Below are 57,671 nucleotides of genomic sequence, written 5' to 3'. Positions count from 1 at the left end.
TTATGGATCAGTAAACACAAAGCTTTACTACAACTTAGATAGGTCACTACCACAGGACCTTGATTCCATCGTTGCTCTTAACAAGATGAAAAAGGATTACGACATGGCAAGTACTCACTTTATAGTTGTTAAAGACGACCTTTCTAATTCTAACCTAGAGGGATTAATTAGCGACTTAAAGGGAATTGACGGTATAAATTCTGTTCTAAGTGTGAGTTCTGTAACAGGAGTTACTATTCCTAGCGAATTTTTGCCAGATAAACTTCAAGATAACTTTAGCAAAAATGGTTACCAAATGATTATGGCGAACTCCAAGTATCAAACAGCATCGCCAGAGGTAAAAAACCAAGTTTCCGAAATGAAGAAGGTAATATATGACCATGACGAGGAAGGCTACCTAACTGGAGAAGCAGTATTAACTGATGACTTAACAGTTATTTCTGACAGGGACTTTAAAATAGTAAATATTATTTCTATTTCAGTAGTATTTCTAATTATTGCCCTTGTCTTTAAGTCTATTGGGATTCCAGTAGTATTAATCGGAGCAATAGAGCTTGCTATTCAAATAAATATGGGAATTCCCTTCTATTTTAAACACACAATTCCCTTTATTACATCAATAATAATAGGAGTTATCCAGTTGGGATCAACTATAGACTATTCAATACTTTTGACAGATAGATTTTTGGCAGAGTACAAAAAATCCATGGACTTAGATGGTTCTTTAAAAATTGCTGTTAAAGAAACTTCAAAATCCATTGTAACTTCAGCCTTATCCTTTATGGCTGCAACAATTGGTGTAGGTATTTATTCCAAGATGGAAATTGTATCTACAATTTGTACCTTCTTAGCAAGGGGAGCAATTATAAGTATGTTTGTAATCATACTTTTCCTACCTGCTATTATCTCAGTTAGTTTTCCATTTATTAAGAAGACTACAAAAAACTTAAATTAATTTATTAAATAAGGAGAGAAAAATGAATAAGAATTTTCAAAAGGGAGTAGTTTCCCTAGTCTTATCTTCTATGATATTAACTAATACTGCTTTTGCAGCATCAGAAATTATAAATAAAAGTGAAACAGTTTATGTCCTAAAAAAAGACGACAAAATAACAGACAAGACTGTTTCTGTTTGGCTAAACTCTGAAGATAATATCAAGGGTAAGGACAAGTCAAACCTAAAAAACGTAAAGAACTTAAAGACAGATGAAATAATAAAAAATGATTCAGGATATATTTATTGGGACGAAGATGTTAAGGACATCTACTACCAAGGTAAGAGTGAAAAAGACCTTCCAGTAGATGTAAAAATCGACTATTATCTTGAAGGAGAAAAAATCGAAAACTCTGATCTTAAAGGCAAGTCTGGTCATTTAAAAGTAGTTATTTCAGCAGAAAATAAAAACTATGCTATAAAGAGAATTGGCGGTAAAAAGCAAAGAGTATATGCACCTTACACCCTAATGGCAGCAATGTCTTTCCCACAAGAAGTTGCATCAAACATTGAAACTAAGGATGCAAAAGTGGCAAAAGATGGTAAAAATGAAATGGTTACAACAATTTTAACACCAGGCCTTAGGGAGAACTTTGAAAATATTTTAGAAGAAAGACAAATGGAAGAATTCAAGAGTCAAGCTACAATAGAAATGGACATCAAGAGCTATGAACCTGTAGAAGCCTATATTGTCATTTCCAATGAACTTTTCCAAAATGAAGCGGACTTAAAGTCTATTGACAAGTTAAGAGATGGAATTAAAGAGCTAGAAGACAATTCAGAAAAACTAGTAGATGCTTCTTCAAAATTATCTGATGCCCAACATGAATTAAATGATGGTATCTCAGAAATGGGTGACGGAACTGTAAAATTAAAAGACGGTTCTAAGAAATTATACGACAAGTCTGGAGAATTTGAAGACAAAATTGATGAAGTTATTGATAAGGTTGAACCAATTCCAGGCGCAGCACAAGAAATGTATGAAGGCGGAAGCAAATTAACTTCAGGTATCACTGATTACACTTCTGCAGTTGGCAAGATGAATGAAAAAACTGGAGAAATGAAAGATGGAGCAAGAAAGCTTCACGACGGTTCAGTAGAACTTGACAATGGAATAGGAAAATTAAAGGACGCAACAATTAAGCTAAGAGAGGGTTCAAGCAAGCTCAGCAAGGTTGATGAGATGAAGGAAGAGGCCCTAAAAAAATTATCAGAATTAAAATCTGGGATAGATAGGCTTTCAGCAGGTGCAGATAAGCTTGACGCTGGTGCAAGTAAGGCTCTAGAAAGTGCAAATCAGCTTGCAGGAGGTCAAGATAAGTTTAATAGCAACTTCCAACAATTAAATGATAAAGTTCAAGGAATGGAAGCTCCAAAACTTCCTGATCTTGGAAATATAAATGTTGAGGGAGACCTTCAAAAGATTGTCGCATCCGTTCAAAGTATTGGAGGTTCAGCCCAAGAGATTGAACAAGTAATAGGAATGCTTAGTCAAATTCAAGATCCAGAATCACAAGCTATAGCTTTCCAAGCAATTACTAAACTTGGTGGAGCAGCACGAAATATTGGTAAAAACGCACAAACAATTGGTGGATCAGCCCAAAATGTGGGAGCACAACTTCATGCTTTAAAGGGTTTAAGTGGAATGGCAGGGCAACTACAAGGCCTAGAACAATTAAAAGTAGGAATGAATCAACTAGCTGTAGCTTCAGAAAGATTAAATTCAGGAACGAGTCAACTTCCTGGAGGACTTGAACAGCTTCAAGCTGGAACATCAGAACTTGCTAGTGGAGCAAGACAAATTGATGGAGAACTTGCAAAGGCGATGACTGAAGCAGCTTCAAAACTTGACACATCTCAACTTATGAAGCTTTCTGACTCCCTTATTAAACTTGATGATGCAACAACAAAATTAAAGGATGGTTCATCAAAACTAAGAGAAGGAACAGAACAAAGTGAAGATGCTGTAAATAAATTTACAGATGCAATCACAGAACTTGATTCTAACTCTAGCAAGTTAAAAAATGGTGCAAATGATCTAACAAGTGGACTTTTAGAATTTAGAGATAAATCTAAAGACTTCAAAGAATTCCCAAGACTTAAGACTGAGGGAATTGTACCAATGAGAGATGGAATTAAAAAACTTGACGATGGTATTATTGACTTAAGTGCTGGTGCCTTTAAACTAAAAGATGGAAGTAACTTAATTGACGACAATATGAGAATCTTCGCAGAAAAACTTCAAGAATTTAAACAAAAAGGAATTGACGAGCTTGACAGAAAGACAGAAGAACTTCCAGAATTCAAAGAAACTGTAGACGCTATGTTAGAACTTTCAAAAGGCGACAACTCCTTCACAGGAACTAATGAAGGCTTTGATACAAAATACAGAATCATTGAAAAAATAAAATAAGGGTGAACTTTTATTTTAAATGGGTAAGTAACTTATAAGAACATTTAAAATAGGAGGTTACTATGGAAGTTAAAAAAGGAAGAAACTGTTATTATATAGGCGAAGACGAAAATAATTACAAGGGAATTTTACAATATTTTGAAGAGGGCGATGTAATAGATGCTCAGCACACAATTGTTAAGCCAGAATTTGGTGGACAAGGTCTTGCAGGCCAGCTTGTGAAAAAACTTGTTGCAGACGCAAGAAAAGAAAAGAAAAAAATAAAAGGAACTTGTTCTTACGTAGAAAAGAAACTTGAGTCAAGTGACTTTGATGATGTAAGAGCTTAAAAAAATAAATCAAGTGACATGATGTGAGATTATAAAAGAAGGTGGGGCAGCCCATCTTTTTTAGTTTAAAGTAATAAAATATAATTTGCAAAAAATTTTATAAGCTGTATAATTAGTAAAAGGAGGGAAGATATGATATCAAAAGGAAATTCTAGAGAATATTTTAAAATAGAAATGGCTAATGCAATTAGTCACGGCCTAGGAGTTTTCCTTGGAATTATTTTTCTTTTAATGCTAATTATTCCAAGTGTAAAAAGTGGTAATGTATTAAAAGTTGTTGCCTTTTCTATTTATGGCGGGTGTTTCATCTTTTTATTTTTGATGAGCACAATTTACCATGCAGTACAAGGGGAAAAGATCAAGAAAATTCTTAGAATTTTTGATCATGTATCCATTTATTATTTTATAGCTGGAAGTTTTACCCCAGTTATACTTTTACTAACAAGAGGAAGATTTAGATTATTTTTTATAATATTAATTTGGGCAATAGCTCTCTTTGGAACAGTTTTTAAGATCACTACATACAAAAACTATGACAAATTAAAAACTATTTCAGTGATTATTTATATTGCCATGGGTTGGCTTTCTGTATTTTTAATTAAGCCAATTGTAACAAACACAACTTGGAAATTTATGTTTCTTTTAGTTTTAGGTGGACTTGTCTACACTGGAGGGACATATTTTTACAAATCAAAAAGGTTCAAATATAGTCACGTAATTTGGCACTTCTTTGTCCTAGCGGCATCAATAATTCACTTTATTGCCTTTTACCTCTATATTTAATAAAAAACCTAGATCGTAAAAATGACAATTTAAGAGTAAAAAAAGAAGATGGGGCGACCCATCTTTTTTAGTGCAATAAATTTTTTTTTCCTTCTAAAAATTTTAAAATTTAACAAAGCGAAATCTAAAAAAATATTTATATAAAAAAAATTAAGTAATTGACAAAGTGAAGTTATTACTATAAAATTTATTACATAAAAAAACTTAACTAATGGAGGATAAAAATGAATTTAGAAAATTTAAAAAATATTATTGCAAATAACTTTGGTGTAAAGAAAGAGGAAATCAAAATGGAGTCAAACTTACAAGATGATCTTGGTCTTGACTCTCTTGATGCAGTGGAACTTTCCATGGCAATTGAAGAAGAGACTGGCAAAGAGATACCAGATGAAGAATTTCAAAAATTCATAACAGTTGAAGATTTGATAAATTTTTTAAATAAATAAAATGGAAAAATATTTAGATCTTACAAACAAGCTTATTAGTTCTTTAGAAAATTCTTCTTTAGAAATATTAGAATTTAAGATGGAAAATTTTTCTTTGATGCTAAAAAAAAATAAACCTATAGAGAAGAATCTTATATCTGAAAGAGAAGTTACTAGAGAACTCGATAAAGCTTCAGTAAAAGTTTCTGGATTTGATAAGAAAGAAGAAGTTGAAGCTAATAAAAATATAAAAACTTTAAGGACTCCAATTTTAGGAGTCTTTTACTCTTCAAAAAGTCCTGACTCTGAACCCTTTGTAAAAGTGGGAGACCAAGTAAAGAAGGGAGACACCCTTTGTATAATTGAGGCAATGAAGATGATGAATGAGTTAAAGGCACCCTATGATTGCAAAGTTATTGATTGTCTTGTGAATAATGAAGACTTTGTTGAATATGATCAAGAAATATTTAAGTTGGAGCAAATATGATTAAGAAAGTTTTAATTGCCAATCGTGGCGAATGTGCTCTTTCGATTTTGAGGAGTGCAAAGGAACTTGGCATTGAGACCCTGGTTATTTATTCGAAAGCAGATGCTTACCAATCCTATATTTATATAGCTGATGAAGCAGTTTGCATAGGCGATAAGTTTTCAAAGGACACTTACTTGAACATGGATGCCATAATTACTTGTGCTATAGAGAAGGGTTGCGATGCAATTCATCCTGGTTATGGTTTCTTGTCCGAGTCTTACGAATTTGCAAAAAAAGTTTGCGATGCTGGACTTATTTTTATTGGTCCCAGTCCCAATCTTATAAAACTTATGGGAGATAAGATTGGGGCAAAAAATCTTATGGAGGATATAAAAGTTCCTGTGGCGAAGGCACACTCTCTTGATGGTGAATCAAAGGAAGAAATTTTAGAAATTTGTGACAAAATAGGATACCCAATAATTTTAAAAGCCAGGTCTGGTGGTGGAGGCAAGGGAATGAGAAGGGTTGATTCTCCTGAAAATCTTTTTCACTACATCGACTTGTCCAAGGCTGAAGCCAAGGCTTCCTTTGGGGATGAAAGAATATTTATAGAAAAATTTATTGAAAATCCAAGGCACATTGAAGTCCAAGTTTTGTCTGATGGAAATAAGTTCCTTCACTTATATGAAAGAGAGTGTAGTTTACAAAGAAATAATCAAAAAATTCTTGAAGAAGCCCCATGCAATTTCATTTCAGATGAATTAAAGGAAAAACTTTATAAGGCTAGCCTGGATTGTGTCAGAGCTACTGGCTACCTTGGTGCAGGTACTGTTGAGTTCTTAGTTGATAAGGATGAAAATTTTTATTTTTGTGAAATGAACACTAGACTTCAAGTAGAGCATGCTGTAACAGAAATGATAACAGGACTTGACATAATAAAGGAACAATTTAGGATTGCTTCTGGTCTAGGCCTATCAATTAATCAAGAAGATGTAAAAGTTTCAGGCCATGCAATAGAAGTTAGGATAAATGCACTTGATCCAATGAAAGACTTTACTCCATCAAGTGGTAAGATAAATTTTTTATTTACACCTGGAGGAGTGGACACAAGATTTGAGTCTGCAATCTACAAGGGATTGGAAATTCCCATTTATTATGATTCAATGATTGGAAAAATTATTGTAAAGGACCAGAGGAGACTCTCTGCAATTAAAAAACTAAGAAGAGCTATAGAAGAAACTATGATTGATGGGATTGAGACTAATCTAGGTTTTATGTATTCCATTTTATTTGACTTAGATTTTATAAGGGGCAATATAAGCACTAACTTTATAAGAGAAAAAGAAACTGATCTTCTAAAAAGAATGAAAGAGGTGAGGGATAATGTCACTTAAAGATTTTAAGAAAAGGAAGAGCTTGTTAAATACAATAAAAAATTTAAGCAAGCTCACAAAAAATTCATCCTTTAAAAGAAATAGTCAGGAGAGAATTTTATGCAAGGCTTGTGGGAAATTTATTTATTTAGATGACTTAAAAAATAATTTATTTATTTGTCCTCGCTGCTCTTTCTACTTACCCCTAACAGGCGAAAATAGATTTGACCTACTCCTAGATAAGGGTTATAGGCTTATTGATTTTGGTACAAAAAAATCAAATCCTATAAACTTTCCCAATTATAGGAAGAAGGATGAAGACAAAAAGTCTGAAGCAGTAAAGCTTGCAAGGGGAAAAATCTTAGGAAACTCTGTCATTGTTGCTTCTCTAATTGACCAATATATGATGGGAAGTCTTGGGACCTATGTTGGAGAAGAAATAACAAAGATGATTGAAGAGGCTGAAAAATGTAAGCTGCCAATTATTATAATTTCCCTTAGTGGTGGGGCAAGGATGCAAGAAGGAATGTTTTCTCTTATGCAAATGGCAAAAATAAGTTCAGCCTTGGGCTCTTTTAAAGAAAAGGGTGGACTCTACATAAGTCTTTTAACAAACCCAACAATGGGTGGTGTAAGTGCAAGCTTTGCAGCTCAAGGCGATTATAATATTGGCGAGCCTGGTGCCTTAATTGGTTTTGCTGGACCGAGAGTAATAAAGGAAACCCTTCATGAAAGCTTGCCTGAAAATTTTCAAAGGGCAGAAAATTTGGAAGAGTTTGGTTTTCTTGACATGATTCTTGAAAGAAAGGATCAAAGAGAAGCCCTTGGAAAAATTTTGAGGATGCATAGGAGGAAGTATGGACGCTTATGAAAAAGTTGTAAATGCCAGGTCAAAGGAAAGAAGTATTTCGAAAGAAATAATTGAAAATTTATTTGAGGATTATTTTTATGTAAAGGGCGATAGGGCCTTTGGAGATTCACAAGCAATAATAGGTGGCCTAGGTGAACTTGATAAATATACTTTGACCTTTATTGGTATTCAAAAGGGTCACGAGATAGAAGAAGCCATAAAAACAAATTTTGGAATGCCAGAACCTCATGGATATAGGAAGGCAATTAGACTTATGAAGGCTGCAGAAAAATTTAAAAGACCTCTTGTAACTTTTATTGACACACCTGGAGCCTACCCTGGAGTTGAAGCAGAAGAAAGAGGTCAGCACCAACTAATAGCTGATTGTTTGATGACAATGGCAGGCCTAAGGGTTCCAAGCCTCGCCTTTATTATAGGAGAAGGAGGGTCTGGCGGTGCCTTGGCACTTGCCCTTGCCAATAAAATTTATATGGGAGAGGGAGCTGTGTTTTCAATTCTTTCTCCAGAAGGTTTTTCTTCGATTTTATACAAAAACAAGTCTAGGGCGAGAGAGGCTGCTGATTTAATGAGATTAACTGCTAAGGATTTATACGAAGATAAAATTATTGATGGAATAGTAGGAGAAGTTGACAACAAAATTAAAATTTCTGATCTTAAAAAGATAATTCTTGAAGACTTGAAATACTATTCAAAACTTTCTTCGGATAAGATCCTTAAAGATAGACATGAAAAATTTAGAAGGATAGGTGTTTAATGGGTTTAAAGTTTATAGAAGCTCACAAGTTTGATATTAATGACTTCTTAGATAATTCTTACTTTGAAAAATTTCTTGATACAAGTTCAGAGTGGATTGAAAAGAGGACGGGCATATTTACGAGACAATTTTCTAATTGTGGAAATGATCTTATGGCATTGGACTTAGCCAAAAAATTTAAAAATTCAATGCAAGACTTAGATTTAATTATTTGTGCCTCCTTCACATCTAAAAAGAGGATGCCATCTATATCAAGCTTAGTAAGAGATGAACTTGGAGGAAACCAACATTGCCTATGTCTTGACATAAACCTAGCCTGCACTGGTTTTGCTGCTGGCTTAATTATTGCAGAGTCCTATCTTGATAAGGGGAGAAGGGCTTATATTTTTGCAAGCGAAAAAATTTCTGACTACATGGATATGACAGACAGGAGGACAGCCATACTTTTTGGAGATGGAGCTGGTGGAGTCTTGGTAGAGAAGAACGATAAACTTTGGGAAACTGATATTGCTTCATTTCCCCATGAAGACAGCTTGAACTTGGATGAAAATTCTTTTATTACCATGGATGGCAAAAAGGTTTATAGGTTTGCAGTGGAAGAGGTTTCAAATTCTATAAGAAGACTTTTAAATAAAAATAATTTAAGGGGAGAAGATGTAGATAAATTAATTTTACATCAAGCCAATGAAAGAATTATTAATCAGCTTATAGGTAGACTGGGAATAAACAAAAATAATTCTCTACAGAATTTAGAAAAATATGGAAATACTTCTGCTGCATCAATTCCGCTTGTGATTGCAGAAAATATTGATTTATTTAAGGATAAGGAGAAAGTCATTTTATCTGGATTTGGTGCAGGGCTTTCACTTGCAAGTATTTTAATGGAGTGGTGAGATGGATTTAAAAGATTTACTTAATATAGACTATCCAATTATACAGGGCGGAATGGCACATATAGCTAAGGGTGAATTTGCTGCAGCTGTATCAAAAGCTGGCGCCCTAGGCATAATAGGTTCTGGTGGCATGGACAAGGAAGAACTAAGAGAAAATATTAAAGCCCTTAGAAGAGAAACAGATAAGCCCTTTGGTGTTAACTTAATGATGCTTAGGCCAGACATTGATGACTTGGTCAAGGTAATTTTAGAAGAGGATGTAAGAGTAATAACTGTAGGAGCAGGAACTTATAGAAAGTTTGCAGATGATTTTAAAAGAAAAAATATAAAAGTTATTCCTCTTATATCTTCTCCGCTACAAATAAAAAGGTACGAAGCCTTAGAACCCGATGCCTATATAGCTGAAGGTATGGAAGCAGGTGGTCATATTGGTCAAATGACAACTATGACCTTATTGCCACAAGCTGTAAAAGAAACTAATAAAAAAATTATAGGAGCAGGTGGGATTGCTTCAGGCAAGGAAATTTTTGCCGCTGAAGTCTTAGGTGCAAGTGGAGTACAAATTGGGACTGGGTTCTTATTTACAAAAGAATGTCCCCTTCATGAAAATTATAAGAATATTTTATTGAAGTCCAACTCCTCAAAGGTAACTGTAATTGGAAACCTAAAGGGGATACCAATGCGACTAATTAAAAATAAGATGACGCGAGGATATCAAAAGCTTGAGAGAGAAAACTCCTTGATGGAACTTGAAGGCTTTACCCTTGGCAGACTTAAAAGGGCAGTGGTCAATGGGGATGTGGAAAACGGCTCTGTCATGACTGGCTTATCAATTGGATCCTTTGACAGGATACTTAGTGTAAAGGATTTTATAGAAAAGCTGATGAGAGAATACCAAGAGGTTAAAGATGTCTATAAGAATAAAAAATAAGTCCATTGACATCCCACTTGTCCAAGGGGCAATGGCAATTGGTATGTCAAGTCCAGACATTGTTGGAGGAGTGGCAAGACGTGGCGGCATAGGCACCCTCTCTATGGTCAACCCGGGTTATAAGGAAAAAGATTTTTTGAAAAATACTTTTGAAGCAAATAAGAGAGCCTATTTAAAAGATTTAAAATATGCAAAAGAAAAGTCTCAAGGGAGAGGAATTATACTTACTAACCTAATGCAGGTTGTTGAAAGATTTGAAGATTATTTAGATTTTTTGAATACAACAGATGTGGATGGCATAGTTGTAGGTGCTGGCCTTCCCCTAGATCTGCCAAAGCACATATCCAAGGAAAAGATAATTGGACCCATCGTATCTTCAGAGAGAGCCTTGAGGCTAATTATGAAAAGGTGGGACAAGTACAATAGAAGACCTGATTTAGTAATCTTAGAAGGCCCAAAAGCAGGAGGTCACCTTGGATTTAAAAGAGAAGATTTAGAAATAAATATTTTAGATGAACTGGAAAAAATTTTAAAAATTAGTGATGGGATACCAGTTTTTGTTGGTGGAGGATTTGGTAGACCTGAAAAAGTAAAAGAAGCCTTAAATCGAGGTGCAAGTGGAGTACAAATTGGGACGGGATTTTTATTTACAAAAGAATCTGGACTTCCAATGTCAGCTAAAGAAGAAATCTTAAAGAGAGTCAAGTCATCAAAGATGAAAAATCTTATCTTAGAAAGTCCAGTTGGTCTCTTAGCGAGGGGAATGGAAACTAAGCTTGTAAAGAAGATGGAAACAGAAAACATCCCTCCCAATCACTGCCTTTCTTGCATAAGGACTTGTAAAAGAAAAGACACCAAGTACTGCATAAGTGAAGCACTTATCAATGCTGTAAGAGGAAATCTTGAGTCAGGACTTTTCTTTGCAGGCACAGATGTTGAAAAGATTGAAAAAATTAGGCCTCTTGATGAATACATAGACTGGTTACTGGAGGAAGAATGAAAAAAATAGGAATAGTTTTTGGAGGGCAAGGATCTCAATACCAAGGAATGGGAAGGGAGTTTTTAAGGCACCCAAAGACCAAACATATTTATGAGGAAATTGCTGAGTATAAAGATATTATTTTAGATGGAAGTTTAAGTGATCTTTCTATGACAAAAAACCTTCAACCAATAATGTTAGCCTTTCAAATTTCTGCCCTTGAGTTTTTAAAAGATAGGGAAGATATTGTTGCTACTTGTGGGCTTAGTCTTGGAGAGTATGGAAGCTTAGTTCTAGCAGGTGTACTAACTTATAAAGAAGCTCTTTCACTTGTTAAAACAAGGGGAAGGCTAATGGATGAAGACAGTCAAAAGTTAGAAAGCAAAATGCTGGCAATTTTAAATAAAAATGAAGATGAAGTTAAAGGCCTGATTTTAAATTCATCACTAGATAAGGAAATTTTTATTTCCAATATAAATAGTCCAAGTCAAGTTCTTGTGGCAGGAGAATCTAGCAAGATAAAAATTTTTAAGGATTTTTTAAAGAATGAAAAAGTAAGAAGTATTGAGATGAAAGTTAGCGGAGCCTTTCACACAAAGTTTATGAAAACTGCTGGAGAAAAATTTTATCAAGACCTAAAGAAAGTCGAGTTCTCCCAAGCAAGCCTGGACTATTATTTGAATTTAAGTGGAAAAAAATATGAAGGAGAAGACTTGAACCTAGTCTTGTCTCAACACATTTATAGTCCTGTTAGACTTTTTGGTGATATAAAGGGCATGGTAGACCAGGGAGTAAATGAGTTTATAGAAATTGGACCAGGAGATGTTATTTCAAAAATAATTAAGAAAAACTTTAAAGACCTTGAAGTTAGGTCTCTGAAGAATGAAGAGGAAATTATACGAGGTGAGAAATGAGTAATAAAAAATATGCACTGGTAACAGGTGCTAGTGGTGGAATTGGAAGGGAAATAGCAAGAAGGCTTACAGGAAATTATAATTTAATCCTCCACACAAGAAGCCGAGAAGATAAAATAAATGAATTAAAAGATGAATTGAAGACAGAAGTTATTTGCGTGAAGGGTGACCTATCAAAGCAAGAAGATTGCGAAAGGATTTTTAACTTTTGTCGTGAAAAAAATATAGAGGTTGAAGTCCTTGTTAATAACGCAGGAATGACGAAAGACAATTTAATTTTCAGGATGAAGGAAGAAGACTTCAAGCAAGTTATAGAAACTAATCTCTATTCTGTTTTTTATCTATCAAAATTATTTGCAAGGCAGATGATGAAGAAGAAAGCTGGAAGGATAATTAATATTTCATCTATTAGTGGAATAAGAGGAAATGTAGGTCAAACAAATTACAGTGCATCAAAGGCAGGCGTCATTGGTTTTACAAAAGCACTTGCCAAGGAAGTGGCTTCAAAAAATGTTTTAGTGAATGCAGTTGCCCCGGGATTTATAGAAACAGAAATGACAGAGGCCTTATCAGATGAAGTTAAAAAACAAATTCTTAGTGACATACCAATGAAGAGATATGGACTTGCTAAGGACGTAGCTAATGTGGTTAGTTTTCTTGCAGGAGAGGACTCTTCTTACATAACAGGACAGGTAATCTCTGTTGATGGAGGAATGAATATATGAGAGTTGTTGTAACAGGTTTTGGTGCCTTGACACCTCTTGGTTCAACAGGGGAAGAATTAATTAAGGCAATGCGTGAAGAAAAATGTGCCATTGATGAGATAAGTAGGTACCCAATAGATGATAGGGAAGTTACTCTTGCAGCTGAACTAAAGGATTATGATGAAGAGAAAGAGTTTACGAGAAAAGAATTAAATAGGCTAGACAGGGTAAATCAATATGCACTACTAGCAGCAAGGAGGGCAATGGAAGATGCGAAGATTTCAAGAGAAGAAATGGAAAATAGAAGAGTTGGTGTTTATATAACATCAGGTATAGGTGGCCTTGGGACTATTGAAGAAGACTATCAAAGGGGTATGAAGAGAAGTTTTGATAAGCTTAGTCCTTACTTTATTCCAAAGGCGATAATAAATTCTGTTGGAGCTAATGTTGCTATAGATATAGGAGCTCATGGAGCTTGCCTTTCAATGGTGACAGCCTGTGCATCATCAACTAATGCAATAGGAGAAGCCTATAGGGCAATAAAAAATGGTTATGAGGAAATAATTTTTGCTGGCGGAAGCGAAGCATCAATAACCTACCTTGGTATTGGTGGATTTACTTCCATGAAAGCCTTGAGTATCTCCAAGGACAAAAATAGAGCTTCAATCCCCTTTGACAAGAATAGAAATGGTTTTGTAATGGGAGAAGGAGCAGGAATTTTAGTTTTAGAAAGTTTGGAGTCTGCCCTAAAGAGAGGGGCAAATATAATAGGAGAAATTGTTGGTTACGGAGTTAATTGTGACGCATATCATATAACATCTCCATCTCCAAGTGCAAAGTTTGCAAGAGAAGCCATGGGCTATGCAATTAAAGATGCAGGTATAAGTCCAAGTGAAATTGATTATGTCAATGCTCATGGCACATCGACAAACTTAAATGATAAGCTTGAAAGCCTAGCAATAAAAAGTGTTTTTGGAAGCAAGATGGTCAAGGTTTCCTCATCTAAATCTCAAATGGGCCACCTCTTAGGTGGATCAGGAGTTGTTGAGTCAATACTATCTATACTTGCAATGAATGAAAACTTTTTGCCGCCCTTAATAAATTATAAAAACAAAGATGAAGAATGTGATCTTAACTTTGCACTTAAGGCTGAAGACTACAAAATAAATTATTTTTTAAAAAATTCTTTAGGTTTTGGTGGTCATAACGCCTGCCTAATTTTTAAGAGGTATTGATTATGGAAATAAGCTTTGATGAATTAAGAAAAATTTTACCTCATACCTACCCCTTTATACTTGTTGACAAGATTGTAGAAATAGATAATAATAAATACGCAAAGGGAATAAAAGCAGTATCCGGTGGTGAATATTATTTTCAAGGACATTTTCCACAGGAAGCTATTATGCCAGGAGTTCTTCAGATAGAAGCTGTTGCACAAGTTGGTGCTGTTGCCTTATTAAAAGAAAATCCAGGCAGGCTTGCCATACTTGGAGGAGTAAAACGAGCACGCTTTTATAAACCTGTGAGACCTGGAGACTATTTAGAAATAAGTTGTAAAATGATAAAATTAATAAAAAATCTTGGCATTGCAGAGGGTTATATTACAAGAGGGGGAGAAAAAATTATGACTTGTGAAGTATCCTTTGCACTACAATAGGAGGCTAGTATGGACAATAATTTGGAAGAAAAATTTAACGAAGTCTACGATAAGTTTAAGTTGAACTTGTATAAGAATATGTTTGCTAAGCTAGAAGATAGGGAGGCAACATTAACTGCAACAGAAACTTTCACAATGGAAGTAATACACGCATTAAATAGACCTAGAGTAAGTGACGTAACAGACTTTCTTGAATGGTCACATCCAAATATTGCCTATAAGTTAACAGCCTTGATAAAGAAGGGCTATCTCAGAAAAGTTCAATCCCAAGAAGATCGAAGGGAGTACTTTCTTGAATGCACAGACAAGTTTTATGAATACTATAGTATGAAGACATCCTATGTAAAAGTAGTCTTAGATAGACTAAGAGAAAGAGTGGATAGGAAAGACATAGAAACTCTTGAAAATATTATGAATATAATGAGCAGTGAACTTATGCCAGAAGTTACCAACTTTATTAATGAAAGACAAAATGAAAAGCCTTGATATAATTAATTTAAAATTATTAGAAGATTAAAAAAGACGAGCATGTAATTTGTGCTCGTCTTAATTTATTTAAAATATAATTTCATATCTCCATCTTGAATTAGTCCCTTCCTGTAGAGAACTTCATAGATCGCAAAGGTCACAAGACCAGGCAGGATTATGTGCATAAGCAAGATTATTCCAAGAAGTTTCGTAAAAGGGACATCGGGCATGGCAGCAAAGGTAGATATTTGTCCCACAAGTCCACTAGTTCCCATGCCAGAACCTAGGGGAGTGTTCTCGAGTTTAAAGACCATTGTAGAGACTGGTCCCAGGATTGCCGATGAAAGTATTGGCGGGATAATTATAAGAGGTTTTCTCACAATGTTGGGCATCTGTAGCATGGAAGTGCCAAGACCTTGAGCAACAAGACCTTCAATCTTATTGTCACGATAGGACATAACTGCAAAGCCAACCATTTGACAACAACAGCCAATAGTTGCAGCTCCACCAGCAAGAGATGAAAGGGAAAGCATCATTGATAGGGCAGCTGATGAAATGGGAAGTGTTAAGACGATTCCAACAACTACTGAGACAATTATCCCCATAAAGAAGGGAGCCTTTTCTGTGGCGCTAATAATAATTGCCCCTAGTAGGTTCATAAAGTCGCCTATAATAGGACCCACAAAGTTTGCAACAAAAACACCACTTAATACTGTAATGGCAGGAGTAACTATTATGTCGATTTTTGTCTTCCTGCTAACAAGTTTTCCAAACTCAACTGCGACTATAGTGGCAATATAAACTCCCATGGGACCGCCAAGTTCATTGCCAGCTATACCAACAACAGTTGCCGCATAAACAACAAGACTTGGGGCAGCCATAGCTGTGGCAATTGCAACTGCAATGGCAGGTCCCGTTGCTTTTTGTGCTAGGGGCCAAAGGACATCTGTCAAAAATACAATATTAAAGGACTTGCCAAGAGTATTTAAGATTGTTCCAACTAATAGAGTTGAAAAAAGTCCAAAGGCCATGGCGCCAAGGGCGTCAATAAAATATAATTTTGATTTTCTCTTTATAAAACTAGAAAAAGTTTTTTCGGTTCCGCTCATCATATCCTCCTTACAATATCATCAATCTTATACTTTGGAACCACATAGTTTCCATCATCATCTAGGTAATAAGATTGATCTTCTCCTAAAACAATTTCTTTTATAGAAGACTCAATCTTTGGATAGCCAAAGGAAATGACGAGGCTACAAGTGTATCTTTCATCATAGGATAAAATTTCGCGCATCTTGTCGTCAGTGACACTTCCAATGATGCAAGACCCAATTCCTCTTTCAGCAGCAGCAAGAGTTAAATTAGAAATCACAAGTCCCTGATCAACTCCATCAAACTTTAATTTCTTTTCCTTGTCACTTAAGATGGCAATAAAATAAACTGGTCTTTCGCCTTCTTTAGGTCTACCTGCACCATTAGGGAGAGAGGCAGCCCATCTTGTTTTGTCAAAAATTTCTAAAACTTTTTCCTTCCTCTCAACAGAAATGAATCTGAGATACTGTCTGTTGTTTGCACAGGAAGCAAACTTAATGGAATTTAAAATTCCATCAATGTCATCCTTAGAAAGCTCTCTTTCTTCATCAAACTTTCTGTAAGATCTTCTCCACTCTAATAACTTTTCTAATTCCATAATTCCTCCATTTTCAATAAATATCTTCTTGTTAGTTTTATATTTTACAACAAAAAAAGAATTAATCAATTAATAGACTAATAGATTGTAATTTTTTTAAATTGGGGTATAAATAAAATCGAAAAAAGAAAAGATTTCACCATAAAAATATTTTTAAAGATTTATTAAAAATATTGTGAAAATGTTTTGACACTTTATCAAAGATGATGTATACTTTAATTATTGTATACCGTATTGGTGTATCTTTTGTTTTTAACTTTTAAAGTATCAAATACTTTAATTATCTTTAATCTTAAAAGGAGGAAAATATGTCAAATATGTACAAGACAACTGCTGAACATGAAGCCCTTCGTAAGGCTATCAGAGAATTCGCAGAAGCAGAAATCAAGCCATTATCTTTTGGTCTTGATCAAAACAATGAATTTCCAGAAGAAATTGTAAAGAAGATTGGCGAAAACGGTTGGATGGGTCTTCCATATCCAGAAGAAGAAGGCGGAGCAGGTAAGGATGTTATCTCTTATGCTATCGCTGTAGAAGAACTTTCTAGAGTAGACGCAGGTGTTGGTGTTGTATTATCAGCTCACACTTCACTAGGATCTTATCCAATTCAAGCTTTCGGTACAAAAGAACAAAAGGAAAAATATTTAAAACCTCTTGCTCAAGGTAAAAAACTTGGTGCCTTTGGATTAACTGAACCAAATGCTGGTTCTGATGCAGGTGGTACAGAAACAACTGCAGTTCTTGATGGAGATTACTACATTTTAAATGGTAACAAGATCTTCATCACAAATGCTCCAGCTGCTGACACTTATGTTGTATATGCAGTAACTACACCAGGAATCGGTACTCACGGAATTTCTGCTTTCATAGTAGAAAAGGGATGGGAAGGATTCACATTTGGAGATCACTATGACAAATTAGGTATTAGATCTTCAACTACTGCTGAACTTCAATTTAACAATGTTAAGGTTCCAAAGGAAAACTTACTTGGTAAAGAAGGTCAAGGATTTAGAATTGCAATGCAAACACTTGACGGTGGTAGAATTGGTATCGCATCTCAAGCACTAGGTATTGCACAAGGTGCATTTGAAGCTGCACTTGCTTATGCAAAAGAAAGAGTTCAATTTGGTAGACCAATTGCTCAACAACAAGCAGTTGCTTTTAAGATTGCAGATATGGCTACAAAGATTAGAGCTGCAAGACTTATGGTTTATTCAGCTGCTGAAATGAAACAAAATCACGAAAACTATTCAATGGAAGCTGCAATGGCTAAGACAGTTGCATCTGAAGTTGCTATGTGGGTTGTTAACGAAGCTCTTCAAATCCACGGTGGTAATGGATACCTAAAGGGCATGGACGTAGAAAGATTCTTCAGAGATGCTAAGATTACAACAATCTATGAAGGTACTTCTGAAATCCAAAGAGTTGTAGTTGCAAGTCACCTTATTGGTAAAGCTCCAAAGAAAAAAGGTAGAGCTGCTGTATTAGATAAAAAAGCTGGCCCTATCACTGGAGAAAGAAAAAGAGAAATTATAAAAGCAGACACAGCAAAAGAAGCTGTTGATATACTAGTTAAAAACCTTAAGAAAGACGGATACGACTTCTCTGTAGGTATTGACATTAATACTCCTGTTTACGAAGCTGAAAGAGTTGTTTCAGTAGGTAAGGCAATCGGTGGAGAAGAAAACATGGATATGGCTAGAGAACTTGCTCACGCAGCAGGTGCAGCACTTGGTTCTTCAAGACCAGTTGCAGAAACTCTAAAACTTCTTCCACTTGAAAGATACGTTGGTATGTCAGGACAAAAATTCAATGGTAACCTATATATCGCATGTGGTATTTCAGGAGCCAGCCAACACTTAAAGGGTATTAAAAATGCATCAACAATTGTTGCTATCAACAAGAACGCAGGTGCTCCAATCTTTAAGAACTGTGACTACGGTATAGTTGGAGACATATTTGAAATCATGCCACTTCTTGCTGAAGCATTAGGAACTGGTGAAAAAGAACCAGCACCTCCAATGGTTAAAGTTAGAAGATCTAAACCTAGAAAGTTAGCTCCAAACTATAAAGTTATGGTATGTCCAGGTTGTGGATATGAATATGATCCAAACTACGGAGATCCAGAAGGAGAAATCGATCCAGGTACAGATTTCGAAAAATTACCAGAGGATTGGACTTGTCCAGAATGCCAAGAAGAAAAGCAAAACTTCATTGAAGAAGATTTTACTGCTGATAGAAAGTAAGGAGGCTCTTTAAATGTTAAATAATAGAAAAATAACAGATGATTTATATTTTGTAGGGGGAAATGATAAAAGACTTGAACTTTTTGAAAATATGTTCCCTATTCCAGATGGAGTTTCTTACAATTCATACCTTTTGATGGACGAAAAGACAGTTCTTGTAGATTCAGTCGATTGGTCAATTGCAAGAGATTATATACAAAGCATTGAAAATATATTAGATGGACGTAGCCTTGATTATATGCTAATCCACCACATGGAACCTGACCACTGTGGAGCTATTGAAGAAATATGTATAAGATGGCCTGATATTAGAATTATATCAAGTGAACAAGGTTTCCAATTTATGAGACAAATGGGATATCATATTCCAGAAAATCAACTAATAATAGTTGAAGAAGGAGATACAATTTCCTTTGGTAAGCATACATTTGCTTTCATTGAAGCTCCAATGGTTCACTGGCCAGAAGTTATTATGTCTCTTGATGTAACAGATGGAGTATTATTCTCAGCAGACGGATTTGGTTCCTTTAAGTCTATGGATGGTAAATTATTTGCAGATGAAGTTGATTGGGAAAGAGATTGGCTTGATGAAGCTAGAAGATATCTTACTAACATCGTAGGCAAATATGGACCATTTATCCAAGACGTTCTTAAAAAAGCTGCACCACTTCTTCCACAAGTTAAATATATTTGTCCACTTCACGGACTTGTTTGGAGAGATAACTTTGGATTTATCCTAGACAAGTATGACAAATGGTCAAGATATGAACCAGAAGAAGAAGGCGTGCTAATAGTTTATGCATCAATGTATGGAAATACAGAAAGAGCTGCACAAGGTTTTGCAAACAGCCTAGTTGAAAGAGGAGTTAAAAAAGTAGAAGTATATGATGTTTCTAAGACAGATATATCCTACCTAATAGCAAAAACATTCCAATACTCTCACCTTGTTATTGCATCTGTAACTTACAATTTAGGAATCTATCCTAAGATGAAAAACTTCCTACACGATCTAGAAGCACTAAACGTTCAAAACAGAACAGTTGGTATCATTGAAAATGGTACTTGGGCTTGTACAGTTGGCGATAAGATTGAAAACTATATAGATGAAAATCTAAAACTATTTGATGTTCTTCCAGAAAGAGTTACAATCAATACATCTCTAAACGAAGCTAACGAAAACGACATGGAAGCTCTTGCAGGTTCTATTATCGAATCTATGGAAAAGATTAGAGAAATTAAAGAAAAATCAGCTAAATAATAAGCTTGAAAGTATATTTGTTTTAAAAATAAAAGGAGAGGCTATATCGCTTGATATAGCTTCTTTTTTTGTGGAATTTTTGAAGTGAAGTTTTTGAAAGATAAAGAATAGATAAGAAATAGAAATAAAAAAATAAAAAATCAGCCTAGGCTGAATACTCACTTGCTCTTATAAAAGATAGCTTTAAAGCAAAGAGGAGAAACTTGACCCAAGTATTCAAACTGGCTGATAAAATTATTTTCTGAACTTGTAACTTTTTTAAAAATAAAATAATGATCCCTTTCATCTGCAGAATTTATAGCCTTGAGAAGGAAGTAAGAGTGACCTGTAGCAAACATGTGGAGAAGAAGGTCCTCAGTCAAAAAAATCAAGGGAACATTGATATTTGAAAACTCATAAAAAGTTTCCTCAAAATTTTTGTAGTTAATAGAAAAATAATCAAATTGAATAGAATTCTTTTCTAAGTTCTTCATAGGTCCTCCGCCAAAACAATTTTAATAATATCCTCAAAAACAATATTGAGGGGTTCTTCTCCACTTAAATAAATACTTCCATCAAAAATTTCCTTGATTATCCCAAGGTAAGGATTTTGCCTGTAACTTGTAAAGACCAAAACCTCGAGACTATTTACATAAACCTGACTAATCAAAAGGACAATCTCCTCATTAGACATCTGAGAAGAAAAATCTATGAAGTCACCCATGTGGGAGAGGGCAGAAGTGTGTTCCGAGATAAAAAACCCCATCCACTTTGCCATCCCCCTGTCTATGTATTCTCTAGCAGACTTAAAGGGCAAATAAGACCTATCAACCATAGGGCACCTCCTAAATCACTCTAAACCATCCATGCCACCGCAGTGACCACCAATTAACTTGCTTCTTTCAATAACCCTGGACCCTTCCATGAGAGAAGTTGCCCTCTGTAGAGAAGTGAAGCCAAACCTGTCTCTGATTTCATCAATTGCGTGGTCGAGATTTTCTTCTTTCTCAATTGCCCTCACATCATCAAAAAAATCGAAAACAGTAGAAGACTGGTCTACCAAATTGTCATAAGTAACACCGAGATTTCTCACAGCACCACCCTCATATTTTTCTCTAAAAAGTTTTAGAACTTCCTCCTGCAAGACCCTAGTAGATTGACTAGGCCTAATAGTTCGTCTAGCATTAATAGACCTCTTATTCTCTGTGTGAGAAAAGCCAACGTAAACAGCGATAACAGAAGCCTTCTTCCTAATACGCCTAATCCTAACAGCAACCTGCTCGGCAATCTCAGATAAGACAATTTCAATTTCCTCTTGGGACTTGTAATCACGAGGGAGGACTTGAGAGTTGCCAAGACCCTTGGATTTTGCCTTGTAGGGTCTAGATACCTTAGATTCATCGACACCATTGGCGTGAAACCAAAGCTGAAGCCCAATTACACCAAAAATCTTTTTCAAGACATCGGGGTCATAATTTGCAAGATCACGAACAGTATAAATTGACATAGCATTGAGCCTCCTCTTGAGCCTAGACCCAATCCCCCAAAAGTCCTTTAAGTCATCAATAGCCCAGACCTTGGACTCCACATCCTCATAGGACCAGTTGGCGCGCATAGTCCTAGTCTTCTTGGCCTCATTATCAAGAGCAAGCTTAGCAAGAAGAGGGTTGGCATTGCTCATGCCCACAGTAGAATAAAGACCAGCAGTCTCCCAAATCTCCCTCTGAATCATAGAAGAGACAAGGTCCAACTTGTCACGCCTTGAAACATTTTTGTCAGGAACAAAATAATTGAGAGAATTAGTGAGATCAATAAAACCCTCATCAATAGAGTAGGGAAGGATGTCCTCCCTGGGAGCATAATTTTGGAAAACTTTTTGAACCTTTAAGTTCTCCTCAATGTAGAGAGCCATCCTTGGAGGGACAATAAAAGTTTTCTCCGCCCATTTCTCAATAAAATCAATATAAGACTTCGTAATCTCAATATTTTGTCTCCTCGCCTTCTCAAAACTAAACTTCCTAGTGTCAATATCAAAGGGAAGCTCGCCAGCCCTGCCAACATTACTCTTACCATAGACACGTTTAAAGGTAGGAGAGCTCGCAAGGATGAGACCATTAGAATTACTAGACCTACTCATAACACAAAGACAAGTGGAGAGAGGGTCCAAGTTCCTCTTGACGCACTCAACACTGGCATAAAAAGACTTGATGTCCACAAAAGCAATATCAGATTTAGGTTCCAAAGAATAATCAATAAAAGTCATAAGCCACCTCTAGGGCAAACTAGTAAAATATATTAAACAACAACGAATACATATTTAAACAATAGTTTTTATTAAGTATATTTTAGAACATTTGACCTAAAAACACAAGTTCCAAAAATTGTGAAGTCATAAAGATTAATGAAGTTCTAAAGATTTATGAAGTTATAGAAATTCAAAAAGTTATAAAGGTTGACGAGTTTGTAAAAATTTAAAAAGTTATAAAAGTTGATAATTTTGTAGAAGTTGAAAAAGTTATAAAGATCCATAAGCTTGTAGATATTTATGAGCTTATAAAAATTACTTAAGTTATGAAAGTTAACAAAGTCGTATAAACTAACTACAAAGAAATAATCTTAAAATGTAAAAGACTAATACAAATTAAAATAATGAGTTAGTGTATCTAAGAAAATATAATTAAAAAATACTATGCAAAAGAATATAAAATATAAAGTAATGTTTAATTAACATTTAAAGATTAGAAAAGTTATAAAAAGGAAATTTTGCTTTCAAGCTATGATATAATTAATTCAAAACTTTTTAAATTAATTATATATTTTAGAGAGGTGGATGTTTTGGAACAACAAGTAAAACTAATTGACAATGTAAACAATAGATTAAAAGATGATTTGCAATTAGAAATAAAAAAATCCACAAAAATTTCAATAGCAGCAGCTAGTTTTTCAATATATGCCTTTGAAGAATTAAAAAAAGAATTAAAAGAAATAGATGAGCTGAGATTTATCTTTACTTCTCCAACTTTTATAAAATCAAAAGAGAAAAAAGAAAAGAAACAATTCGATATTTTTAGAAAAGAAAGAGAAAGAAGCTTATATGGTACAGAGTTTGAAGTAAAACTTAGGAATGAAATGAAACAAAAAGCCATCGCAAGGGAATGTGCCCAATGGATAAGAGAAAAAGTTTGCTTTAAATCAAATATATCAAACGAAGAAATGATGGGATTTATAAACGTAAACAATAAGAGTTATGCTCCAATACGAAACTTTACAACAGTAGACCTAGGTTGTGAAAGGGGAAATAATGCTTACTTTATAATCCAAAAAACATCAAGGCCCTATAGCGAAGAATACCTGAGAGTATTTGACGAATTTTGGAACAATGAAGATAAATTGGAAGATGTAACAGATCAAATAATTGAAAGTATAACAAATGTGTACAATGAGAACTCACCAGAATATTTATATTTTGTGACCTTGTACAATATTTTTAGTGAATTTTTAGAAGATGTATCAGAGGATGAACTACCAAATGAAGCTACAGGATTTAAAGATAGCAAAATTTGGAATATGTTGTTTAACTTTCAAGCAGATGCAGCCTTGGCAATTATAAACAAGTTGGAAAAATATAATGGATGTATCTTGGCTGACTCAGTAGGACTTGGTAAAACCTTTACAGCCCTTGCTGTAATGAAATATTATGAAAATAGAAATAAAACAGTCCTAGTTCTATGTCCAAAAAAACTATCAGAAAACTGGAATACATACAAGGGAAACTACATCAACAATCCCATAGCTGAAGATAGGATGAGGTATGATGTATTATTCCACACAGACTTAAATAGAGATGGAGGATATTCCAACGGAATAGACCTAGATAGGATAAACTGGGGAAATTATGACTTAGTTGTAATAGACGAGTCCCACAACTTTAGAAATGGTGGAAATATATCTGAAGACAATGAAAAAGAAAACAGGTATGCAAAACTTCTCAATAAGGTAATAAGAAGAGGAGTTAAGACAAAAGTATTAATGCTATCTGCAACACCAGTAAATAATAGGTTTAACGACTTAAAAAACCAACTAGCCCTATCCTATGAAGGAGATAGTAGTCTATTAAATGACAAATTAAAAACAAGCAAGAATATAGAGGACATATTTAGACAGTCACAAAGAGCCTTCAATAACTGGAGCAAACTAAATCCAGAGGAGAGGACAACAGATAGACTATTAAACTCTCTGGAATATGACTTTTTTGAACTACTTGACAGTGTCACAATAGCAAGATCAAGAAAGCATATTCAAAAATACTATGACACCAAGGATATAGGAAGCTTTCCAAAGAGAAGAATACCAATATCAAAAAGACCAGGCCTAACAGATTTAAAGACAACAGTAAATTATAAAGATATTGCTGAGGTATTAAGATCATTAAATCTTGCAATCTATACTCCATCAGACTTTATACAAGATAGCAAGATTTTTAAGTACACAGATAAGTACGACGCAAAGCACGTTCGCGGAGGACTAACGCAATCAGGACGTGAAAAGGGAATTAGAAGGCTCATGGCTATAAACCTAATGAAGAGGTTAGAAAGCTCAGTCCATTCCTTTAACCTAACCTTAAAAAGAATAAACGAACTAATAACCGAGACAATTAATAAAATTGACAACTTTGAGAAAAATAAGATGAATGCAACTCTAGCCTTGGAAGATTTTTCAGACATGGATCTTGACGGAGACGACATGGACGATGATAGATTTGTAATAGGGCGAAAAGTTCAAATAGACATTGAAGACATGGACTATATATCCTGGAGATATGCTCTAGCTAGGGACAAAGAATACTTAGACCTTTTAATATCCTTGGTTGACGATATAAGACCAAAGCACGACATAAAGTTACAAACTCTTTATGAACTTATAGATCATAAACAAAAAAATCTAATAAATCCTGGTAATAAAAAGATACTAATTTTCACAGCCTTCGCAGATACAGCAGACTATCTTTATGAAAATGTATCAAAATATGTTAAGGATAAATATCAACTAGAGACAGCCCTTATTACAGGAACTACAGATGGAAAGACTACATTAAAATCAACTAAAACAGACTTAAATACAGTCCTCACTCTATTTTCACCAATATCAAAGGGAAAAGATCTTATATTCCCAAATCGAAAAGAAGAAATTGATATCTTAATAGCCACAGACTGTATATCAGAAGGACAAAACCTTCAGGACTGCGACTACTTAATAAATTACGATATACACTGGAATCCAGTTAGGATAATTCAAAGGTTTGGAAGAATCGATAGAATTGGCTCCAAAAACAGTGAAATCCAATTAGTTAATTTTTGGCCCGATGTAGACCTAGATGAATACATCAACCTAAAGGGAAGAGTAGAGGGAAGGATGAAGGCTGTCAATCTAAGTTCTACAGGCGATGACAATGTGCTTACACCAGAGGAAGAAGTAGAGCTAGAATATAGAAAGAAGCAGCTGAAAAAACTTCAAGAAGAAGTAGTGGACTTAGAGGACATGAATACTGGAGTAAACATAATGGACCTAGGACTAAATGAATTTAGACTAGACCTCTTAAACTATGTAAAAAACCATCCAGAGATAGAAGAAGCACCTAGGGGAATGAATGCGGTAGTTGGATCAAGAGAAGGACTTGATCCAGGAGTAATCTTTGTTCTTAAAAATATAAAGTCAAGTGTAAATATAAACAACCAAAATAGACTTCACCCCTTCTATATGGTCTATATATCTAATGAAGGGCAAGTCCTAATAAATCACTTGCAGGCAAAGTCCATCCTTGATGCCTTTAGATTACTTTGTAAGGATAAAACAGAAGCAGATAGAGAACTCTGCAAACAATTCAACAAAGAAACGAGAAATGGAAAGGATATGTCAGAGTATTCTGCCCTCTTAGAAGAAACAATCGGGTCAATAATAGAAGTCAAAGACGAAGATGAAATAGACAGCTTTTTATCTGGCAAGGAAATGAGCTTCTTTGACGAAAAGATTGAAGGCTTAGATGACTTTGAATTAATAAGTTTTCTAGTCGTAAAGGATTAAGACAATGTTTAAATTACCAAAAACCACAAATATAAAAAAGATAATATTCAAAAACAAAATATTTGACAAGTATAGGGATGAATTAAAAGGAAAGAAAAAGGAAAAATTTGATAGAGAGATTGGAAGAATAATTATCATAAATGAAATCTCGGAAAAAACTATTAAGCTTCCCAAGACCCAAGAAATATCATCAATCTTTGTAATAAAAATTGAACTTAAAACCAGGGACTACACAGACTCTAATATAGTCCTAATAACAAAACTTTTTGGGCAAAATATACTTTATATTCTAAACTTTGAAGATGAATATAAGTTGGCAGTCTACAAGGACAAATTAATCACAAGCCCATGGAAGAAAGAGGACCAAATTGATTTAAGCCTACAGGGTCTAGACCTACTAAGCGTCTGGGAAAATTTAATAATAAAGGTTGGGGACATAGACCTAGAAGATGGAAAGACCCTGGAAGAACAAATAGAGATAGATGATAGAAGGGCAAAATTAGAAAAAGAAATTCAAAGATTAAATAGTAGAAAGAGAAATGAAAAGCAAATAAATAAAAAGTTTGAAATAAGAGACCAGATTTTAAAATTAAAAGATGAATTAGAAAAGTTATAAGGGAGCTAAAATGGAAAAAATGAATTTTGAATCAAAAGATATAAAGACAGAAAATATAAAAAAAATTGAAGAAATTTTTCCTTCATGTATTACAGAAATTAAAGATAAAGATGGAAATTTAAGTAAGGCTATCGACTTTGAGGCTTTAAAGCAAATTTTGTCTGGTAATCTCGCTGAAGGAATAGAAAGGTATGAATTTACTTGGCCAGGTAAAAATGAGTCCATACTTGAAGCCAATAGACCCATAAAAAAGACACTAAGACCTTGTAAAGAAGAAAGTAAGAATTGGGATATAACAGAAAATTTATATATAGAAGGAGATAATCTAGATGCACTAAAATTGCTTCAAGAATCTTACCTTGGGAAGGTTAAGATGATTTACATAGATCCACCTTACAATACAGGAAGTGATTTTATTTATGAAGACGATTTTAAAGAGTATAGAGACGAATATGTAGAAGATACTGACCAAGTAGATGAGTATGGAAATAGGTTTTTCAAAAATACTGAAACAAATGGTAGATTTCACTCTGATTGGTGTTCAATGATTTACCCAAGATTAATGCTTGCGAGGAATTTATTGTCTGAGGATGGGGTTATTTTTATTTCTATTGATGATAATGAACAAGCCAACTTAAAAAAAGTTTGCGATGAAATTTTTGGAGCTAGTAATTTTATAGGGACATGGAATTGGTTTAAAAGTGCAACTCCAGCAAACCTATCAAAAAAAATAAAGAAAAATATAGAATATATATTATGTTATGAAAAGAATAAAAATAATTCTAAATATAAAGGATTAAAGAAATCTAGCAAAAGTAACAATGGATTACTAAATCAAACAAATAGTATAAATAGATTAACATTCCCAAAAAATGTTATAGAGACTAATTTAGAAGATGGATTATATAAAAAAGGATTATATAAAACTAAAAAGTATGATATTACATTATTAGAAGATGCAATAGTAAGAGATAATAAATTTATAACGGATGTAATCTTAATTGGTAAATTTAAGTGGAGTCAAGATTATTTATTAGATCAAATAAAAAATGGAACAAAAATATCAATAAAGTCAAAAGCATTTTCACCGTCATATGAGAAAAAAGAATATGATCCTGAAGTTCCACCAAATCTCATAGATAAAAGAGAAAATGTTCAAACAACAGAATACGCAGGTTCATCATTAGATGAGTTATTTAGTATTTCAGGTGTATTTGATTATCCAAAACCAACAAGTTTATTGAAATATCTTGTAGGATTTATTTCTACAGGGGATGAAATAGTGTTAGATTTCTTCTCTGGTTCTGGCACGACTGCTCATGCTGTTATGCAACTTAATGCCGAAGACGGTGGCGATAGGAAATTTATTATGGTGCAACTACCTGAAGAAACTGATGAAGAATCAGAAACGTACAAGGCTGGATACAAAAATATATGTGAAATTGGAAAGGAAAGAATTAGGCGAGCTGGAGATAAAATCTTAGAAGACAATAAAGACAAAGATGGTATTCAAAATCTTGATGTAGGATTTAGGGTTTTTAAGGTAGATTCTACAAACATGAAGGATGTTTATTATAAGCCAGATGAATATAATCAAGGATTTTTGGATGAAATGGTATCTAATATAAAAGAAGACAGAAGTGATCTTGACCTTCTATTTGCTTGCCTATTGGAGTGGGGATTGCCACTTACTAAAAGTTATGAGTTAGAAGAAATTCATGGTAAAAAGATTCACAATTACGACAAGGGAGCCCTTGTTGCTTGTTTTGAAGATAATATTGATGAAGAAATAGTGAAAGAAATAGCGAAAAAAGAAGCAGAAATTGTTGTTTTCAGGGACTCATCTTTTAAGACTTCTGCTGATAAGATAAATGTTGAAGAAATATTTAAAGAGTTGTCACCTGATACTTCTATTAAAATAATGTAGGTGATTTCATGAAAATACAGTTTAAAAATCAAAAGTTTCAAGAAGATGCAGCTAAATCTGTAGTTGAAGTTTTCAATGGTCAACCTTACAAAAATGGATTACAATTTTTGCTAGATATCAACTTAGATAAAAAGCAGGTAAGTCCAGAGGAAGTTGCAGATAAAATAGATCCCTATATAGCTTTTAGAAATTATGAACTTGAGCATTATATGGATAACAAAAAGATATTAGAAAATATTAGGCGAGTTCAAAGAGAAAATGATATAAAAGAATCAGATAAGTTAATTGGCAAGTATAACTTAAATATTGAAATGGAAACTGGAGTTGGTAAAACTTATACATACATTAAGACAATGTATGAGCTAAATAAAGCTTATGGATGGACCAAGTTTATTATAGTTGTTCCATCCATTGCTATTCGTGAAGGTGTTTATAAATCTTTTCAAATGACTGAAGACCATTTTTATAGTGAGTATAATAAGAAAATTAATTATTTTATTTACAATTCTAAAAATTTATCAGAAATAGCAAATTATGCCAGGAGCACCTTTATATCTGTGATGATTATTAACTCTCAAGCTTTCAGTGCAACTGGTCAAGATGTTAGAAAAATTAGATCTGAATCTGAATATTTTAACTCTAGAGTTCCTCTTGAGGTTATAGCTAAGACAAATCCAATTTTAATTATTGATGAACCTCAGTCTGTGGAAGGCAAAAAAACTAAAGAAGGAATAAAAGAATTCAACCCTTTGTTTATTCTGAGGTATTCTGCAACACATAAAGATAAGTATAATTTAATTTACAGACTTGATGCTATTGATGCTTATAACAAAAAACTTGTTAAAAAAATTGAAGTTAAGGGTGTAAAAAAAGTAGGAGAAGAGGCTTCTGATTCATATCTATATTTGCAGGAGATAAGACTGTCTAATAGGGCTCCAGATGCTTTTGTTCAGATTGATTATAAAAATAAATCTGGAGTAAAAAAGAAAGTTATAAAAGTAAATGAAGGAGACAATCTTTTTGCAAAGTCGAATTATCTTGAAGAGTATAGACAAGGATTTACTGTAAAAACAATAGATGGAAGAGATGGTACGATTGAGTTTTTAAATGGAATAAAAATTAATCGTGGTGAAGTTATCGGAGATCTCTCAGAAGATATTGTAAGAAGAATTCAAATAAGAGAAACTATTCTTTCGCACATTAATAAAGAAAGAGAATTGTTCTACAGAGGTATAAAGGTTCTTTCTCTATTCTTTATTGATCAAGTTAAAAAATATAAACAGTATGATGAAAGTAATAATCCTATTGATGGAGATTACGCCAAAATTTTCGAGGAAGAATATAAGGATATTATAGAAAACTTACAATTCAAATTTGGAGAAGATGAATATGCTGATTATCTGTCTAATATCAAAACAGAAAAAACCCATGCAGGATACTTTTCTATAGATAAGAAGGGAAAATTTGTAGATGCAATCAAAGATAATAAAACTGAGAAGGAAAATTCCAGTGATGTGTCTGCATATGAGCTTATTATGAAAAACAAGGAACTTTTATTGAATAGAGATCCAAGTATTTCGCCAGTAAGATTTATTTTCTCTCATTCAGCTTTGAGAGAAGGTTGGGATAATCCTAATGTTTTTCAAATATGTACATTAAAACAATCAAATGCTAAGGATAGAAAACGTCAAGAAATTGGTCGTGGCATGAGGCTTTGTGTAAATGATTCTGGAATTAGAATGGATGAAGATAAACTAGGAAAAGAAGTCCAAGAAATTAACACTCTTACTGTTATAGCAAGTGAGTCTTACGAAGAATTTGCTGATAAAATTCAAAAGGAATATGCAGAAGCTTCTGCTGATAGACCTGAAAAGGTTACACAAAAATTATTTGATGGAAGAAAAGTAACTGATAATGATGGTAATTCTTTTTATATTGATGATGATGTTTCAAGAATTATCTATAATAATTTGCTGCGTGAAAGTTATATAGATGATAATGCAAATATAACTGATAAATATTACGATGATAAGAAAAATGGAGAAATAAAATTTTCTGAAAAAATTGAAAATATTTCCTCCTCTATAGAAGAAATACTTGATAATTTGTTCAATCCAGATGTAGTTAAGCCTGTTGATGCAAGAAAAAATAATATTAATTTAGAAGTAGACAAAGAAAAGTTTAATTCTAAAGAGTTTAAAAATCTTTGGGAAAAAATCAATAGCAAATCTTTTTATACAGTAAATTTTGATACAAAAGAAATTATAAAAAATTCAGTAGATGAAATTAACAGCAAACTTATGATTAATAAAATTTACTTTGAAGTTAAAAAAGGTTCAATGGAAAATATTTCTTCAAAAGATGAACTTATACAAGGACATGCATTTAGAGAAGAAAGTTCTTCTATCAATGATGGAAAAAATTTTGTAAAATTTAATGTCAAATATGATCTAGTTGGAAAGATTGTTGAAGAAACAGGATTGACTAGACGGGCAATTATTGAAATTTTAAAAAATATAAGATTAGATAAATTCGAAATGTTCAAATACAATCCTGAGAAATTCATAGCCAAAGTTTCACAAATAATTAATAATCAAAAAGCTAGCGAAATTATTCAACATATTTCCTATAATAAACTTGACGATACTTTTGACACAGATATTTTCACAGTGAATTCCATAAGAGGCAATTTAAATGAAAATGCTATTAAAGTAAAGAAGAATCTTTACGATTATTTAGTTTATGATTCAAAAAATGAAAAAGAATTTGCAAAATCCTTGGATATTAGCGAAGAAGTGTTTATGTATGTAAAATTACCTGCTGGATTTTATATTTCTACTCCTGTAGGTAAATATAATCCAGATTGGGCTATTGTATTTAATAATAAAAATATAAAACATATTTATTTTGTTGCAGAAACAAAAGGTAATGCTAATTCTATGGAATTAAGGAATGTGGAAAAGGCAAAAATTGATTGTGCAAAACAACATTTTAAGGCAATAAGTAATGGATTGATAAAATATGATGTTGTAGACTCCTATGAAAGACTTATGGAAATTGTTAAAAATTAATAGTTGATATAAGAATTAATTTATAAGCTCGGGCTAGGCTCGAGTTTATTTATTTTTTTGTGCTATAATGTAGTAAATCAAAGGTTGGAGGTGGCGACTATGAAGAAGGGTTTTAATTTTAAAAAATTTTTTGTTGGGCTTGGAGTATTTTGTACTCTGATCTTACTATTTTTCTATATTGCTTTTTTCGGAAATCCTATTTCAAGACTTATGGCGGAAAAGTCTGCCACTAAATATATTGAGACTCACTACAAGGACTTGGACCTCATTCGTGACAGAGCCTATTATAATTTTAAGAACGGCTACTATATCGTAAGACTCCGTGACAAAAACAGTGAGGACACTAAGTTTTATTTAGGTTTTGATTCTTTTGGTAAGTTAAAGCAAGATACTTACGATGACATTTTATTTAACACAGAGATTAGATTATCAGACGAGCTAAGAGAATATGGGTCTAAGCTTCAAGAAAATTATAACTTTCCATATGAAATTTCTTTAACTACTCTTAATGATGATATTGAAGAAAAACTCACTCTAGACCAAAAATTTGATTTTAATAATTTTAAGGAAGATTTAAATGCTCAGGCTTTTGGTTATGTTAAAAAGCCAAGCCTTGAAGATTGTTTTGATGCTCTTTGCGATTTGCAAAAAATTATGGATAAGACTTCTTTAAAGGTCACTAAATACTCTATTATTTTAGTTCCAGAGGAAAATAAAAAGCCTGATGGGGAAGCTGAGTCCTGGGCAGGTTCTATTAGCGTCAGTGATGTTCCTCAAGAAGTCTTGAGAAATAAGGATATAAAAGAATTTAAAAATATTTATGAAAAGTCAATAAGCGAAACTAAAGACTAATAAAAACTCTCATTCTAGGATTTCCATTTAGGATTTTCTAGGATGAGAGTTTCTTTTTGCCTTTAATTAAAAAAATGATTTTTAAAAGTTTATAATTTTTTATAAACTTCTCTTGTGAAGTCTGTTTTTATTTTTATGTCGTAAAGATCACTTACATTAATTTCTTGCGAAAGTTCGAACACATACGAATTTTTATTTAGTGAGACTTGTAATTTGTTTAGTTACTTAAGAAAGGTACCATTTTCCATTAGGATAGAGGGATAAACTTCCTGTTCTTTCAGAGATTAGATTTCCATCCAAATCCATGACAAGTAATTTTTCATAGTATTTATAGTCATTGGTTATTGTATCTCCTTCTAGGCCTTCTTCGATCCATTGGTTTATATAAAGTCTATCTTTGTCGACATATAAAACTGATTGGTCTGGCTCCATTTCTATGCTAAATTTACGTGGGTAGTAGGAAATAAATCTATCGGAAGAGCTACATATATGAAATTCATATCCATCTTCTAAAGATAAGTTATATAATTCCACTTCCTCTATTGGTATTTTGTGTATACTTTCTAAGCTTTGTTCTGGAAAATATTTTATTAATTCTACAAGATTTTTGTTGAAATCCAATTTTAAAAAATAGAAAAAATTATTTTTAAATTTTGCATAGGAATAGCTTACATTTTTTTCTTTTTCAAAAGGGGTATAGACTTTCTTATTTAATAAATCATAAAATCTAATAACTGCCCCTTGGTAGTAACCTGTGTCATTAATCCATTCAGGTATTTCATAAAAACATTCTGAATCTGAAAGGGAATTATAATATCTATCTTGTCCTAAGATAGGTACAAGATTTTCTCCAAGAGTTTCATTAAAAACTTCTATTTCCATTTTAATTGTCTCCATTATTTATTTAGTGTATTCTCATTAATAATTAATCAAAACTATAATTTTTTATAAACTTCTCTTGTGAAGTCTGTTTTTATTTTTCCGTTTTTAATGTTGTAAAGGTCACTTGCCAAAATTTCCTTATCAAGCATCTCTTTTGTTATGCCACTTGATGTGTCGTAAAAGGATTTGAAGGAATATATTTTATTTATATTTTTTGATTTTTTAAAAATTTCTAGACCTCTCTCGTCGCAAGCAAGGACTCTTGTGTAAGGGTCCTTAAAAGAATTTTTTATTAGGTCTTTTTTTACGTCTAAGAGGATTTCTATGATTAATCTCTTTATCCTAGACCTGCTGTGCCTTTTTGAGTGGACTTTCTCTATGAGGTCGTGAAAATTTTCTGAGTCAAGATTTTCTAGAATCCTATTTTCAAGTCCTTTTTCGTAGTCAAAGTAGTCATTAAAATTTATTTTTTCACTAAGCATCTTGTATTTGAAGATGTCAAAGTAATTTTCTAATTTGTTTTCCGCTACTAAGTCATAGCCTGGCAAAAAGTTAGAGACATCTTCTCCTTCATAGGCTAGCCTCCTAATGTGTGATGCTGATGCAAATCCATCAAGTGAAAAATCATCATCATGATTAACATTTTTTCTTTTTATTGAGTGAGCCTCTATACTCGAATTTAATTTTGCAAGACTCCTAAGATATTCGAGGCCCAAGATGTTATTGGGTCTTTTTAAAGTTTCTTTTTCTTCTTCATCTAAGAAGTCCATGGCAAGTTGGCGAGACCTTATAAAGGACATGCCTTCTGATAAATGTTTTTTTAACTTAGCTTCATCAAAGTTTTTGCCAATTTTTTCTTGAAGACTTCTTAAGACTTCCACATCATCTTCGCTGCCAAAGTAAAGTCTATGGACTATGCCCATGGAGTTTAAAATATTTATAGCTCCAAGTGCAAATATTTCTGCGTTAGATGTTGCATAGGGAAGGGGAAGCTCTAAGACAAGACTTGCTCCATTATTTACAGCCTGCCTTGCTCTTTCGTATTTATTAATAATTGCAGGCTCGCCCCTTTGGACAAAGCTACCAGACATAATGACTACAATAAAATCTGTGTAGTCCTCTTTTATTTTATTAATTTGATAGGCGTGTCCCTTGTGGAAGGGATTGTACTCGGCTATTATAGAAGCAATTTTCATATTTTTAAATCTCCAATTATTGACTAATGGCTACAACTGTTATAAACTAATTATTAGTTATTATACTATATTTAATAAATTTAAAAAACTGAGGAGGAAATATGAAGATATTAGTTATTAATTGCGGATCATCTTCCCTTAAATATCAACTTATTAACATGGAAACTGAAGATGTGATGGCAAAGGGTTTAGTTGAAAGAATCGGAATTGAAGGTTCAAGAATTAAACACGAAACAATTGGTAAGGAAAAGAAAACTATTGAAACTCCAATGCAAGACCACAAGAGAGCTCTTGAACTTGTAATGGAATCCCTAACAAATGAAGAATACGGTGCAATCAAATCACTTGATGAAATTGATGCTGTAGGTCACAGAGTTGTACACGGTGGCGAAGACTTCGCTCAATCTGTTGTAATCGACGAAAAAGTGCTAAAGGGAATTGAAGATAATGTTGAAATAGCTCCTCTTCACAACCCACCAAACATTATGGGAATCAAGGCTTGTCAAAGACTTCTTCCTAATGTTAAACAAGTTGCAGTATTTGATACAGCTTTCCACCAAACTATGCCAGAAGAAAGCTACATCTATGCACTTCCATATGAATACTACGAAAAATATAAAATTAGAAGATTTGGATTCCACGGAACTTCTCACAGATACATCACTAACAGGGCAGCAGAAATGCTTGGCAAGGATGTAAATGAAGTTAACTTAATCACTTGTCACCTTGGTAATGGTTCAAGTATATGTGCAGTTAAAAATGGTAAATCAATTGATACATCAATGGGCTTCACACCACTTGAAGGACTTGCTATGGGTACAAGATGTGGTGACCTAGATCCAGCTATTCTTCCATTCATCATGGACAAGGAAAATCTTTCTACTGAAGAAATCAACACTCTAATTAATAAAAAATCAGGTGTACTAGGAATTTCTGGAGTATCAAGTGACTTTAGAGATATTGAAGAAGCTAGAGACCAAGGAAACAAGAGAGCAAAACTTGCCCTTGATATCTTTGAAAAGAGAGTTCGTGGCTACGTTGGTTCTTACATGACTGAACTTGATCATGTTGACGCTATTGTATTTACAGCTGGCGTTGGTGAAAACTCTATTGAAATGAGAGAATCAATTTGTGCTGGATTAAAATCTATAGGCATAAAACTTGACCCTGAAAGAAACAATGTAAGAGGAGAAGATAAACTTATTTCTTCTGACGATTCTTCAATCAAAGTTTTTGTTATCCCAACTAACGAAGAGCTTATGATTGCAAGAGATACAAAGGAACTTGTTTAAGTTTAATTTTCAATATAGTATTGACAGACTAAATTTTAAAAGCTATAATTATTTGTATGTATTTTTGAGGTGAGAAAATGAAATTAGATCTTAGTACTTTTTTGTCATCTGATGAAGTCAGATTAGACTTTGAGGGTATTCTAGAGGAAAATGACACGGATTTGAATTTAGAGGATCTCAATCTCATCTATCCCGTAGAGTACAATGGATATATTCATGATTTGACAGGGGAGTTAGAACTTTGTCTCAATATTTCCTACAAATTTAAGGCTAACTGTGACCGATGTCTCAAGGAATTTGTAAATGAGAAGGAGACAAGTTACATTGCTTACAATTTTAAAGACCCAAGTTTATATGATGAAGATTCTGTAGACGAGTACTTTAAAATTAAGAATGATTCCATAGATCTTTCGGAAATTATTTTTTCACAAATACTTACTTCCATTAATGGGAAGAATTTGTGTAGCCAAGATTGCAAGGGATTATGCCCACATTGTGGCAAGAACTTGAATGATGGCCCTTGTGATTGTGTGGAAGAAGAAATTGAAGAAGAAGTTGTGGACCCAAGATTTGGGAAGTTATTAGATTTATTTAAAGATGAGGAGGTGTAGAAATGGCCGTACCTAAGAGAAAAACTTCAAAACAAAGAAAGAACAAGAGAAGAGCATCTTCTTACAGATTAAATAAAGCAACAGTAGTTGAATGTCCTAACTGCCATGAAATGAAATTACCTCATAGAGTTTGTCCTTCTTGTGGACACTATGCAGGCAAAGAAATTGTTACAGAAGCAGAATAATAAAGTGAGACTTAGGTCTCGCTTTTTTTATTTCTCTTAATTGACTTTGAATTTTTAAAATTTTATTTGCAAAAAATTAGAGAGGTTTCGTAACCTCTCTTTTTGTTTTAGTTATCAAATTTTTTTAATAGACCTAGGATCCTAGAAAGTAGGTAAATTTTTATAAATTCTAGTCCTAGGTTTAGGATCAAATGAATTCCAACTCTTATAACTTCTGTATGTTTTTCCATAAGCTCACCTCTTATTACTGATTTCTTTTAGCTTATTCAATATCAAAATAAGAAAAACTATTTCTACAATGCTTGTTATGTAGTTGGGTTGTAAAAACGTTAAAAATTTTATTGTTTGTGGACTCATAAGCTCCTCCTTTAGATTCCTAAAGTTATTCTTATTTATAGTTTACTACTTTAGCAAAAAAAATCAAATTTAAATTATAATAAATGTGATAAAAATCACGTTATTTTTTTGAAAATAATGGTAAAATCAAAATAGAAAAGAGGGATACAATGAGTTTATTTTTAGGATACATTCACCATTTGATGTACGAAAAGATTTTATTTCAAGAAGAATTGTTAACAAGTTTACTTGACTTAGCTGATGAAGATGAAAAAATTAGTTTAAGCAAGGACCTTGATAAGGAATTTCCAATAGAGAAGGGTGACTTAAAGGATATTATTGACGAAGCTAATATTCACGGCTGGCTTGATGAAAGAGTGAGAAGAAGTGAAAACCGACTTGCAAAGACAGTGGGAGTTTTGTTAAAGGACTTTGACATAGAAGATTTAAAAAACAAATTCTACGACTTTGGAAAATCTTATGAGGCTGGAGATACTCCTGGTGAAGCCTTCAACTTTATTACTACAAAATTTTTAGATGGGATGCCTTGCGACCACTCCCTCATGATTGTAAAAAATGATGAAGATGAATTTGTTTTTGAGGTTGTAAGAGACCTTCACAGAGATATTTGGGCGAATTATGTAAATCCAGATTTGTATTGGGACCTAAGAGATGCTTTTATAGGTGGAAGTTTAGAAAATTCTGGATTAAAATATGAAAAGATAAATGAAACTTATGTAATTAGGAAGTGAATAAATGGATACTTTAAAATTTACGATTGAATACTTGGAAGATGAGCACGAAGAAATTTTAGCTTTTTGCAATAGAATGGAAGAAAAGTGTTTGGAAATTCTTAAGGGACAAGTAGATGTTGAATTTTTTAGGAAGGCTATAAGTTTTATAAGATTATATGCCGATGGACTTCACCACAAGAAGGAAGAGGACATTTTATTTAAGGCAATGCTTGATAATCTTGGACCTCTTGCAGAAAAAGTTGTGCGTGGTGGCATGCTTGTGGAACATCAAATGGCGAGGGGTTATGTAATGGAACTTGAAAATAATTTAAATTTATTTGAAGAAACTTCAGATGATCTTGCTAAGTTACACATAATAACTAATGCCATGTCCTATGTTGAGCTACTTAGAAATCATGCAGAAAAGGAAAACAAAACAGTTTATCCCTTTGCAGATAAAAGCCTTCCAGAAGATGTGAAAGAAGAAGTTGCTAGGGAAATGGAAGATAGGGTTAAGGAAGAAGAAAAAAATCTTGAAGACAAAAAGAATTTAATGAAGTCCTTGGGAATTTGATTTAAAATTTTCCTTAGTTTTTATAAATTCACTTTCATCTATTAGTATAAAGATTACAAATTGATTACAAAGCCTTCATAAGCAAGACTTTTACCAGACTTTTTGATAATATAATTCCTCGAGGTGAAAGAATGAAAAGAATATTTATATTGATGATAATTTTAATTGCAGCACCTCTCGGTGTTTTTGCATCTAAAGAAGCAGCCATGCCTTTAAATGTAAGTGCAATTAAGGAAAGTGATGTTTATAATTTTGAAATTAAAAATGCCAAGGCTAAGGACCTAATAGAAATTGAAGTTAAGAGCGAGGGAAATGAATCTAAGGGATTATTTAAGAAAAATATTATCTCCAAGGATAATAAAAATTTCGTTTCTATTAGCCAAAAGGAATTAGATTCAGCTGTTGGACCTTCAAGTGGTTATGCCTTTAGACTTAGATTTGCCAATAAGGACAAGTCTTCGGAATTTTCCAATGAACTTCACCTAGGCAAGGCTCCTGTTTTTAGAAATTACAGCAACTGGGCCTATAAAGATTTATTGAAGGCAGAAGATTTAAAACTTTTTTCTAAAGAAGTTGCAACTGATACAAGAGCAAAAATTACTAGGGAAGAATTTGCAGAAATTGCAGTTAAGGCATACAAGATAAAATACAAGAGATCTTCTCAAGGTTCTGTTAAGCACTTCAAGGACACAGACAACCAATATGTTAACATGGCTTGTGACCTTGGAATTATGAGTGGAAAGGGCGATGAAACTTTTGCTCCAAAGGCTCATATGACTAGGGAAGACTATGCAGTTGTTATTGCAAATATTTTTGAACTAAATAACAGCAAAAACGTAAGTATAAAGGATAGGAAGAAGATTGCAAATTATGCAAGAGAATCTGTTAACAAGGCACTTAATGCAAAGTATTTGACTTTGGATGAAAAGAAAAACTTCAATCCAAAGAAGGAAATGAATAGGGAAGAAGTTATTTCTTCTATAGTACGTCATATTTAATGAAAAGTTTACAAAAAATTTATTTAAATTATAAAATTAAATAATCTATGATATAATACTTCCAGGTGAGATAATGAAAAAAGTAATTTTTGACATTAGTCCACTTGGAAGTTTTCAATTTTCTTGTGAGACTTACATAATTTATTATAGAGAAAAATATGGAAAAGATATTTTTTTCTACACTAGAAAAGATGGAAAGTATATTAAGGTAGAGGATAGGGAAGAGCTTAAGAATTTAAATAATAGGGTCATTGTTCACAGAGACTTGGGACCTGTTGTTGAAATGATTCCTCACGACTTAGACACAAGAGTCTTGCCCCTAGATGAAGAGCAAGAAGAAGATGAAATTTTAATTGGTATTGTAGAGAGATTGGGAGAGAAAGCAAGCTGGAAAAATTCTAAGATACAGGTTGTTGAAGTTTAAAAATTAATGGCAAAGAAAAAGAGATTCAATTGCGAATCTCTTATTTTTTTACAAATTTTTATTTTTTATGTCTGCTGGGAAGTCCACAAGAATTTTTTCAATCCTATTCTTTGTCTTTTTTACAATTGTAAATTTAAGGTCGTCAATTTTTATGACTTCATTGAGTTTAGGGAACCTGTCAATATTTTCGATTATATAACCACCAAGGGAGTCAAACTCTTGACACTCAAGTTCTGTTCCAAAAATTTGATTTATCTCGTCAATATTTATTGAAGCTTCAATAATATATTTGTTTGGACCAACTTGTAGGATTTCTTCATCTTCTTCTTTGTCGTACTCGTCAGAAATTTGTCCAACGATTTTCTCAAAGATGTCTTCAAAGGTAATCATTCCCTCGGTTCCACCATACTCGTCTGTAACTATGGCAACGGATAATTTTTTTTGCCTCATTTCAGAGAAGAGAGTTCCTGTTGGTTTGTACTCAAAAGTGAAGAAGGCCTTTTTGAAAAATTCTTTGTTATCAGCAAGGGACTTAGTCCTATCCATGTGGAAGATGTCCTTAACATTTAAGATGCCAACAATATTGTCAAGATTGTCTTCATAGACTGGCATTCTTGAATAAGAATATTCAGAAATTTTTTCTATTATTTCATCAAAGCTTTCTTCGATATCTATTGCAATTATGTCAGTTCTTGGTGTCATAATGTCTTTGGCGTAGTTGTCCTTAAAGTCAATTACATTTTGAATCATCCTTGACTCATTTTTATTTATAATTCCTTCTTCCATACCAAGGTCCATGGCATCAATTAGGTCTTCTTCTGTTATTATTGGTGCCTTGTAGTCCTTGTCCTTGATCACAATTTTTATTATAGATTGGGACAAGAAGTTTATGAACATTGAAAAAGGTCTCAAAATTGTAATTAAAAAATTTAAAAATTTTGCATACTTTGGCACAATTTTTTCGTAGTTATTTTTGCCTAAGTTCCTTGGTAGGCTTTCTCCAAAAATTATTATTATAATCGTAGAGAGTATTATTCCTATAACAAGCCCAAGGATGTCGAAGACTTCGTAGAAGAATATAGAGGTAAAGATAATTGAAAGTGAATTAGAAAAATAATCCAAGATCAAAGTTGTGGAATAAATATTTTCTTTCTTCACAAGTTTTTTTATCACTGAGATATTTTTTACTTCTAAGTCTTCAAGCCTAGATAATTTTACAGACCCAAGAGCCAAGTAGGCATTCTCGATTAGGGTAAATAAATAGGAAAAATATATTGCCACAAGGGCTAAGATTAGGTATATGTAATAAGTCATAAAATTCAACTCCATTTAGTTTTTTATACCCAAATAAATTTAATCTAAAAAAGCTGCCCTCAGGCAGCCTTTTGATTATTCAACAGTTACTGATTTTGCTAAGTTTCTAGGTTTGTCTACGTCGTTGCCAAGTAATACTGAAGTGTAATAAGCAATTAGTTGTTCAGGTATTACTGCAAGAAGGGGTGTCAAGAGATCAATAGTTTTTGGAATTTCTATTATTTCATCTGAAGAATCTTTGACGAATTCATTTCCTTCTTCTGCAATAGAGATAACTTTAGCTCCTCTTGCAATAAGCTCTTGGTTATTTGAAACAGTTTTATCAAGAATCTTGCTATAAAGTGCAACTGAGATAACAGGTGTGCCTTCTTCTATAAGGGCAATTGAGCCGTGTTTAAGTTCTCCAGAAGGGAAGGCTTCTGTGTGAATGTAAGAAATTTCTTTTAACTTTAAGGCTCCCTCTTTTGCTGTTATATAGTCAAGAGATCTACCAGTGTAGAAAATTGATTTAGCATTTTTAATTGAGTCTGCAATTTCTTTAAATTCTTCTTTGTGCTTTAAGATTTCTTCAATTTGTGATGGAAGTTTTTCCATATTTTCAATTATATTTTTAACTTCATCTTGAGAAATTTTATTTAACTTAAGAGCAATGTCCATAGCCAAGAAGTAAAGTGAAATAACTTGTGTTGTGTAGGCCTTTGTTGAGGCAACAGAAATTTCTGGTCCTGCATAACAATAGATAACCTTGTCTGCTTCTCTAGAAATTGATGAGCCAACAACATTTGTAACAGCAAGAGTTTTTGCTCCGATTTTTTTAGCTTCTCTAAGAGCTGCTAGGGTGTCTGCTGTTTCTCCAGATTGAGATACAAAGATTACAAGAGACCTGTCGTCTAAGAACATATTCTTGTATCTAAACTCAGATGCGATTTCTGAAATCACTGGTATGCCACAAAGATTTTCTATTGCATACTTGCCAGCTTCTCCTGCGTGGAAGGCAGTACCACAAGCAGTTACATATATTTTGTCAATATTCTCTAGTTCTTCAAGAGATAAGCTTCCTTCAGCTGGAAGATTAATCTTGTAGTCCTTGTGTTTAATTGAGATAACTTCTTTTAGGATAGAAGGTTGCTCATGAATTTCCTTAATAAGGAAGTGGTCGTAACCTTCCTTTGATGCATCTGATGCAGAAATCTCAACTTCAGTAATTTCTCTTTCTACTTTCTTATGGTCCTTGTCATAGATTGTATAAGAGTCTTCTCTCATGTCAACTACGTCGCCATCTTCAAGATAAATAATCTTATTAGTGTGTTCAATAACAGATGTAATATCACTTGCTACAAAGTATCCATCATCACAGATAGCAAAGAGAAGAGGTGAAGAGTTTCTAACAGCTATTAGTCTATTAGGTTCATTCTCATCAATGATTCCAAGACTGTAGGCTCCCTTTAAGATGTTAGTTGATTTAAAGACAGCTTCCAAGATGTCGCCATCATATTCTTCTGATATCAAGTTAGGTATAACTTCTGTATCTGTTTGTGAAAGGAAAGTGTGTCCCTTGTCTACTAACATATTTCTAAGTTCTAAGTAGTTCTCTACGATTCCATTGTGGACTACAGAAACTTTTTTGTCAGAACTTAGGTGGGGGTGAGCGTTAATTTCATTTGGCTCGCCGTGAGTTGCCCATCTTGTGTGACCAATACAAACATTAGAAGGGTACTTATCAATGTCAAAGGATTCTTCAAGAGCCTTTATACGACCTTTTTTCTTAAATGTTACTAATTTATCATCTTTTATAAAAGAAAGTCCTGCAGAGTCATAACCCCTGTATTCTAATTTTTTAAGACCTTCTAGTACTAATTTCGTTGCAATATTTTTTCCAATATATCCAACTATTCCGCACATATTTCTACCTCCAATTTGTTAGAGACTCACTACATTTATTTTGTTATAAAATTACTTTTATTTTTTGTAAAATGTTTAGGCTGTGAAACCTTTGAGGCATCCGCCGATTTTCGATAACCTCATACCTCGTCAGCCACTAGGGCTCAGGCGCTTCATAAATTTTTGTCTCTTTCTGTAAATTTTACCATAAGGTATATTTAAAGTAAACTTAATAAGCTTGCAAGCTCTCTTATACCTATGAATTAGTAAAGTTATGTTAAAATAAATTTGGAGGTTCTTATGAAAATTTTTTGTAAAGAATATGAAGTGATGAATTTTTTATCAAGTGATGGAGACCTAAAGCTCAATCATCTTGTAAGTTACTTAATAGAAACGTCAAACTATCAGTCAATAGATCTTGGTCTTAGCAATGAAAAATTATTAGACATGGGTTACACTTGGATGATTTATAAGTGGAAAATAAAAATTAATAGGTACCCAAGAAGTCATGAGAAAATAAAAATTAAAACTTGGGCAAGTGGATTTAAAAACATAAATGCCTTTCGCGAGTTTGAAGTTTATTGCAAAGGAGAAAAAGTTATTGAAGCTTCAGCTATATTTTTGTTAATTGATGTTGAGAAGAGAAAAGCGATAAAAATTCCTGAAGAAATCGCAGAAATTTATGGAAATAATGGAAGTAGAATTTTCAAAAGCATTGAAAGAGTTAATGAGCCAAGTGATCAAGAGATAACAAATAGATTTTCTTATAAAATTTTAAGGAGAGACTTGGATTTTAATAATCACGTCAACAATTCTGTTTATCTTGAACTTATTTATGAAGTTGTAACTGATGAGTACACTCATGTAAAGTTTAAAGACATCAATGTCAACTATATTAATGAATTGAAGTTAGGCGATGAGATTGTAATTGATTTTTATAGAGAAGAGGATAGGTTTTATTTCTTCTTCAAGAGCAAAGATCAAAGTCAAATTTATGCAAGGATTTGTGGCGTCTCTGAGACCCCAATAAGTTGAAAAAATATTTTTCAAATGTTAACATATTCATAGAAAAGTTAATAAATTAGAAAGAAAATTACGGAGGTAATAATGGATAAAGATAAAGTTTTAGCAGAAGTAAATGGTAAAAAGATCACAGGAGTGGATTACAATTTATTTATTGATTCACTTAACCCACAATTAAAACAATATTTTGGCGGAGAAGAATTAAATAAGGACGTGGTAAATGAATTAGTTTACCAAGCTCTTTTATATGAAGATGCAATGGAAAAGGGCATGGACAAGGAAGATGAATTCATCCAAGTTGTTGAAAAGACAAAGGAAAGCATGCTAAAGACATATGCACTTGGAAAGCTTCTTGCTACTGCTGAAGTTAAAGATGAAGACATCAAAAAGTTCTATGAAGAAAACAAAGATGCCTTTAAGCAAGGAGAATCTGCTGATGCTTCTCACATCTTAGTTGAAGAAGAAGACAAGGCGAGAGAAATCTATGAAAAAATTAAAAATGGCGGAGACTTTGAAGAACTTGCAAAGGAATATTCAACTTGTCCATCAAAGGAAAAGGGTGGAAATCTTGGAACTTTCACTAGGGGACAAATGGTAAAAGAATTTGAAGATGCAGTTTTTGAAAACGAAGTTGGAACTATTACTGAACCAGTTAAAACTCAATTTGGTTACCACATTATAAAAATCAACCAAAAGAATGATGCAAGGGAACTTTCTTTTGATGAAGTTAAAGATAGAATTGTGGAACAAGTTAGAAGACAAAAGGAACAAGAAATTTACAACAAAAAAATCACAGAATTAAAAGACAAATACGAAGTGAAAATGAACATCTAGGTGGATTATGAAACTTGAGCTTTTTAATTACATCGATGATGTAATGGATCTTTTTGATTACCATAAAATTGAACTTGCGGGAGTTAATAAAGAGCTTAAAAAGTATTTTACAGATTTATTTTTAGATGATGATAGGCTTACAAATATCACTACAAGAATAAAAACTCAGGAATCCTTACGAGAAAAACTCATTAGGCGAAATTTTTTCATGAGGTTTCCTGATCCTGTTAGTGGATTTAAGTACATTCAAGATTTAGTTGGAATTAGAGTTGAATGCCGTTTCATCAAGGACGAAGAAGACCTTTATAAAAAAATTATCAAGGACTTCACAATAAAGTCCGACAGGGGTTATTATAGGTCTAATAAAAATAGAAAGATTAGACTTAAGCTAGATGACCCCCAACCTCAAACTCTTGCAAATGGTTTCACAATGTTTAAACTTGATGGTGAATATGATACTGGGTCTTTTATTTATTGTTTTGAGCTTCAGATAAAGTCCTTTGTAAATGTATTTTGGGGAGAAATTGACCACAAGCTACTTTACAAAAATTACAACTACATTGTTACCGAAGGCTTCTTTAGGGAAATTATGAATTCCATTAATGACAACCTAAAGATGATTGACAAGCAGCTTATGATACTTTACGACCATGTAAAGAAGCAGGATGCCTCAGAGACAATTTCTGCAGAGTTACAATTAAAGAAACTTTTGTCAAAGATCCTTCACGATGTATTCACTACGAAAATTCATGAAGAGCTGGGAATATATTTAAACATAAAAATTATAACAGACATAGTTGTAGATTTTCTATTTATGAAGTCTTCGAGAAATAAGGACTTAAGTTATGGAGAAAATTTCATAAATTTAATTAACAAGGTGAACTCTGTTTCTGGAAATGAAATGGACTTTGAAGAGTACATTGTTTTTAAAAACACGCCAAAATATTATGACAACTTTTCTAAGGGACTAATAGAAGTTTTTAGCAAGGTATTAAACAGTGACCTAGATTGGAATATTTTCTTTAAAATCTTACAGAGATTGTTACAAGAATCTTATAGCGACATATTGACTGAGTTTATTATTTTTGTGAGATATGAGTATACTTGTAGCCTAAGAAAACTCTGTGAAGACAAAGAACTTTCAAAAGAGAAGTCGCAAGAATTTGAAAAGGAAGTTTTATCTCTTGTTTTAGAAGAGTTTAAAAAGACACCTTCTCTTGAATTTTTAATGGATAAATCTCTAAATAAGTTTAGAAATGTGCTTTGCGAAATAGAAAAGTCTGATACCAAATCAAGGGACAGAATGCTTAAAATATTTAAAGACAATTATACTTTTTAATATGTAATTATTAACACTTCTTATGTATAATAGACCTAGGAGGTTTAAATGAAAAATAAAGATACCTTATTAGAGAACAGAACATTTTATTATTTTGATAAATTGACAAAAATTCCAAGATGTTCCTTTGAAGAAGAAAAAATAAGAGACTACTTAATTTCTTTTGCAAAAGATCACAACTTGGAATACAGAACTGATACAATTGGAAACGTTGTAATAATTAAAGAAGCAACAGAAGGCTATGAAGATGTAGACAGTATTATCTTACAAGGTCACATGGACATGGTTTGTGAAAAGACTCCAGAATGTACAATTGATTTTTCTAAAGATCCAATAAAGTATGAGATAGATGGAGACTTAATTATTGCGCGTGAAACAACACTTGGTGCAGACAATGGCATTGCCGTGGCAATGACACTTGCTCTATTAGAATCTGATGAATACAAACACCCTAAGATTGAAGCCCTCTTCACTGTTAATGAAGAAAGTGGAATGACAGGTGCTGGAAATCTTGAAAAAGGAATGGTTACATCTAAGAGACTACTAAACATTGACTCTGAAACTGAAGGGGTTGGATGTATCTCTTGTGCAGGTGCGGAAAGAGACCTATTAAAACTTAAAAAAGAATTTAAAGATTTAGATAGGGACAAAACTATTTATGAAGTTATAGTTAATGGATTAAAGGGTGGTCACTCTGGACAAGAAATTCAAGTTGGTCTTGGCAACGCAGTTAAAATTTTAGGAAGAAGTCTTTATAGCTTATTCCAAAAGGTTGACGGAGACTTAATTGAAATCGAAGGTGGAGCAAAGCCAAATGCTATCCCAAGATATGCAAGAGCTCTTGTAGCAGTAAAAGATGAAGACATAAAAAAAGTTCAAGATGTAATTGTGGAATTAAATTCAGAATTTGTTACTGAACTTGGAAAAGTTGACCCAGATGTAAGACTTAACTTTGAAAAGTCAAAGGAAACTTGCGACAAGGCCTTTACAGATGATTTAAAGAATAGGATAGTTGATCTTATCAACCTATTACCTAATGGTGTCATTGCAATGAGTAAGAACATTGTAGGTCTAGTCGAAACTTCTGTAAATGTTGGAGTAATTGAAAATCATGAAGATGAAGTTCACATTATTTCAAATATAAGATCTTCTGTATCATCTGCTAAGGAATACATTGGAAGTGTAAACAAAATTGCTGCAAAAAATCTTGGAGCAGAAGTAGAAATTATAACAAAATACCCTGCATGGGAATATAAAGAAGTTTCACCTCTTAGAGAAGTGGCTAAGGAAGCTTATAAGGAAGTAAGTGGAAAAGAATTTAAGCTTGAAGCAATTCACGCTGGACTAGAATGTGGTATTTTTGTTGAAACAATTGGAGATATAGATATGCTTTCTATTGGACCAAATATGAAGGGAGTACACGCACCTGGCGAACACCTTTCTATTTCATCAACTGAAAGAGTATTTGATTTCTTAATAAAAATATTAGAAAAATTAAAATAAATTTGGAGGAAATATGAATAACGAAGAAAAAAACCTACACCAACACGACGAAGATTGTGGATGCGACTGTGGTTGTGGACACGACCACGAACATGAAGACGGCTACCAAACTATCACTCTTACGCTAGAAGACGACAGTGAAATGGTATGTATAGTTCTTGGAATTTTTGAATGTGAAGATCAAGAATACATTGCCCTACTTCCTGAAGATGAAGAAGATGGCGAAGATGTATTTATTTACAAGTACAAGGAAATCAACGAAGAAGAAGTAGAACTTGATACTATTGAATCTGAAGAAGAATTTGAAAAAGTTTCAAAGACTTTCGAAGAAATTTTTGACGACGAAGACGAAGAATAATTTTCTATATGGCTTATAGAAAATACTCAGACTTTTTAAGAGACAAGTTTGGCGAAAAAGTTTATAAGCTTCCAGTCAAACTTGACTTAACTTGTCCCAATAGGGATGGAACTTGTGGAAGAGGTGGATGTATTTTTTGTGGTGAAGAAGGTGGCTCTTTCGAAAACAGTGAAGGATCTGTAAGAGAGCAACTTTTAAAAAATATGGACCACATAAAAAAGAAATACAAGGCTAAAAAATTTATAGCCTATTTTCAAAATTTTACAAACACCTACATGCCCTTTGAAGATTTTAAGAGGGTAATTGAGGAGTCCCTTATTGAAGATGTAGTAGGACTTAGTATATCAACTAGACCTGACTACCTTCCCAAGAGACACCTAGACTACTTAGAAGAATTAAACAAGAAATACTTCGTAACCCTTGAGATTGGTCTTCAAACTTCAAACTATCACAGCTTGAAGAAATTAAATAGGGGCCACGGTCTCGCTGAATTTATCGATGCAGCTATTAAGTTAAAAAATAGGAATTTAAATATTTGTACCCACATGATTATTGGACTCCCTTGGGATGACGACTTAGACATTGTGGAAGGAGCAAAGATATTAAATGCCCTTGGCGTCGATGAAGTTAAGCTTCACGCCCTTTATATCTTAAAAGGCACAGCCCTAGGCAAGATGTATGAAAGGGGCGAGATAGAACCTATTTCTTTAGAGGACTACAAGAAAAAAGTTATACTCTTTTTAAGAAATCTTAAAGATGATATAATAGTTGAAAGAATAATTGGAAGAGCACCTTATGAAGATTCTCTCTTCTGCAATTGGAATACTTCCTGGTGGAAAATTAGAGATGACATTGTTAATGAGATGCAAGAAAATGGATACACCCAAGGTGATCTAATGAAAGGAGAATTACTATGATAAAGTATATTTTAGGAAGCAAAGGCTCTGGAAAAACAAGATGGTTAATCGACAACGCTAATGAAGATATGAAACAAGGCGATGGAAATATTGCTTTTGTAGAAGTTGATGACGATCACATTTTTAGTCTTGATTATAATGTAAGACTTATTAATGCTACTGAATACAGATTGAACTCAATTGACAGTTTTTACGGTTTTATCTGTGGACTTCTTGCAATGGATTATGACCTACACAAGATTTATGTTGATGGAATTTATAAAGTTCTTAAACTTAACGTTGAAGACCTAGAACACCTTTACAACAAGGTTGCTAAAATTCCTGATGCTGCAAACAAAGAAATTTTTATTAACGTTGATTACTTAAAAGAAGACATGCCTGAATCATTAAAGGATAAATGTCTAGAAGTTACTAGCAAATAAGGTGTTATAAGTGGATAGAAAAACAATGGTTAGAATTATTGCGATTCTCCTCGTTTTAGCAATGGTAATCCCAATATTTCTAAGTGTGATTAATGGTGTTGCGTGGATTTAAAGAAAAAAAGAGGAGTATTTGAAGATTTTTTTGAACACAGGTCCTTTCTCATAAGCCAGTACACAAATGGCGAACTCACCAAGAGGGAATTTTTGCAAAAGAATTTTGATTATTTTGCCTTGAGAAATGCAAGACCCTATATAAAGGTTGACTCCTATGAAAAGGGGATGTACAACTACCAATACTATAATGTTATGGCAAAGTATTATAAATCTCTTTCAAAGGACGTAAGAAATACAAAAAAACATTCAAAGTACTACAACTATTATCTGAATTTAACAAATAAATACTACGAGCTTAAGGACAAGGCTGTCTTAAATATTTTAAAAATTCAAGACTTTAGAAATATGAAGGCTTATTATATAAAGTGCCAATCAAAGGCCTTGAGAAATGAGCTTTATGAAATAGTTCTAGAGGATAAGAAAGAGGCAATCTTTCATTCAAAGGCTGACTGGCTTTTGAAAGTCCTTCAAGAAGAAAAAATTTTTGACGACGGAATTAAGACTTCCATCATAGATCACTATATCAATGAAAAATATTATTAAATAGAAAGACTGAAACAGAAAATTCTGAATCAGTCTTTTTTTATTTGCGTATTTATTTCTAAAAATTTTTATTAAGAAGTAGTAAGTTATTTTAAATATCTCACAGCCCTTAAGGGTTGATAACCCCATGAGTAAACCTTTGACTCAGACTCACTTACGAGTCCGTCTGCTAGAGTTGCGTGAACTATAATTTTTCTTCCGCCATTAAGACCTAGATAAATTGCAGCATGATTGTAGCCATAAGTCCATTTTGGATTTTTGTAGAACAATACATCGCCAGGATATAAAGTTTCATTTATATTTACATAAATGCCACCAAATTCTTCTGCACGAGTGTATTGGGCCTTAACCATTTGGTAACCCTTGTCGGCGTACATATTACAATGATTATCAACTCCGCTTAATAAAAAATTATAGAGTCATTTTTTACATAATGAATTGCAAATAAAATTTACAAAGACCTAAGGTGTTTTGTTAGCTATATTTATTTTTAAAGTTTTTTAGTTAATTATAGTTTTTACGGTTTAACTAGCCTATAAGTATTGATTTTTTCATAGATCCAATTAAAAGAGGACTGTGGGATAAAGCTCCCTCAGTCCTTTTTGATATTTAAAAGATCTTGGATTATGTTTTTTAAAGCATCTAAATCCTTAGAATTTTTAATAAAGTAGGTCATATCATTAAATTTAAAAATACCAGAATAAAAAACATTTTTGCCTCTTGATTCTTTAATTATAGAGATATTTATCGAATTTATATCATAGTTTTCGATAATTTCGCTTCCGCCCATTAATTCTACTGAATATGGTGCTTCATTTGGATTGTTTTTCCACGATATTTCTAAAATTAAACTTCTATCATTTCCCAAATTTCTAACACCAAAATAATAAGGATTTATATCTTCTTTAAATAAATATATTTTAGAAAAATAATCATCATTAAAATAAATAGTGTCGTAATCAGATTGATTAAAAAAACTGGAATGAAGAAAATTTAATCTTAAATCTTTTTCTAGTTCATCTAAAGAATTATAAGTTTTTGATACCTTTTCCGTAAGATTTTTTGATGTTACAAAATCAACAGATTGAATATATGTAGATATAGGTTTAGTTTTATAAAACTCATCTAAATTCACAGTCATATTGTCAGATTTTCTTGTTTGAGAGTTACAAGATGTTAGTATTATCATTGAGAAAATAAAAATTAAAAACTTTTTCATATTTTACCTCCATAAATTGAACGCTTTACTTTTAGATGATATTATTGTACAATAATTATGTACAGAAGTAAAGTAATAAAAGGAGGTAAAAATGTTTAAAAAAATTAAAATATTAGCTGTTTTGCTTTTTGCAATTACATTAATTTGTCCAATAAGTGCATTTGCAGAAGAAGAAGAAGAAAATTCTAATTATATTAAAGACATAAGTTACTATTCCGCATCACAAAAATTAGAGAATTTAATAAAAGAAGATAGAGTTGAAAAAATTGATTACTATAATCCTGAAACGGGAGAATATTTTGCTTGGTTGAAAACAGATTATACTACGAGAAGTTTTAAACCAGCGAAAAATTTTAGTTTTCATATTAGAAATTATGTAAGTTCAGACAAATTCTGGATTGGATCAGCTTCAATAAGAGTTTATTCACAAGCTCGACTTGTAGATGTATATGGAAATGAAATATCTGGAGTTAGTTTTCCATATGAGGTTAAAATAAGTTCTAAATTATGGGATATTGAAAAGTTTCAATTTGAAACAAACGGTGGACAAACTGAATATGGAAGAGTAAAAGGAAACAGGTATTATACAGTTTCTATTTCTACAGGTGATAATCCAGATTATTATGGAAATGGACCATATCTTGATGGAAGTGGGACTGTTTATCATGATATCTAAATACTTAACTATTCATAAGAATATCTAATTGTAATTTACTTTTGTACATAATGTTTTTGAATTAAAATATAGCTCACATTAAACATAAAATTATTTAATGTGAGCTATAATTATTTTGCTTCTCTTCTTATTTCGATTAGGAAGGATTCCATAATTCTAGTTAAGTCTTCTTCCTTGCATTGGATGTCTAGGGTGTACATATTGCCTGTCCCTGTGAAAGTGAAGTGGTCTTTTAATTTTTCAAAGATCTTCTTGAGATCAAAGTTTAGATTTTGTGATCTTAGGATTATAATTTTTGATTTGGATCCATTTTTAAGTCCGTAAATTTGTATGAAGTCATCTTCTTTTAAGATATAATTTGAAATTTCACGAAGTTCTTTTAAGTTTATATCTTGAAGGACCTTATAGATATAATTTAGACCAGAAAATTCAGTGGAAAAGTTTTTAAAGCTATCTACTGCTTGGTAGAAGAGGGAAGTCCTCTCTTCATCTTCTTTCTTGTTAAGCTTTATAGAAGATGCATCTTTTTCTTTTGAATTTTTATTATTTGACTCTTCTTCCTTCAATGACTCTTTCCCAGAGTTTTCATCTTCATTAGTACTTTTAAATTTATTTAGGTCCTTAAAGGATTCGAGTTTGTATTTTTCATGGAAGAATTTTGCATCGTACTTTTCTGCCTTTTTAACTTCAGTGTTTATTTTATCTTTATCGCTAATTTCTTTTTTATTAGTTTCTATGGATTCTTTATCATCATTTGAAGTTTTGAATTTGTTTAAATCCTTAAAGGATTCAAGTTTATATTTTTCGTGAAAGAATTTTGCATCGTATTTTTCTTCTCTTTTAACTTGATTAATTTTTTCATCTTTATTGTTAATTTCTTTTTTATTAGTTTCTATGGATTCTTTATCTTCACTTGAAGTTTTGAATTTGTTTAAGTCCTTAAAGGATTCAAGTTTATATTTTTCGTGGAAGAAGTTTGCATCATATTTTTCTTTTTGTTTGAAGTCTTCTATTTCTTTAGAAGTTTCTTTTTTTTCTTCAAGCAAGTCTTTTTCTTCTGAGTTTTTATTTGCGATTTTGCTTGCAGAACTTTCACTATCACCTAAATCATCTTTAACTCCATCAATGTTTTTATAATCAATAGTTTCTGCCACTTTAATAGGGTTAACAGCCTTTTCTTCTTTTAGGACTTTATCAAAATCTCCAACTTTTTCGTATTCTGCATCTTTATGAGAATTTTTTGATGAATTCATATTAGCTCTTAACTTTTTAACATCAGAAAAGACTGAGTTAATGCTGTCGCTATTTAGATACATCTTCATATTGTCTAAGATGTTTAAAGAGTTACGGGCTAACTTGTAGGCATTTTCTCCTGATGTGACCCTAAGCCTAATTAGTGAATTTAGCTTCTCAACAGAAGAAATAAAAATCATTCCAATTTCACCAGTTCTTGATAGGGCTGGACCTTCATAAGGGATGTCGGCAAGTCTTTCAATAGAAATGTGGTCGCCAAAACTTTCAATGGCAAGGTTGGAAAATACTGCGTAGTTGGCAAGAGACTCGATATTTTTTGCAGTCATAAACTTAAAATCTTTTGCAGATACGTCAATATAGGATGAAGAGTTCTCGACTTTGTAGCCAATAATATCTATGTTTGTGTTGGATTTTAAAAAATGTCTCACTAGGGCATTGCCAAGATTTTCTTGCATGAGAAGGAGTCTGTTTTTCCATCCAATTTCAATTTCTACATTCTTTGTGCCTTCATCAATTTTAAAATAAGACTTGTTGCCTGATAAAAACTTAGGCTCTTCTCCATTTATTTTAATTTGATCAGCTGAAACTCTTTCACTTCCTAAGAAGTAAGGAGGATTTTCAAGCTTCCCATAAGTAATTCCGTCGCGATTTATTTTATCAATTATTTCTAATTTGTACTTTGTCTTGTAAGGGTTTTTGTAAACTAAATTCATAATTACCTCCTCTAATATATTAACATATTTCATGGTCCATGACCTCAAAAAGATATATAATGAAGAGGGGTGCCTATGTACTTATTCGCAGGAGTAATCTTTGGTCTTATACTTTCAATTTACATAAAATCCTATCTTCTTGTGGGAATAATTTTTCTTATTACTACCGCTTATATTTTATCTCTTAAAGATAGATATAAATTTTTATACTTGCCTCTAGTGATTTTATTTGTTTTTATAAATTTTAACTTCAGGGACTACAGCTTAAAGCCCTTTGATGGGCAAGTTATAGGTAAGGTTGTTTTGTCTAATGAAAACAAATCTATTATTAAGACAGAATATCTTAATAGAAAAAAATTTAAGACTAAGGTCTTAGTTTATGAAAAACTAGAAAGGGGAGGAAGGTATAAAGTTCAGGGGAAATTTTATCCACCTCTTCCTGCCATGAACAAGGGGACCTTTGACTATGAGAAGAACAATAAGTCTCAGGGGATTTATCTTCTTGGAAAGATAAGTAGTTATGAAAAAATATCTGAACCAAGAGGGATTTATAGGTTTTCAAATTTATTTATTGAAAGGGCAAAATATTTTTTTAATAAATATTTAAACGAAAGAAATTCTGGCTTAATGGGATCACTTATCTTAGCTGATAAATCTTTAGTTGACTCTATGGAAAGAGACAGGTTTAACTCTCTTGGCATGAGCCACATCTTAGCTGTGTCAGGTCTTCACATTGGAGTTCTAGCTCTCTTTTTAGAATTTATAATTAAAAACCTGAGCAAGAATAAAAAGTTTACGGACTTTAGCTTGTTTGTTATTTTATCTTTTTACATAATGACAATTGGATTTCCAATTTCAGGTCTGCGTGCCTTCTTGTTTTACATCTTGTACAAGGGCAACACTTACTTAGAAGAGGACATAGACACGAAAGATATTCTCTTTTTAAGTCTATCAATTATACTTTTAATAAATCCCATGGCAATTTATTCTATCTCACTTTTACTTTCCTATGGTGCAATTTTTGGCTTAATTTTTGTCTATCCAAACCTCATTGAAAGAGTTTCAAGTAGGAGCCTAATTAGTAAGTCATTTGTTGGGACCTTGTCAGTAATAATTTCAGTTTTCCCATTAATAAATTATTATTTTTCAGGTTTTTCTATTTTAGTTTTTCTTGCAAACTTAATAATAGTTCCAATTTATTCTCTTATCATATCCTTAGGTTTTCTCATGGGTCTTGGAATTTTTCCAGGTTTGCTTGGAAGATTTCTAAATCTGTTAATGAATGCTACTTATGGACTTGAAAGTATCCTGCTTTCTAAGGGGTCAATATTTTTAACATTAAAAGCCTTTAAGTTCGAATATATTTTTATCTACTACATCTTGCTTCTTGTAATTTTGAATAGGAGAAAGCTAGATGAAATCATTAGGCCTAACTTAAAAATAATAGAAATTTATGGGGCACTTGTATTTTTATTAATGGGCTTTGGCATATACAGAGACCTTATGACCTTTGAGATAAGTCAGCTCTATATAGACCAGGGGGACTGTGCCTTAATTTCATATAAGGGAAGGAATTATCTCATTGATACTGGTGGGGCTAGGTTTGATAATAAAATTGCAGAAAAGTATTTATTTCCAAGCCTAAGGCTAAGGGGTATTACTAGAATAGATGGGATTTTTATTTCCCACTTTGATGAGGATCACTTTGGCAACTTAAATAAAATCTTAGAAAACTATAAGGTAAAAAATATTTTTATAAATCATCTTCCAGAAGATTTAAGTATCTTAGAAGAGGGAGAAAAATATTCAAAAATTATCAAGCTTTCTAAGGGAGATAAGATAAAACTTTTTAAGTACACAAGCATGGAAGTCTTGCTAGACAATGAAAGGAAGGAAGAAGAAAATGACAAGTCCATGGTCTTGCTCTTAGACCACAAGGGCTTTAAGACTCTTTTCACAGGAGATATATCAGCTGAAGTTGAGAGGGAAATTAATTCAAAGGTTGATTTGTTAAAAGTTGCTCATCATGGATCCAGAACTTCAACAAGTGATGATTTTTTAGAAAGGACAAGGCCAAAAATTGCAGTGATTTCGGCAGGCTATGAAAATTCCTATGGACATCCCCATAAAGAGAGTCTGGAGAATTTGGAAAAACATGGTATCATATACTATGTTACCTTAAGAGACGGGGAAGTTGATTTTAAAATTTTGGGAAATCAGTTTAAAATAGAAAGAAATAATAGGGAAGAGGATTACAAATTTTATTTGCTTCTCATTATTTTAAACACAAGCTTATTATATATTGTGGCGAGGAAAAATTATGAACTACAAAAAAATCTACAGAGATAGCGACCACTCTGGAGCCTACTTATTTTTGGGACCAGAAAAATATTTAATGGAAAATGCAGTGGGCTACTTAATAAATAAATATGTAAAGGGGACTGAAGCCTTTAACTACACCAAGTTTAAGGGAAGTGAAGTTAAGCCAGAGGATATTATCTCAGCTTGCGAGACCTATCCAGTAATGAATGACAAAAAAATTGTTCTTGTTCGGGATGTAGTGGACTTCTTAGGGGAAAATGAATTAAAAGATTCCTTCTATGAATTTTTAGATAACTTATCTGACTTTGTAGTTTTAATTTTTTGGGATACTGCAAACATCAAAAAAACTACAAAATTTTATAAGGCCTTTAAGAAAAAAGATAGGGACATGGACTTTGCAAAGTTAAACCCTGTGGACCTAAACAATTTTATTAAAGGCTACTTCATTAGGAAGGGAAAGGAAATAAGTCAAAGTGAAGTTTCTCTTTTTATAGGAGAGAGTGGTTACAATTCAAAAAATGAAGATGTAAGCCTCCTAGACCTCAAGACCGAAATGGATAAGATTGCCTCTCATGCCAAAAATAAAAAAATTTCACGAGAAGATATATCCAGCACAATAACTGAAAACATAGATACAAATATCTTTAAGTTTTTAGATGCCATGATGGGGAGGAAGAGAGAAGAATCATTAAAGGAACTTCACAATCTCTACAAGTTAGGAGAGCCATCTCTAAAGATTTTTACCATGATAATTAGGCAGGTTAAAAATTTATTATCCTATAAGATTTTATCTACAAAAAACATAAGTCAAAATGATATTATGAATAAGATGGAAGTAAAAAATTTCGAGTTAAAAAAAATAAGAGGCTTTGAGAGAAACTTCTCAAAAGAATTTTTAATTGATTTTTATGAGGAACTAATTAAGACTGATGAACTTTTTAAAACTTCCTCCATTGATGAAAAATTAATTATGGAAACTTTAATTGTAAAATATTGTAATAAGAATTAGAATTTGCAAGACTTCTTGAAAATCTCTTGCAATGATTTATAATTCGTGGTAAAATAGCAAAAGCGTTAAATATTGGAGGTGAAATAATGGCAAATATTAAATCAGCTATCAAGAGAATTGATGTTGCTAGAAGAAATTCTGAACAAAACAAACCAATTAGAACTGAAATGAAAAATGCAGTTAAAAATTTTAGAGCAGCTCTTAATGAAGATAGAATTGACGATGCTAAAGAACTTCTTATTGTTGCAGATAAAAAGTTAAAGAAGGCTGCAAATAAAAATATAATCCACAAAAATCAAGCTTCCAGAAAGCTAAGTCGAC

At 32.7% G+C, this 57,671-nt stretch carries 56 protein-coding genes (2 of these 56 running past the window's edge); 43 read left to right on the top strand and 13 right to left on the bottom strand.

Going from position 1 to position 57,671, the window contains the following annotated elements:
- The 17 genes from M9426_RS01115 to M9426_RS01035 form a co-directional block, all read left to right on the top strand.
- Nucleotides 1–955, top strand: the final stretch of a protein-coding gene (locus M9426_RS01115; protein WP_250342193.1) for an efflux RND transporter permease subunit. The gene continues 1,100 nt to the left of window position 1, outside the view; only the last 955 of its 2,055 coding nucleotides appear in the window; its start codon lies off the left edge, out of view; the stop codon is at nt 953–955.
- Nucleotides 956–977: 22 nt separating this feature from the next.
- On the top strand, nt 978–3,407 hold the full coding sequence (locus M9426_RS01110; RefSeq protein WP_250342192.1) for a methyl-accepting chemotaxis protein: 2,430 nt from the start codon (nt 978–980) through the stop codon (nt 3,405–3,407).
- Between the two features lie 62 nt (nt 3,408–3,469).
- A complete protein-coding gene (locus tag M9426_RS01105) occupies nt 3,470–3,736 on the top strand; it encodes a GNAT family N-acetyltransferase (protein ID WP_250342191.1) in 267 nt (88 codons plus the stop codon).
- 132 nt (nt 3,737–3,868) lie between these two features.
- On the top strand, nt 3,869–4,519 hold the full coding sequence (gene trhA, locus M9426_RS01100) for a PAQR family membrane homeostasis protein TrhA (RefSeq protein ID WP_005958114.1): 651 nt from the start codon (nt 3,869–3,871) through the stop codon (nt 4,517–4,519).
- Between the two features lie 224 nt (nt 4,520–4,743).
- Nucleotides 4,744–4,965, top strand: coding sequence for an acyl carrier protein (gene acpP / locus M9426_RS01095; RefSeq protein ID WP_005958178.1), 222 nt, complete (start codon nt 4,744–4,746; stop codon nt 4,963–4,965).
- A gap of 1 nt (nt 4,966) precedes the next feature.
- Nucleotides 4,967–5,431 (top strand): acetyl-CoA carboxylase biotin carboxyl carrier protein, encoded by a 465-nt coding sequence (accB, locus tag M9426_RS01090; protein ID WP_195444014.1) that lies wholly within the window; start codon nt 4,967–4,969, stop codon nt 5,429–5,431.
- Nucleotides 5,428–6,807, top strand: coding sequence for an acetyl-CoA carboxylase biotin carboxylase subunit (locus M9426_RS01085; RefSeq protein ID WP_250342190.1), 1,380 nt, complete (start codon nt 5,428–5,430; stop codon nt 6,805–6,807). Before accB ends, M9426_RS01085 begins: the two co-directional genes overlap by 4 nt.
- Nucleotides 6,797–7,657, top strand: a complete 861-nt coding sequence (locus M9426_RS01080) for an acetyl-CoA carboxylase carboxyltransferase subunit beta (protein WP_148465814.1) — start codon at nt 6,797–6,799, stop codon at nt 7,655–7,657. The genes M9426_RS01085 and M9426_RS01080 overlap by 11 nt, the downstream gene beginning before the upstream one ends.
- Complete coding sequence (accA, locus tag M9426_RS01075) at nt 7,644–8,411, top strand: carboxyltransferase subunit alpha (RefSeq protein ID WP_250342189.1); 768 nt, start codon at nt 7,644–7,646, stop codon at nt 8,409–8,411. Before M9426_RS01080 ends, accA begins: the two co-directional genes overlap by 14 nt.
- The gene (locus tag M9426_RS01070; protein WP_250342188.1) at nt 8,411–9,304 is read left to right on the top strand and encodes a 3-oxoacyl-ACP synthase III family protein; all 894 of its coding nucleotides are present in this window, start codon (nt 8,411–8,413) and stop codon (nt 9,302–9,304) included. Before accA ends, M9426_RS01070 begins: the two co-directional genes overlap by 1 nt.
- Before the next feature lies 1 nt (nt 9,305).
- Complete coding sequence (locus tag M9426_RS01065) at nt 9,306–10,235, top strand: NAD(P)H-dependent flavin oxidoreductase (RefSeq protein ID WP_250342187.1); 930 nt, start codon at nt 9,306–9,308, stop codon at nt 10,233–10,235.
- Complete coding sequence (locus M9426_RS01060; RefSeq protein ID WP_195444042.1) at nt 10,213–11,235, top strand: NAD(P)H-dependent flavin oxidoreductase; 1,023 nt, start codon at nt 10,213–10,215, stop codon at nt 11,233–11,235. Before M9426_RS01065 ends, M9426_RS01060 begins: the two co-directional genes overlap by 23 nt.
- Nucleotides 11,232–12,128 carry an ACP S-malonyltransferase gene (locus M9426_RS01055; RefSeq protein ID WP_250342186.1) on the top strand — a complete coding sequence of 299 codons (897 nt, stop codon included), beginning with the start codon at nt 11,232–11,234 and terminating at the stop codon, nt 12,126–12,128. The genes M9426_RS01060 and M9426_RS01055 overlap by 4 nt, the downstream gene beginning before the upstream one ends.
- A complete protein-coding gene (gene fabG / locus M9426_RS01050; RefSeq protein WP_250342185.1) occupies nt 12,125–12,853 on the top strand; it encodes a 3-oxoacyl-[acyl-carrier-protein] reductase in 729 nt (242 codons plus the stop codon). Before M9426_RS01055 ends, fabG begins: the two co-directional genes overlap by 4 nt.
- Nucleotides 12,850–14,067, top strand: a complete 1,218-nt coding sequence (gene fabF / locus M9426_RS01045) for a beta-ketoacyl-ACP synthase II (RefSeq protein ID WP_250342184.1) — start codon at nt 12,850–12,852, stop codon at nt 14,065–14,067. The genes fabG and fabF overlap by 4 nt, the downstream gene beginning before the upstream one ends.
- A gap of 2 nt (nt 14,068–14,069) precedes the next feature.
- Nucleotides 14,070–14,489: a 3-hydroxyacyl-ACP dehydratase FabZ gene (fabZ, locus tag M9426_RS01040; RefSeq protein WP_148465830.1), complete on the top strand. Its 420-nt coding sequence runs from the start codon at nt 14,070–14,072 to the stop codon at nt 14,487–14,489.
- 9 nt (nt 14,490–14,498) lie between these two features.
- On the top strand, nt 14,499–14,975 hold the full coding sequence (locus M9426_RS01035) for a MarR family winged helix-turn-helix transcriptional regulator (protein WP_250342183.1): 477 nt from the start codon (nt 14,499–14,501) through the stop codon (nt 14,973–14,975).
- A gap of 65 nt (nt 14,976–15,040) precedes the next feature.
- On the opposite strand, the gene M9426_RS01030 is transcribed toward M9426_RS01035, so the two are convergent.
- Both M9426_RS01030 and M9426_RS01025 read right to left on the bottom strand, forming a co-directional pair.
- Nucleotides 15,041–16,066: a PTS sugar transporter subunit IIC gene (locus M9426_RS01030; RefSeq protein WP_250342182.1), complete on the bottom strand. Its 1,026-nt coding sequence runs from the start codon at nt 16,064–16,066 to the stop codon at nt 15,041–15,043.
- The gene (locus tag M9426_RS01025; protein ID WP_250342181.1) at nt 16,066–16,647 is read right to left on the bottom strand and encodes a nitroreductase family protein; all 582 of its coding nucleotides are present in this window, start codon (nt 16,645–16,647) and stop codon (nt 16,066–16,068) included. The genes M9426_RS01030 and M9426_RS01025 overlap by 1 nt, the downstream gene beginning before the upstream one ends.
- A 308-nt stretch (nt 16,648–16,955) precedes the next feature.
- On the opposite strand from M9426_RS01025, the gene M9426_RS01020 reads away from it, so the two are divergent.
- Both M9426_RS01020 and M9426_RS01015 read left to right on the top strand, forming a co-directional pair.
- Nucleotides 16,956–18,893, top strand: coding sequence for an acyl-CoA dehydrogenase family protein (locus tag M9426_RS01020; protein WP_082705788.1), 1,938 nt, complete (start codon nt 16,956–16,958; stop codon nt 18,891–18,893).
- Between the two features lie 13 nt (nt 18,894–18,906).
- Entirely contained in the window at nt 18,907–20,151 is a 1,245-nt protein-coding gene (locus M9426_RS01015) for an FprA family A-type flavoprotein (protein WP_195444055.1), read from the top strand.
- Nucleotides 20,152–20,309: 158 nt separating this feature from the next.
- On the opposite strand, the gene M9426_RS01010 is transcribed toward M9426_RS01015, so the two are convergent.
- Genes M9426_RS01010 through M9426_RS01000 form a run of 3 tightly spaced genes read right to left on the bottom strand, consistent with a single transcriptional unit; the run spans nt 20,310 to nt 22,393 of the window.
- Nucleotides 20,310–20,624: a DUF5960 family protein gene (locus tag M9426_RS01010; protein WP_250342180.1), complete on the bottom strand. Its 315-nt coding sequence runs from the start codon at nt 20,622–20,624 to the stop codon at nt 20,310–20,312.
- Nucleotides 20,621–20,965 carry a hypothetical protein gene (locus tag M9426_RS01005; protein ID WP_250342179.1) on the bottom strand — a complete coding sequence of 115 codons (345 nt, stop codon included), beginning with the start codon at nt 20,963–20,965 and terminating at the stop codon, nt 20,621–20,623. The genes M9426_RS01010 and M9426_RS01005 overlap by 4 nt, the downstream gene beginning before the upstream one ends.
- A gap of 15 nt (nt 20,966–20,980) precedes the next feature.
- Complete coding sequence (locus tag M9426_RS01000) at nt 20,981–22,393, bottom strand: Y-family DNA polymerase (RefSeq protein WP_250342178.1); 1,413 nt, start codon at nt 22,391–22,393, stop codon at nt 20,981–20,983.
- Between the two features lie 563 nt (nt 22,394–22,956).
- On the opposite strand from M9426_RS01000, the gene M9426_RS00995 reads away from it, so the two are divergent.
- The 5 genes from M9426_RS00995 to M9426_RS00975 all read left to right on the top strand — a co-directional run bounded on the left by M9426_RS00995 (nt 22,957) and on the right by M9426_RS00975 (nt 32,677).
- Entirely contained in the window at nt 22,957–26,211 is a 3,255-nt protein-coding gene (locus tag M9426_RS00995; protein ID WP_250342618.1) for a helicase-related protein, read from the top strand.
- 4 nt (nt 26,212–26,215) lie between these two features.
- Nucleotides 26,216–26,827, top strand: a complete 612-nt coding sequence (locus M9426_RS00990) for a DUF4391 domain-containing protein (protein ID WP_250342177.1) — start codon at nt 26,216–26,218, stop codon at nt 26,825–26,827.
- A gap of 10 nt (nt 26,828–26,837) precedes the next feature.
- Nucleotides 26,838–28,754, top strand: a complete 1,917-nt coding sequence (locus M9426_RS00985; protein ID WP_250342176.1) for a site-specific DNA-methyltransferase — start codon at nt 26,838–26,840, stop codon at nt 28,752–28,754.
- Nucleotides 28,755–28,762: 8 nt separating this feature from the next.
- Nucleotides 28,763–31,825 (top strand): type III restriction-modification system endonuclease, encoded by a 3,063-nt coding sequence (locus M9426_RS00980; RefSeq protein ID WP_250342175.1) that lies wholly within the window; start codon nt 28,763–28,765, stop codon nt 31,823–31,825.
- Nucleotides 31,826–31,924: 99 nt separating this feature from the next.
- Entirely contained in the window at nt 31,925–32,677 is a 753-nt protein-coding gene (locus M9426_RS00975; protein ID WP_250342174.1) for a YfjL-like protein, read from the top strand.
- 225 nt (nt 32,678–32,902) lie between these two features.
- On the opposite strand, the gene M9426_RS00970 is transcribed toward M9426_RS00975, so the two are convergent.
- Both M9426_RS00970 and M9426_RS00965 read right to left on the bottom strand, forming a co-directional pair.
- The gene (locus tag M9426_RS00970) at nt 32,903–33,559 is read right to left on the bottom strand and encodes a hypothetical protein (protein ID WP_250342173.1); all 657 of its coding nucleotides are present in this window, start codon (nt 33,557–33,559) and stop codon (nt 32,903–32,905) included.
- 53 nt (nt 33,560–33,612) lie between these two features.
- The gene (locus M9426_RS00965; protein ID WP_250342172.1) at nt 33,613–34,755 is read right to left on the bottom strand and encodes a tRNA(Met) cytidine acetate ligase; all 1,143 of its coding nucleotides are present in this window, start codon (nt 34,753–34,755) and stop codon (nt 33,613–33,615) included.
- Nucleotides 34,756–34,856: 101 nt separating this feature from the next.
- Between M9426_RS00965 and M9426_RS00960 the strand changes: the two genes are divergently transcribed.
- The 3 genes from M9426_RS00960 (at nt 34,857) to rpmF (ending at nt 36,843) form a co-directional block, all read left to right on the top strand.
- Nucleotides 34,857–36,047: an acetate kinase gene (locus M9426_RS00960; protein ID WP_060800356.1), complete on the top strand. Its 1,191-nt coding sequence runs from the start codon at nt 34,857–34,859 to the stop codon at nt 36,045–36,047.
- Between the two features lie 77 nt (nt 36,048–36,124).
- Nucleotides 36,125–36,658 (top strand): YceD family protein, encoded by a 534-nt coding sequence (locus tag M9426_RS00955; protein WP_005957603.1) that lies wholly within the window; start codon nt 36,125–36,127, stop codon nt 36,656–36,658.
- 2 nt (nt 36,659–36,660) lie between these two features.
- Nucleotides 36,661–36,843 carry a 50S ribosomal protein L32 gene (gene rpmF / locus M9426_RS00950; protein WP_005957570.1) on the top strand — a complete coding sequence of 61 codons (183 nt, stop codon included), beginning with the start codon at nt 36,661–36,663 and terminating at the stop codon, nt 36,841–36,843.
- A gap of 107 nt (nt 36,844–36,950) precedes the next feature.
- Here the strand turns inward: rpmF and M9426_RS09270 are convergent, their stop codons facing one another.
- Nucleotides 36,951–37,073 carry a hypothetical protein gene (locus tag M9426_RS09270; protein ID WP_256466624.1) on the bottom strand — a complete coding sequence of 41 codons (123 nt, stop codon included), beginning with the start codon at nt 37,071–37,073 and terminating at the stop codon, nt 36,951–36,953.
- Between the two features lie 276 nt (nt 37,074–37,349).
- Between M9426_RS09270 and M9426_RS00945 the strand changes: the two genes are divergently transcribed.
- The 4 genes from M9426_RS00945 to M9426_RS00930 all read left to right on the top strand — a co-directional run bounded on the left by M9426_RS00945 (nt 37,350) and on the right by M9426_RS00930 (nt 39,909).
- The gene (locus M9426_RS00945; RefSeq protein ID WP_250342171.1) at nt 37,350–37,931 is read left to right on the top strand and encodes a hypothetical protein; all 582 of its coding nucleotides are present in this window, start codon (nt 37,350–37,352) and stop codon (nt 37,929–37,931) included.
- 4 nt (nt 37,932–37,935) lie between these two features.
- Nucleotides 37,936–38,487, top strand: coding sequence for a hemerythrin domain-containing protein (locus M9426_RS00940; protein WP_060800353.1), 552 nt, complete (start codon nt 37,936–37,938; stop codon nt 38,485–38,487).
- A 131-nt stretch (nt 38,488–38,618) separates the two neighbouring features.
- The gene (locus M9426_RS00935; protein ID WP_250342170.1) at nt 38,619–39,485 is read left to right on the top strand and encodes an S-layer homology domain-containing protein; all 867 of its coding nucleotides are present in this window, start codon (nt 38,619–38,621) and stop codon (nt 39,483–39,485) included.
- 73 nt (nt 39,486–39,558) lie between these two features.
- Nucleotides 39,559–39,909: a hypothetical protein gene (locus M9426_RS00930; protein WP_250342169.1), complete on the top strand. Its 351-nt coding sequence runs from the start codon at nt 39,559–39,561 to the stop codon at nt 39,907–39,909.
- A gap of 48 nt (nt 39,910–39,957) precedes the next feature.
- Here M9426_RS00930 and M9426_RS00925 read toward each other — a convergent pair whose 3' ends face one another.
- Both M9426_RS00925 and glmS read right to left on the bottom strand, forming a co-directional pair.
- Entirely contained in the window at nt 39,958–41,223 is a 1,266-nt protein-coding gene (locus tag M9426_RS00925) for a hemolysin family protein (RefSeq protein ID WP_250342168.1), read from the bottom strand.
- A 75-nt stretch (nt 41,224–41,298) separates the two neighbouring features.
- A complete protein-coding gene (gene glmS / locus M9426_RS00920; RefSeq protein ID WP_250342167.1) occupies nt 41,299–43,125 on the bottom strand; it encodes a glutamine--fructose-6-phosphate transaminase (isomerizing) in 1,827 nt (608 codons plus the stop codon).
- 279 nt (nt 43,126–43,404) lie between these two features.
- Here glmS and M9426_RS00915 point away from each other — a divergent pair, with 279 nt between their 5' ends.
- The 8 genes from M9426_RS00915 to M9426_RS00880 all read left to right on the top strand — a co-directional run bounded on the left by M9426_RS00915 (nt 43,405) and on the right by M9426_RS00880 (nt 50,157).
- Nucleotides 43,405–44,139 (top strand): acyl-[acyl-carrier-protein] thioesterase, encoded by a 735-nt coding sequence (locus tag M9426_RS00915; protein ID WP_250342166.1) that lies wholly within the window; start codon nt 43,405–43,407, stop codon nt 44,137–44,139.
- Between the two features lie 72 nt (nt 44,140–44,211).
- Nucleotides 44,212–44,961 (top strand): peptidylprolyl isomerase, encoded by a 750-nt coding sequence (locus M9426_RS00910; protein ID WP_250342165.1) that lies wholly within the window; start codon nt 44,212–44,214, stop codon nt 44,959–44,961.
- 7 nt (nt 44,962–44,968) lie between these two features.
- Entirely contained in the window at nt 44,969–46,300 is a 1,332-nt protein-coding gene (locus M9426_RS00905; protein WP_250342164.1) for a GTP pyrophosphokinase, read from the top strand.
- Nucleotides 46,301–46,348: 48 nt separating this feature from the next.
- Nucleotides 46,349–47,803: an aminoacyl-histidine dipeptidase gene (locus M9426_RS00900; RefSeq protein ID WP_250342163.1), complete on the top strand. Its 1,455-nt coding sequence runs from the start codon at nt 46,349–46,351 to the stop codon at nt 47,801–47,803.
- A 13-nt stretch (nt 47,804–47,816) separates the two neighbouring features.
- The gene (locus tag M9426_RS00895; RefSeq protein WP_005957699.1) at nt 47,817–48,161 is read left to right on the top strand and encodes a DUF1292 domain-containing protein; all 345 of its coding nucleotides are present in this window, start codon (nt 47,817–47,819) and stop codon (nt 48,159–48,161) included.
- Between the two features lie 8 nt (nt 48,162–48,169).
- Complete coding sequence (gene mnmL / locus M9426_RS00890; protein WP_250342162.1) at nt 48,170–49,078, top strand: tRNA modification radical SAM protein MnmL/YtqA; 909 nt, start codon at nt 48,170–48,172, stop codon at nt 49,076–49,078.
- The gene (locus tag M9426_RS00885) at nt 49,075–49,500 is read left to right on the top strand and encodes a hypothetical protein (RefSeq protein WP_005957675.1); all 426 of its coding nucleotides are present in this window, start codon (nt 49,075–49,077) and stop codon (nt 49,498–49,500) included. Before mnmL ends, M9426_RS00885 begins: the two co-directional genes overlap by 4 nt.
- Before the next feature lie 102 nt (nt 49,501–49,602).
- Nucleotides 49,603–50,157, top strand: a complete 555-nt coding sequence (locus M9426_RS00880) for a DUF6648 family protein (RefSeq protein ID WP_250342161.1) — start codon at nt 49,603–49,605, stop codon at nt 50,155–50,157.
- 86 nt (nt 50,158–50,243) lie between these two features.
- On the opposite strand, the gene M9426_RS00875 is transcribed toward M9426_RS00880, so the two are convergent.
- Both M9426_RS00875 and M9426_RS00870 read right to left on the bottom strand, forming a co-directional pair.
- Nucleotides 50,244–50,510, bottom strand: coding sequence for a C40 family peptidase (locus M9426_RS00875; RefSeq protein ID WP_250342160.1), 267 nt, complete (start codon nt 50,508–50,510; stop codon nt 50,244–50,246).
- Between the two features lie 239 nt (nt 50,511–50,749).
- A complete protein-coding gene (locus M9426_RS00870; protein WP_148465897.1) occupies nt 50,750–51,376 on the bottom strand; it encodes a lipoprotein in 627 nt (208 codons plus the stop codon).
- A 91-nt stretch (nt 51,377–51,467) separates the two neighbouring features.
- On the opposite strand from M9426_RS00870, the gene M9426_RS00865 reads away from it, so the two are divergent.
- Nucleotides 51,468–52,052: a hypothetical protein gene (locus M9426_RS00865; RefSeq protein ID WP_148465898.1), complete on the top strand. Its 585-nt coding sequence runs from the start codon at nt 51,468–51,470 to the stop codon at nt 52,050–52,052.
- Between the two features lie 110 nt (nt 52,053–52,162).
- On the opposite strand, the gene M9426_RS00860 is transcribed toward M9426_RS00865, so the two are convergent.
- Complete coding sequence (locus M9426_RS00860) at nt 52,163–54,019, bottom strand: alanyl-tRNS synthetase (RefSeq protein ID WP_250342159.1); 1,857 nt, start codon at nt 54,017–54,019, stop codon at nt 52,163–52,165.
- A gap of 75 nt (nt 54,020–54,094) precedes the next feature.
- Between M9426_RS00860 and M9426_RS00855 the strand changes: the two genes are divergently transcribed.
- The 3 genes from M9426_RS00855 to rpsT form a co-directional block, all read left to right on the top strand.
- Complete coding sequence (locus M9426_RS00855; protein ID WP_250342158.1) at nt 54,095–56,368, top strand: DNA internalization-related competence protein ComEC/Rec2; 2,274 nt, start codon at nt 54,095–54,097, stop codon at nt 56,366–56,368.
- Nucleotides 56,340–57,350, top strand: a complete 1,011-nt coding sequence (gene holA, locus M9426_RS00850) for a DNA polymerase III subunit delta (RefSeq protein WP_250342157.1) — start codon at nt 56,340–56,342, stop codon at nt 57,348–57,350. Before M9426_RS00855 ends, holA begins: the two co-directional genes overlap by 29 nt.
- 86 nt (nt 57,351–57,436) lie before the next feature.
- On the top strand, nt 57,437–57,671 hold the 5' portion of the coding sequence (gene rpsT, locus M9426_RS00845) for a 30S ribosomal protein S20 (RefSeq protein ID WP_005957552.1). Its footprint extends 35 nt past the window's final position; 235 of the gene's 270 nt are visible here — the first part of the coding sequence; its start codon is at nt 57,437–57,439; the stop codon falls past the right edge of the window.

The organism is Peptoniphilus genitalis (assembly GCF_023614525.1).
Lineage (GTDB): Bacteria > Bacillota > Clostridia > Tissierellales > Peptoniphilaceae > Peptoniphilus_A > Peptoniphilus_A genitalis.
The sequence above is the reverse complement of the archived record's forward strand: the minus strand, read 5'-3'. Positions and strand labels throughout refer to the sequence as shown.

Coding starts and splice junctions, on each gene's coding strand:
- M9426_RS00965 (WP_250342172.1), bottom strand. CDS start 34,755: ATGAAAATTGCTTCTATAATAGCCGAGTACAATCCCTTCCACAAGGGA.
- mnmL (WP_250342162.1), top strand. CDS start 48,170: ATGGCTTATAGAAAATACTCAGACTTTTTAAGAGACAAGTTTGGCGAA.
- M9426_RS01000 (WP_250342178.1), bottom strand. CDS start 22,393: ATGACTTTTATTGATTATTCTTTGGAACCTAAATCTGATATTGCTTTT.
- M9426_RS00970 (WP_250342173.1), bottom strand. CDS start 33,559: ATGGAAATAGAAGTTTTTAATGAAACTCTTGGAGAAAATCTTGTACCT.
- M9426_RS01035 (WP_250342183.1), top strand. CDS start 14,499: ATGGACAATAATTTGGAAGAAAAATTTAACGAAGTCTACGATAAGTTT.
- M9426_RS09270 (WP_256466624.1), bottom strand. CDS start 37,073: ATGGAAAAACATACAGAAGTTATAAGAGTTGGAATTCATTTGATCCTA.
- accA (WP_250342189.1), top strand. CDS start 7,644: ATGGACGCTTATGAAAAAGTTGTAAATGCCAGGTCAAAGGAAAGAAGT.
- M9426_RS01030 (WP_250342182.1), bottom strand. CDS start 16,066: ATGAGCGGAACCGAAAAAACTTTTTCTAGTTTTATAAAGAGAAAATCA.
- M9426_RS00980 (WP_250342175.1), top strand. CDS start 28,763: ATGAAAATACAGTTTAAAAATCAAAAGTTTCAAGAAGATGCAGCTAAA.
- M9426_RS01055 (WP_250342186.1), top strand. CDS start 11,232: ATGAAAAAAATAGGAATAGTTTTTGGAGGGCAAGGATCTCAATACCAA.
- accB (WP_195444014.1), top strand. CDS start 4,967: ATGGAAAAATATTTAGATCTTACAAACAAGCTTATTAGTTCTTTAGAA.
- fabZ (WP_148465830.1), top strand. CDS start 14,070: ATGGAAATAAGCTTTGATGAATTAAGAAAAATTTTACCTCATACCTAC.
- M9426_RS01110 (WP_250342192.1), top strand. CDS start 978: ATGAATAAGAATTTTCAAAAGGGAGTAGTTTCCCTAGTCTTATCTTCT.
- M9426_RS00985 (WP_250342176.1), top strand. CDS start 26,838: ATGGAAAAAATGAATTTTGAATCAAAAGATATAAAGACAGAAAATATA.
- M9426_RS00940 (WP_060800353.1), top strand. CDS start 37,936: ATGGATACTTTAAAATTTACGATTGAATACTTGGAAGATGAGCACGAA.
- glmS (WP_250342167.1), bottom strand. CDS start 43,125: ATGTGCGGAATAGTTGGATATATTGGAAAAAATATTGCAACGAAATTA.
- M9426_RS00865 (WP_148465898.1), top strand. CDS start 51,468: ATGTTTAAAAAAATTAAAATATTAGCTGTTTTGCTTTTTGCAATTACA.
- M9426_RS00910 (WP_250342165.1), top strand. CDS start 44,212: ATGGATAAAGATAAAGTTTTAGCAGAAGTAAATGGTAAAAAGATCACA.
- M9426_RS00905 (WP_250342164.1), top strand. CDS start 44,969: ATGAAACTTGAGCTTTTTAATTACATCGATGATGTAATGGATCTTTTT.
- M9426_RS00860 (WP_250342159.1), bottom strand. CDS start 54,019: ATGAATTTAGTTTACAAAAACCCTTACAAGACAAAGTACAAATTAGAA.
- M9426_RS01065 (WP_250342187.1), top strand. CDS start 9,306: ATGGATTTAAAAGATTTACTTAATATAGACTATCCAATTATACAGGGC.
- M9426_RS01085 (WP_250342190.1), top strand. CDS start 5,428: ATGATTAAGAAAGTTTTAATTGCCAATCGTGGCGAATGTGCTCTTTCG.
- M9426_RS00935 (WP_250342170.1), top strand. CDS start 38,619: ATGAAAAGAATATTTATATTGATGATAATTTTAATTGCAGCACCTCTC.
- M9426_RS01020 (WP_082705788.1), top strand. CDS start 16,956: ATGTCAAATATGTACAAGACAACTGCTGAACATGAAGCCCTTCGTAAG.
- M9426_RS01015 (WP_195444055.1), top strand. CDS start 18,907: ATGTTAAATAATAGAAAAATAACAGATGATTTATATTTTGTAGGGGGA.
- M9426_RS00870 (WP_148465897.1), bottom strand. CDS start 51,376: ATGAAAAAGTTTTTAATTTTTATTTTCTCAATGATAATACTAACATCT.
- acpP (WP_005958178.1), top strand. CDS start 4,744: ATGAATTTAGAAAATTTAAAAAATATTATTGCAAATAACTTTGGTGTA.
- M9426_RS01010 (WP_250342180.1), bottom strand. CDS start 20,624: ATGAAGAACTTAGAAAAGAATTCTATTCAATTTGATTATTTTTCTATT.
- fabF (WP_250342184.1), top strand. CDS start 12,850: ATGAGAGTTGTTGTAACAGGTTTTGGTGCCTTGACACCTCTTGGTTCA.
- M9426_RS00975 (WP_250342174.1), top strand. CDS start 31,925: ATGAAGAAGGGTTTTAATTTTAAAAAATTTTTTGTTGGGCTTGGAGTA.
- M9426_RS00895 (WP_005957699.1), top strand. CDS start 47,817: ATGAATAACGAAGAAAAAAACCTACACCAACACGACGAAGATTGTGGA.
- fabG (WP_250342185.1), top strand. CDS start 12,125: ATGAGTAATAAAAAATATGCACTGGTAACAGGTGCTAGTGGTGGAATT.
- M9426_RS01005 (WP_250342179.1), bottom strand. CDS start 20,965: ATGGTTGATAGGTCTTATTTGCCCTTTAAGTCTGCTAGAGAATACATA.
- M9426_RS00945 (WP_250342171.1), top strand. CDS start 37,350: ATGAGTTTATTTTTAGGATACATTCACCATTTGATGTACGAAAAGATT.
- M9426_RS00855 (WP_250342158.1), top strand. CDS start 54,095: ATGTACTTATTCGCAGGAGTAATCTTTGGTCTTATACTTTCAATTTAC.
- M9426_RS01105 (WP_250342191.1), top strand. CDS start 3,470: ATGGAAGTTAAAAAAGGAAGAAACTGTTATTATATAGGCGAAGACGAA.
- M9426_RS00900 (WP_250342163.1), top strand. CDS start 46,349: ATGAAAAATAAAGATACCTTATTAGAGAACAGAACATTTTATTATTTT.
- M9426_RS00915 (WP_250342166.1), top strand. CDS start 43,405: ATGAAAATTTTTTGTAAAGAATATGAAGTGATGAATTTTTTATCAAGT.
- M9426_RS01080 (WP_148465814.1), top strand. CDS start 6,797: ATGTCACTTAAAGATTTTAAGAAAAGGAAGAGCTTGTTAAATACAATA.
- M9426_RS01025 (WP_250342181.1), bottom strand. CDS start 16,647: ATGGAATTAGAAAAGTTATTAGAGTGGAGAAGATCTTACAGAAAGTTT.
- M9426_RS01060 (WP_195444042.1), top strand. CDS start 10,213: ATGTCTATAAGAATAAAAAATAAGTCCATTGACATCCCACTTGTCCAA.
- rpmF (WP_005957570.1), top strand. CDS start 36,661: ATGGCCGTACCTAAGAGAAAAACTTCAAAACAAAGAAAGAACAAGAGA.
- M9426_RS00930 (WP_250342169.1), top strand. CDS start 39,559: ATGAAAAAAGTAATTTTTGACATTAGTCCACTTGGAAGTTTTCAATTT.
- holA (WP_250342157.1), top strand. CDS start 56,340: ATGAACTACAAAAAAATCTACAGAGATAGCGACCACTCTGGAGCCTAC.
- M9426_RS00885 (WP_005957675.1), top strand. CDS start 49,075: ATGATAAAGTATATTTTAGGAAGCAAAGGCTCTGGAAAAACAAGATGG.
- M9426_RS00960 (WP_060800356.1), top strand. CDS start 34,857: ATGAAGATATTAGTTATTAATTGCGGATCATCTTCCCTTAAATATCAA.
- M9426_RS01070 (WP_250342188.1), top strand. CDS start 8,411: ATGGGTTTAAAGTTTATAGAAGCTCACAAGTTTGATATTAATGACTTC.
- M9426_RS00955 (WP_005957603.1), top strand. CDS start 36,125: ATGAAATTAGATCTTAGTACTTTTTTGTCATCTGATGAAGTCAGATTA.
- trhA (WP_005958114.1), top strand. CDS start 3,869: ATGATATCAAAAGGAAATTCTAGAGAATATTTTAAAATAGAAATGGCT.
- M9426_RS00925 (WP_250342168.1), bottom strand. CDS start 41,223: ATGACTTATTACATATACCTAATCTTAGCCCTTGTGGCAATATATTTT.
- M9426_RS00990 (WP_250342177.1), top strand. CDS start 26,216: ATGTTTAAATTACCAAAAACCACAAATATAAAAAAGATAATATTCAAA.
- M9426_RS00875 (WP_250342160.1), bottom strand. CDS start 50,510: ATGGTTAAGGCCCAATACACTCGTGCAGAAGAATTTGGTGGCATTTAT.